Raw genomic sequence first — 57,671 nt, forward strand, 5'->3', positions numbered from 1 at the left:
ACGGCCCCGAGGCCGACGGGACGCGGATTCGCGTACGGCGCGGCACACACCTCCGTTACGCCCTGAACGAGAACCCCATGAGTTTCTGATCAATAGGAGCCTCTCGGAACTCGCCCGGCTTGCAGTGCTTCAGGCGAGCGGACTCACGGAGCACTCCATCGATTTGCTCTGTTATGCGGTAGACGTCGTCCGCGACCATTCGCTCCAGGTTGGCCGCATACGCTTCTCCGTTGCGATGGCCGCAACCAGACATAAGGTCGATGGCGATGCGTAGCCCGTCGGATGCCACTTGTTTGAGGGTCGATGAGCATCGAGGAGGACCTTCTTGAGGGCGCCGAACGCGTTCTGCTGGGTGGCCAGTCCGACCTCGCGTTCCTCCATCCCCATGATGAAGTCTTCGATGACGGTGGAGCTGAAGGTGTTGATCCTGCGGGTTTCCAGCGCCGGAAGGATCTGGTTGTCCAAGAGCTGGTTGGTTGCGCGCTCCGGAGTGGGGTCCGGCGATACCGATGCCGACCTCGTGCTGACATCTCTGACGCATCGTCAGCTCCCTGTGGGGTGGTCCGACGCGGCGGGCTGCTGTCCCTTCCAGTACCGATCCAACCCGGCCAAGTGGCACGGCATGCGACGTGAGCGCGGAAGGCGTATGCCACCTGTCGGAGACGGTCGCGCCGCGGATCGGTTCCTGGCCGGTTCCCGGCCGGTTCCCGGGGTGGCGCGGGCAGGCCGCCCGAGCGATCGAGCCGGCCCTTCCGTTCCCGCAGGTTGAACTCCTCCGGACCAGCGCGTCTCGTCGGCCGGGCTGGAGGCCGAGGGCAGCATGGCCCCATGAGCGAACGAACGATTGCGCTGGTCACCGGCGCGAACAAGGGAATCGGCTACGAGATCGCGAAGGGCCTGGGCGCCCTGGGCTGGAGTGTCGGTGTCGGTGCCCGCGACGATCAGCGCCGTACCGCCGCGGTGGAACGACTGCGCGCGGACGGTGTCGACGCGTCCGGCGTACCGCTGGACCTGACCGACGACGCGAGCGTGACCGCCGCCGCACACCTGATCGAGGAACAGGCCGGGCGCCTCGACGTCCTCGTCAACAACGCCGGCATCACCGGCGGCATGCCACAGGAACCCACCCAGGTCGACCCCGCCACCATCCGGACGGTCGTGGAGACCAACGTGATCGGCGTCATCCGCGTCACCAACGCGATGCTGCCGCTGCTGCGCCGCTCCGCCTCGCCGCGGATCGTGAACATGTCGAGCAGCGTCGGCTCCCTCACCCGGCAGTCGGGAACCGACGCCGAGCGGACGGTGGGCCCGGTGTCCGCGGCGTACTCGCCGTCGAAGACGTTCCTGAACGCCGTCACGCTCCAGTACGTCCGGGAGCTGAGCGGCACGAACATCCTGATCAACGCCTGCTGTCCCGGCTATGTCGCGACCGACCTCAACGGCTTCCAGGGCGTACGCACCCCCGAACAGGGCGCGGCGATCGCCGTCAAACTCGCGACCCTGCCCGACGACGGCCCGACCGGCAGGTTCTTCGAGGACGCGGGCGAAGTGCCCTGGTGACGCACACGGCGGACCTCACCCGCGGTCCGCCGTGCGGTACTTCGTCAAGCGCGCTCATGGCCGGACGGTCTGTCTCGGGGGGCCGACACCGGCACGCTCGCTTCAGGTACGGGGACGTACCGAGGTCGCGGGGGTGGGGCCGTCGGGGCGGACCGTGATGCCGAACAGCGCCTTCGCCGGGGTGGCGGAGAAGGCCAAGGTGTGGGCAGGCAGCAGGTGTTCGAGGAGGACGGTCGATTCGCGGAGCGCGAACTGGAGACCGAGGCAGGCGCGAGGGCCGATACCGAAGGGGAAGTAGGCCCCCGGGTGGGCGGGCCGGCCGTCGGGGGTGGTGAAGCGCTCGGGGGCGAAGTGCTCCGGGTCCGGCCACAGTTCGGGGTCGCGGTGGGTGAGGTAGGGGCAGACCAGGATGTCGGTCCCCGCCTCGACGGTGTACCCGGCGAGGGTGTCGTCCTCGGCGGCGTGGCGCGGCAGGATCCAGGCGGAGGGGTAGAGCCGGAGCGTCTCGTGGACCAGGGCCTGAACGGCCTGGCGACGCTGCTCCGAGCCCTCGCCGCCGGCGGCGAGGGCTTGTTCGCGGGCGGCGGGGTGCCGGTCGAGGAGCAGATAGAGCCAGGTCAGGGTGGTGGCGGTGGTCTCGTGCCCGGCCACCAGCAGTGTGACCATCTCGTCGCGGATCAGCCGGTCGGTGTACTCGGGGCGTTCGGCGGCGGCGTCGGTCAGAACGTGCAGAAGGCCGGGCCCGTCGGGACCGGCCGCCCCGCCGCGGGCGGCCTCGACGGCGTGCCGGGCGACCGCGTCGATCCGGGCGAGATCGGCGGCGACGGCGTCGTGGGAGTCGGTCACGTCGGCGGGCAGAGTGGGGAGGGCGGTCGCCACGGCGGCCACGGCGTCCAGTTCGCGCTCGGTCCCGTCGTCCAGGGGGTGTCCGGTGAGGGAGCGCCAGATCGCGTCCAGGGCGAAGCGGCGCATCTCGCGCCCGACGTCGAAGGTCTGTCCGGTACGGGCGTATCCGTCCCAGCGTTCGGCGGTGGTCCGGGCGGCCCCGGTGATCCGGTGTTCGTAGCGGCGCATGCCGGGGCCGGTGAACTGGGACTGCAACAGGCGGCGTTGGGACTTCCAGGCCGCACCGGTGGCGGAGAGGACTCCGTCACCGATCAGCAGTCGGGCGCGGTGGGAGCGCTTGACGTACCGGTCCGGGTGCCGGGCGAGTACATGCTGTACGGCCCCCGGGTCGGTGACGAGAACGGTAGGCGCCGGCCCGACGCGGAACGCGGCGACGCCGCCGAACCGCTCGCGCACCTGGGACAGCAGTTCGACCAGTTCACCGCCCTCCGACCGCCACCGCCGCACGAGTTCGGGCTCGGCCTCGGGGACGGCTCGTCCCGTTGCGGGTACCCGCGTGAGCGAGTCGGAGGTGGCTTCGGCGTCCATGGTTCCTCTCCTGGTCGACCGTGCTCGGCCCTGATGGAGCGATCGCGCCACGGACTTTACGGGAGCGGGCGGAGCCGCGGGACGCAAACCGTCGGGGCTGTGGTCGCCGGTGTGGCCGCTTCGGGTGGCACGTGGGCTTTCTCCAGGAGCGCCCTGCTGGGGGTCCTGCCCTGGATCGGAGCCAAGGACAGGGCTGTCAGGGCGCCGCGTTCAGCAGGTCGAGCGCGCTCTGCTGGCGTGCCGCGTCCGTCGTGTCGAGCGGTCCGTTCCAGCGCAGCCCGTACTGGCCGAGCGGATTGCGGTCACGGGCGTACGCGGCCTCCGCCTGCCTGGACAGATACGCCGTGTAGGGATGGTCGGCGAGAGCCGCGTTGAGCTTGCCGAGCCCGCGTACGTGCGCGCCCTTGAAGGACGGGCCGTCGGCCCCGCAGTCACCGCCCTCGCACGGGTCGCGCAGGATGCCGCCGGTGTTCAGGGACGAGGAGGTGGTGGCCGCGTCGGCGATCTGTCGCGCCGTGGTGAGGAGAGCGGCCTCCTGGGTGGCTCGGTTCAGCTCCGTGAGCGCTCCGAGCAGCACACCCTGGTTGTACGACCAGACGGCGGCGCCGTTGTTGCGGCAGGTGGACAGATCGATGCCGTCGTTCACCAGGCGCGAACTGTTGACCATCCCGGTCCCCTGGAACCACGACCAGCCTGCGCGGGCCCGGCCCAGATAGACGGTGTCGCCGGGGACACGGTTGTGCAGTGCCGCGTTGAGCTGGATGTAGAGGGAGTTGGCGATGGCGTTCTTGTAGGTCTTCGCGGTGCTCCACCACACACCGCCGCCGCAGACACCGTCCCAGTAGGACGCCATGTGATCGGCGTCCGCGCGCGCGGTGTTCAGATACCGGCTGTCGCCGGTCGCGTCGTACGCGGCGATCCAAGCCAGCCCCCACCACCCGGTGTCATCGATGTAGTCGTTGCGGAACTGGCCTCCCTGCGCGTTCAGTTGGCGATCGTAGGTGCGGGCGATGGCGTAGCGGTAGCTGGGCATTCCCGAAACGCGGATGTTGTCGATGACCGCGGTGAGCGCGTTGGCCGAGTTCCACCAGCCGGTGGTGTCGAACAGCCCGGTGCCGTTGTTGTAGAACTGCATCTGCGCCGTGGCCGCGGCCGTCCGGCGGTCCCACGCGTTCCAGGTCGTACGCGCCCAGGGTGTGCAGGCGATGTCCGTACGGTCGCCTGCCTTGCCGCAGGCGCGCAGCGCGCCGACCCCGTTGGTGTTCCAGTCGTCCACGTTGTACATGAGCGTGCGCCAGCCGCGCTGTCCGGCGGGCACGGTGGTGGCACCGAGGCGGCTGCCGGAACTCCAGGTGCGCCCGCCGTCGAAGGACCGGTCGAGCCAGACCTCGTCGCCGGGGCTGCCGTTGTCCGTCGAGGCCCAGCCCATCGCGTCCTGGTCGTCGAAGTGGAGAACGATCGAGCGGGAGAAGAGCGTGGTGGAGACGGGGGCACGGTCCTGTGGCGAGAGCGCGGGGTCGCGCGCGTCGCAGTACGTGTTGCAGATGGCCGCGGTCGGGGCGGCGCCCGCGGCCGGGGTCACGGCCGCAGCCGGGGTCACGGCTTGTGGGTTCAGGGCAGCGGGAAGCGCCACGGCGAGCAGCGCCACCAGATGACGCATCCGGACTGACAACGTTATCCACATGGGCGGCTCCGGGATCGACGGGGCGGCTGAGAGCGCTCCCGGAACGTATGGCAATGGCGTGCCCACGTCAATGCGTCCTGAGCCTCGCCCGTGACCTGGTACACGTCGGCCGGCAGTTGGGGTGCGAGGACTTCGGCGGGTGGGCCGAGTCGGGGAGGTGGTGCCCACCCTGCGGTCCTTCAGGCCGAGGGCGAGCATCAGTTCGGCGGGGTGCTGGTGGGTGGTGACCACCCGCGACGGCGGCCTGTCGTAGGTCGTCCTCACACCGGCTTCCTGGTTCCCGTCGCGGCGATGACCTGGCCATATCGCGTTCCTTCGGGTTTCCGGCAAAGTGCCCTCTTGCTGACAGCGGGGAGAAGAGGGTGGAAGGATGGCCGGAGCAACAAGGCGACGGCGGTCAGAGGAAGCCGGTGGGAATCCGGCACTGACCTGCAACCGTGAGCGGCCGTCGGGCCGGGAGTCCCGCAACTGACGTGCTGGAGGGCGGCACGGATCTACGGGATCTTGATACGGACAGCCCCGCGCCCCGGAAACACCCGTCCGAGGACCGTCGGGACAAGCAGGCGCCTCCGGGGCCTGAGCGGCGCTGAGGCCGGCCGAGGAACGGCGGGGCCGGCCTCCGATGCCCAGGGTCAGTCGGCGGTGCGGTGTCCGCGTCCGCGGGTGGCGGCCAGGAGCGCGGCGCCCGCGGCGAGCGCCGCGCCGCTCGCCCAGAGGGCGGCCGACGCGCCGCCGGTGCCCGTGGCGGCCAGCATGCCCGGGGCGACCGGGGCGGTCCGGGGTGCACTGATGGTCTGGGTGTGTGGCTGCTTGCCGTTTCCGCCGGCGGCGCCGTCCGGGCCGGGCGCCCCGCCGCTGCCCCCGACGTTCTTCACCCGCACCGTGAACTGGGCGGTGTTGTTGGCCTGGTGGGTGTCGAACGTCAGCTCCCCGCCGTTCACCGACATGGTGCGCATCGTGGCGCGGGTGGTGGCCGGTGCGTCCTCGGTGACGCGCAGCGTGAACGGTAGGTCCACGGCCTGGCCCACGGCGAACGGCGAGCGGGTCGCGCACATGTACTGCGGGGCTCCGGGGCGGGGTTCGTCCGTTCCGAGGTCGGTCCAGAGGCGGCAGCGGTCGGGGACCTTCACCGCCGTGGTGCCCTCGGGAATGTCGACCAGCAGCCCGATCTGGTCGTCGGAGGTGAGGAGGTCGAAGGTGGCGGGCCCGTCGTTACGGAGCTTCGCCGTCAGCGTCACCTCCGTGCCGGGGCCGGCCTCGGCGGTGACGGAGTCGCCGGTGACAGCGAGATCGGCGGTGTTGGCGGCGTTGATCTTCCACATCCCCTGTTCCGTCACGGTGCCGGGCGGGGGCGCTTCGCCGTCCGGCACCAGCGTGAGCACAGGTGCTTCGCCGCTCTGGCCGGAGCTCCTGGATCCGCCGTCGCGCGGGTCCGCGGTGGTGGGGGCGGTGTCGGTCAGCGGCTTCACCCGGTAGTCCAGGAACTCGAAGAGCGCCGTCCCCTTGACATCGAGGCCCACGGAGGTCGACAGCCGGTAGCGCTTGCCCGGTTCGACCGGTGTGCCGATCCGGCACACGGCGGAGTCCAGCGTCCGCCCATGACCGGAGGGCAGGTCGTCGGTCGTGCCGTAGGCGCAGTTGGCGAACCGCGGTGCGAAGCCGAGGCCCTGGGTGGTGGTCAGCTTCAGTTCCACGCCGGACGCCGGGAGCGAGCCCATGTTGGCGACGGTGATGGGTGCTTCGAGCGAAGTGCCGGGCTCCGCACCGTCCTTCTGCGGCAGCCGGTTGACGACCAGTTCCACGGTGCCGACGGTGACCTGCACGGTGAGGGACGCGATCGTCGCGTTGGAGGACGTCGCGGTGAGCCGGGCGGTCCCCGTGGTGCCGAGCGGAGCGTCCGGCTTGGCCAGCAGCTCCAGGAGGCCGCCGGCGAAACCGTCCGCCTCGATGTCCCTGACCGGCCAGGAACACAGGTTCCCGGGGCAACTGACGCCCATGACGTCGGCGAAGGCGGAGATGCCGGACACATCGATGGTGACGACCACATCCTCCGCGGTGCCCCCGTCGGGATCGCCGGGCAGACCCCAGCCGATCTGCGCCGGGTCGCCCGGGTAGACCAGTGGTTGCGGCAGACCGATCTTGTCCCGGGAGACGGTGAAGTTCAGTTCAGGACTGTGCCGCGCGGCGCTGCTGCCCGATGGTTCGGCCTGGGCGGGGGCGCCGATGAGCCCCACGCCGAGCAGGGCGACCGCGATGGCGGTCAAGGCGCCGAAGCGCCGACGCCGTCCAGGAAACGACATGTCGCATACACCCTTCCGTTCGTTGGAAGTCTTCTGACGGACGCCTGGTGTGACAGATGGGTGCGGCGAATGGTTGTGCGGCATCGGCTGTTCCAGGGATCCGTGCCGCGTTCTGCGTGACTTTGTCACCGCGATTGGCGTGGTCAGGGGCGGGGCGACACCCTCTGATGGGTAACACGCCGTCCGGAGAACCCTGTTGGGTACGGCGGCGGATGGAGACATGGAGGATTTCGGCATGCGCAAGACGCTGCGGGAGCGGCTGCGGTACTGGTTCGACGGAACGATGGACCGCGGCACCCCGGCGCTGATCGGTTGGCTGGGGCTGGCCTCGTTGGCACTGATCACCCTGGTCTCCAGCACGGTGGTGGTGCTGGCCCGCCAGGACACGGAGGAGAACGGCGGCTGGCCGGGCGTCGTCTGGATGAGTCTGCTGCGCACCCTCGACCCGGGCACGATGGGCGGGGACACCGGGCAGCCGCCGTTCCTGATCCTCATGCTCACGGTGACCATCGGCGGGATCTTCATCGTCAGCGCGCTGATCGGTGTGATCACGACCGGTCTGGAGACCCATATCCAGGAACTGCGCAAGGGCAAGTCACAACTGATCGAGCGCGGTCACACCATCGTGCTCGGCTGGTCGGACCAGATCTTCACGGTGATCGCCGAGTTGGTGGAGGCCAATCAGAGCGAGCGGCGCTCCTGCGTGGTGATCCTCGCCGACCGGGACAAGGTCGACATGGACGACGAGATCCGGCGGCGCATCCCGAACACCGGGAAGACCCGGGTGATCTGCCGCTCCGGCAGCCCCCTGCAGCGCGAGGACCTGGAACTGGTCAGCCCGGACACCGCCAAGGCGATCATGGTGCTGCCGCCGCTCACCGAAGACAGCGATATCGACGTCATCAAGGTGCTGTTGCTGCTCAACAACCGTAGATGGCCGGGGCGGCGCCCCAACGTGGTGGCCGCGGTGCAGAACTCGACCAACCTGGCGGCGGCCCGGCTGGCCGCGGGCGATGCGGCGCTGGTGATCGACGTCGACGACATCGCCGTACGGCTGATCGTGCAGGCACACCGGCAGTCCGGGCTGTCCACCGTCTTCAACGAACTGCTCAGCTTCATGGGCAACGAGATCTACCCCTGGAGCGAGCCGGCACTGGCCGGTGCCACCTACGGGGAATCGCTGACGGCCTTCGAACGCGGCGTCCCCGTCGGCCTGCAACGGGAGGACGGCAAGATACAGGTCAACCCGTCGATGAACACCGTCATCGAAGACGGTGACCGGCTGCTGATGGTCGCCGAGGACGATCTGCTCATCGAGGTCGCGGCGGGCCCGCCCACGATCGTACGGTCGGCGATCACCACGGCCGAGGTTCCGGAGCCGTTGCCCGACCGGACGTTGATCATCGGCTGGAATCCCCGTGCGGCGAAGATCGTCTCGCTGCTCGACCGTCTGGTGCAGCCCGGATCCGCGGTGGACATCGCGGCCCCCCGGCAGCCGGGGGAGGACCTGACCGGGGGACTGGACAACCTGACGGTGGGCTTCAAACACTGCGACCCGGTCAGCCGGCCGTCGCTGGAGTCCCTGGAACTGGACGGCTATCGCCATATCGTCGTGCTCACGGACGACACGATCGACCCCGGCCGGGCCGACGACCGCACCCTGGTCACCCTGCTCCATCTGCGGGACATCGAGATCCGGCTCGGCGACCCGTACTCGATCGTCACGGAGATGAACGACGACGCCAACCGTGAGGTCGCGCAGGTCACCAAGGCGGACGACTTCATCGTCAGCACCAAGGTGATCAGCCTGCTGCTCACCCAGCTCAGCGAGAACCGCCGGCTGGACGCGGTGTTCGCCGACCTCTTCGACCCCGAGGGTTCGGAGATCTACCTCAAACCGGCGCCGAGCTATCTCCTCCCGGGAACCGAGGCGAACTTCGCCACCGTGATCGAGGCGGCCCGGCAGCGCGGCGAGACCGCCATCGGCTACCGGCTCGCGGAACACAGCGACGAACCGCCGCTGTACGGGGTGCGCCTCAACCCCTCGAAGACCGCGCCGCTGGCCCTGCGCGAGGGTGACACGGTCGTGGTGCTCGCGGAGGACTGACTGATCGTCCCGCCATGGGACCGCGCGCCGGGCCGGTCCGGGCCGGGCGCGAAGCGTGCGTCCGGTCGGAAGGTCAGGTGGCGGTGAGGGGGGTGTCCTCGGCGGGCGCAGGTTCGGCCTGGACCGGTTCGCGCAGGAAGGCGGAGAGCAGCATCGCGAGCACCGGCACGGTGGCGAGCACGGCGAGTGCGCCTCGGGGACCGTAGTGGGTCGCGATGATGCCCAGCAGCGGCATGAACAGTCCGCCGGCGCTCATCGCGAGGCCGAGAGTGACGCCGGCGGCGGTTCCTGGCCGGCTGGGCAGGTAGTCCTGGCCGAGCTTGATGAGGACGGCGAACGGGATGTTCGAGATCAGGCCGACCAGCAACGCAAGTGGCAGCGCGACGTATTTGTCGTCGCAGATCAGCATGAGCCACAGGGCGGGAAGCATGGCGGCGTTGCCGATCTGTACGGTGCGCACCATGCCGATGCGGTCCGCCAGCCGCCCGCCGAGCAGCGTGCCGGCCACCCCGCCGCCGAGTTCCAGCGTCAGCGCGAGACCACCGAGACCGCTGCTCGCCTCCAGGTGGCGGATCCAGTACAGCGAGATGAAGGTGTTCAGTCCGGTCGAGATGGTGGACCGCACGATCTCGACGGCGGTCAGGGCCGCGAACCGGCCCGGCCGGTCCTTGCCCTGGCGCTGCTCCTTCTCGACCGCCGCACCGGACGTGCGGTGGTGATGGCGCAGCAGGACGAAACCCATGAGGACGGCAGGTGGGATGAAAAGCGCGGTCGCGCCCATCCCGAGGGTGTCCAGGGCCGGTGTGACCAGCGCCGGGGCGATGAAGAACCCCACACTGCCGCCCGCGGCGAAGTAGCTCATCGCGGTGGCACTGCCCCTGGCCGCACGGCGCGCGTCGCGCCCCGCGGGCGGATGGAACATCGCGATACCGACACCCGCCATCAGCAGGAGGGCGAAAACCAGCGGGTAGGAGGGCGCCAGGCCGGACAGGCCCGCCCCGATGCCCGCCAGGCTGATCCCCAGCGGCGACATCCATCGCAGCCGGAACCGGTCGGCGAGCAGTCCGATCGGCACCTGCGGCAGCGCACTGCCGAGCGTCGCGGCGAGTGCCAGCCCCGAAGCCTGCACATAACTGAAGTCGCGCTGCAGTACGAAGTAGGGGACCGCGGCGGGTACGAGACCCTGGTAGAAGTCGTCGACGGCATGGGCGCCGGCCCAGACCCGCATGCGACGCCAGTGCCCGGGTGGACCACCGGGCGCACGGGGGGTACCTGTTTTCTGGATCGTTGTCACACATTCACGATGGGCGGGGGCACTCTGGGCGCGCTTCCCGTATTCCGCCTGTCCATGCCGTAAATCCGCCACGAGCCCATCGCGCCGACCCGTAGCCGACCAGTGCACGGCTCCGTGCGGGGGTGCCGGTGAGCGCGATGAGCAGTGTCCCGTCGCCCGGAGCGCAGGGGGTGGCGACGTTGAGAACCGGCGGGCCGTGCCCTCTCTCGCGCGCTGCCCCGACTACGCGTGGAGTCCAAGGTGTTCGAGCACCTCGCGGAGCTGGGCGCGGTCGCCGGCTTCGAGGCCGCGCAGGGGCAGCGGGAGGCTGTGGGGCGGGGTGAGGCCGGCCTGTGCGGCGGCTTCGGCGATCACGCGCAGGGAACCGTGCCGGGCGAAGAGGTCCCACAGCGGCTGAAGGCGCCGCGACTCCGCGCGGGCCTGTTCGGCGTTGCCGGACTGCGCGGCCCGTGTGATCGTCAGAGCCGGTTCGGGGAAGGTGCCGGCGAGCACGGAATACCAGGCGTCGCAACCGGCGTTCAGCCCGGTCGCCCCGAAGGCGTCACCGCTGACGCCCACCGTCGCGGTCCCGGGCAGGATCCGCCGCAGCCGCTGGACACGTGCCCGGGCCGCCGCGGGGTCGGCGGGGACACCCGGGATCTTGACCGATGCCACGTGCGGCAGTTCGGCGATCCGCGCGTAGAGCTCGTCGGTGAAGGTGAAGTGGGTGGTGCCCGGGTTGTCGTAGACCACCAGGGGGACCGAGAGGTTGGCGGTGACGTCGGCGAAGAGCCCGAACACGTCGTCCTCGGTCAGTGGTTGATACGAGAGCGGTGCCAGCAGCACGCCGGACACCCCCGCGTTCTGCGCGTCCTCGGCGGCTTCCAGGACGTGCCGGGTACGCAGTGCTCCGATGCCAACGATGACGGGGGTCCGCCCGGCGTGTTCCACGGCGATGCGGGCGGCGCGGGCGCGTTCCTCGCGGGTCAGGTAGGCGTACGACCCGGTGGAGCCCAGTGCCCCGATCGAGTCGGCTCCGGCAGCGGCGAGCCGGCCGACCAGAGCGGCGAACGCCTTCTCGTCGATACCGGCTTCGGTGATCGGGGTGAGCGGAAAGGCACTGAGGCCGGTGAACATGGCATTCTCCCGGGTAGTTGTACGGGCGGGTGTGCGGCGGGACCGGCTCATCCCACAGGGGCGGTCCGCAACCAGGGCAGGCTCAGTGTGACCGTAACCGCGCCGACGGCTGGTGCAGATGTGTCCCGGGGGTGTGTCCGAAGGTACGGCGGAAGACATCGATGAACGCGCTGGCGGACGACCAGCCGCATCTGTGTGCCACGGTGGTCACGGGGGTGTTGTCGGCGAGCAGGACCAGTGCCTGATAGAGGCGCAGTTGGGTGCGCCACTGCGGGAAGGTCATGCCGAGGTCGGCTTTGAAGAGGCGGGAGAGGGCGCGGTCACTGGCGCCGACCTCTCGGCCGAGCGCGGCCAGGGTGCGGTTGTCGGCCGGATCCGCCCGCAGGATCTCGCACAGCGCCCTCAGCGGAGGGGCGGTGGGGGTGGGCAGGTGCAGAGGCTGTTGGGGCGAGGTCCGGAGCTGGTCGAGCAGGACGGACCGTAGCCGTCCGCGTTCGGGAGTGTCGTCGTACGGGGTGTGCGTGTAGACGAGGATCAGCTCGCGCAGGAGCGGCGCGACCGCCAGTACGGTCGGCTCGTCGAGGCCGAGCGGGTTGTCGCTCGCGGGCAGGCCGACCAGATGCAGTTCGAGTTCGCCGTGGGCCTGGTGGGCGTGCACGGTGCCGGCCGGTACCCAGATGGCGCGTGTGCCCGGCGCGATCCATGAGCCGGTGCTGGTCGTCACGGCCAGCACTCCCCGGCCCGCGTAGACGATCTGATGGTCGTCGTGGCGGTGGGCACCGATGGCGGCTCCGGACGCCAGCCACTGGGTGCGGGTCGGCGCCACGGGCGCGTGGCGGATTTCCATCATTGGTTGTCATTTTATCGGAAGGCCCCGTCCGGGAGAAGGATGGCCGGTTCAGGGGCACCTCAGGGATTTCCCTGATCGGCGGGTGTCCCGAAATCCTTACACTCAGGGAGAACGCACGCGGCGAAGGAGTTCCAGGGGGACCCGGGTGATCGAGCGATACGTCGCCGAGTTGAACGAAGCCTTGTGCGGCCCGCGGACGGTCAAGGCCGACCTGCTCGCAGAGGCACGTGACGGGCTGATCGACGCGGCCGAGGCGTACGAGGAGACGGGTCTGGACCGTGCGAGCGCCGAGCGGCGTGCGGTGGCCGACTTCGGACCCGTCGCCACCGTCGCCCCCGACTACCAGACCGAGTTGGCGCTGGCTCAGGGCCGGCGTACCGCGGTGCTGATCTGCGCCGTCCTGACGATCCAGCCGGTTGCCTGGTGGATGCTGCTGAGTCTGGTCGGCCACGGCACGGGCACCGCCAACGGCGCAGGGTACGACCTGGTCAACTCCGTGGTGCGGTGGACCGGTGGGGGCGCCATCGGCATGGCGCTGGCGGTCGCGATCGCCACCGGCTCCGGAGTGCGCCACCTGGGCCCACGCCGCGGGCTCGTCCGTGCGGCCGGTTTCTTCGCGTTCGCCGTCTGCGCCGTGTTCGCCGTGCTGGGTGCGCTGCTGACGTTCTACAGCACGGCCGCGGAGTCGCTCCTGGGCGTGACGGGTCTGCCGATGACGGCCCTGTTGCTGGGCATCCCGCTGGTCGCCATCGCGGTGTCGGGCCGGCGCTGTCTGACGGCGGCCTGACCACCGCCGGGCCGGGGCCCCTTCCGGCCGGCCCCCGTCGTCGCGTGCGACATCCGGGGGATTCGCCCGGCACTTGACAGTCGCCGCCCGCGGCCCACCTGTCCTCCGCCACCCGGGCACGCCCGGGCGTCGGCAGGGCCACCGCACATGCCGACCGCTCGCTCCGCCGTCAGACCGTCGCCGATCCCGGACGCAGGATTCCGTCGACCATGGCGGCGAAGTCTCGCCATTTTGTTCGTTCGTCGGCCAGCGCGCGCCTGCCGGCCGAGGTGAGTTGGTACGTGCGACGGCGACGGCCGCTCACCGTGCTCCACTCGCTCTCCACGAAGCCCGCACGTTCGAGTCGCCGCAGCGCGGGATACAGCGACCCGGTCGGCAGCTCAAGAGCTCCGCCACTGCTCACCTGTAGGGCCTCCATGACCGCGTATCCGTGCAGGGGCTCTGTTTCGAGTGCCGCGAGGATCAGCGCGTCCAGATGGCCCCGCAGCGCTTCAGACATCATGTAGACAATCTACTCCACGTGCTAATGTCGATCCTCTACATGTAGACAGCCTATCTATGGTGATCCGGGCGATGCCACGGATCGGGGAGGTGGAACCACGGTGGCCACGTCGCAAGAGAGCCCTACCGGGGTGGATGATGCGCCGGGGACGGCGAGACCGAGCCTCTTCGAACGCGTCGCCCAGATGTCGTACCGCCGCCGCTGGTGGGCGCTGGTCGGCTGGATCGTCATCCTGGTGGCGGTGAGCCTGGGTTCCCAGGCGGTCGGCGACGACTACCGCAACAACGTCGGACTTCCGGGCACCGAGTCGCAGAAGGCGCTCGACGTCCTGCGGGAGCGGGCTCCCGCGCAGGCCGGCTCCACCATCACGATCGTGTTCGAGGCGAACGACGGGCTCGCCGCAACGCGGATACGTGAGCGGGTCGAGTCGATGCTGGCGCGGGTCGAGAAGGAACCGCACGTCGTCAGCGTCGTCAGCCCCTATCGGAACAACCGGGCGCTGTCCGGGAACGGCACCGTCGGCTATGCCACGGTGGCGCTCGACAAGCAGTCGGAGGACATTCCGGCCAAGGACGCCCGGAAGATCATCGACACCGCCCAGAAGGCCGGTACCGACGGCCTGCGCGTGGAATTGTCAGGCGACCCGGTCCGGGCCGCCCAGAGTGAGAACAGTGGTTCCGCCGAGGGTATCGGCATCCTCGCCGCCCTGGTGATCCTCGTCCTGCTCTTCGGGTCCCTCTTCGCCGCCGTCCTCCCCGTGGCCATCGCGCTCTTCGCCGTCGGCACCACCCTCGGCCTGATCGTCCTCGCCTCGCATGTGGCGACCGTCGCCAACTTCACGGCGCCGGTGATGATGCTGGTCGGTCTCGGGGTCGGCATCGACTACGCCCTGCTGGTGTTCTCCCGCTTCCGCGGCGAGCTGATCGACGGCACCGACCGGCGGACCGCCACCATCAGGGCGATCGACACCGCGGGGCGCACGGTGTTCTTCGCCGGTTGCACGGTCATCGTGGCCCTGCTCGGGCTCGTCGTGCTCGGCCTGGGCTCGCTGCAGGGTGTGGCCGTGGCCGTCGCCCTGACCGTGCTGCTCACCATGGTCGCGTCGCTGACGCTGCTGCCCGCCCTGCTGGCCACCTTCGGCGGCCGGATCGAGAAGCAGGTGAGCCGCCGCGTCGAGAAGGGCAGGAGGACCGGTGGTGAGCGCTGGAGCCGCTGGTCCGGCGCCGTCCGGCGGCGGGCCTGGGCAGCCGCTCTGATTCCGACCGCGCTGCTCGCCGGCCTTTCGCTGCCCGCGCTCGACATGCGGCTCGGTTTCGCCGACGCCGGTACCGACGCCCCCTCCACCACCACGCGCCAGGCGTACGACCTGCTGGCCGACGGGTTCGGGGCCGGGTTCAACGGACCGCTCATCGTGATCGCCGAGGGCGACACCGCGGCGGCCGACCAGGCGCGCATGGCACTGCGAGGCGCCGAGGGGGTCGCCGCCGCGCTGCCTCCACAGTCCGCGGGTGAGGACCTGTCCACAATCATCGTCCTCCCGGCCTCCGCCCCCAGGACGCCGCTACCGACGACCTCGTCGGCCAACTGAGAGGCGACGTGCTTCCGTCGGTGGCCGCGAAGACGGGCGCCACCTTCCTGGTGGGCGGAAGCACCGCTTCCGCCGAGGACTTCTCCGACGCCGTGGCCTCCCGGCTGCCGATGTTCATCGCCGTGGTCGTGGGCCTGTCGATGCTTCTGCTGCTCCTGGTGTTCCGTTCGATCCTGATCCCGTTGAAGGCCGCGGTTCTCAACCTGCTCAGCGTCGGCGTCGCCATGGGGGTGATGACCCTGGTATTCCAGAACGGTGCCCTGGGCGTGGAGAAGGGGCCGATCGAGGCGTACGTCCCGGTGATGGTCTTCGCGATCGTCTTCGGACTCTCCATGGACTACGAAGTCTTCCTGCTCTCCCGTATGCACGAGGAGTGGGAGCGTGGCAAGGACGCGGCCCTCGCGATCGGCCGGGGCCTGGCCACCACGGGCCAAGTGGTGACCGCCGCCGGCGCCATCATGATCGTGGTTTTCGGTGCCTTCATGTTCAGCGGCGACCGCATGTTCATGCAGTTCGGCTTCGGCCTGGCCGTGGCGGTCCTCGTCGATGCCGTGATCATCCGCTGCCTCGTCCTGCCCGCGGTCATGCACCTCTTCGGCCGCTACGCCTGGTGGCTTCCCGAAGGACTGGCCAAGCGGCTGCCCCGGGTGGCCATCGAGCACTCCTGACGGGAGGACACCCCCCGGCTCCCGTCAGGTGAACCGGTCATCGCGGTGATCACCGGCCGCCGCGCGAGCAGGCGCGGTGGAGCGCCCGGCCCCTGGTCGGCAGCCTCGACAAGTCTTGCCTGTCTACATGTAGACTGTCTATATTGAAGCCGAAGGGTGATCCGTCATGACGGTTACCGCCGCAGCGCCTCGACCAGGCGCCGGAAAGGGGAACATGCGCATGGCCATCAAGGAGTCGTCCCGCGGTGACCTGCGCGCGCTGCCCTGGACAACGATCGTCGCGCTGGGTGTCTTCTCGCTCCTGCGCCCGGTGCTGAGCATCGTCGGCGCGTACGACGGCGGGCCGCTGAAGAAGCCGGTGGGCCCCCTGGTTTTCACCGCGTTGATCATCGTCGTGTGGATCGGCGCCGCCCTTGTGCGCCGCTTTCCCCGCCCGGTGGAGACGCTGGCGTTCGTCGGCGTGGCCTACGGCGTCCTGGCACTCCTGCTGAACATCTCGCTCCAGCCGTTCCTGGACAGCGCGGAGCTGCCTCCGGTGCCCGGCATGATCGCGATCGTGGTTCTCAACGCCGCACAGGGCGCGGTCTGCGGTCTGATCGCTCTCGGACTGCTTCGGTGGCGGTCCCGCTAGGGAGTGTTGGCGAGGCCGAGGTGGACCCGGCTCGGGTCGCAGCTCGTATCCGCGACCACCGCGGGCCGGACACCGGCGGTTCGGTTGGTCACCGTGCCGGGCCGGCCGCCGTTCACCACGAGCCACCTCGTCGCCGGGGAGGAGATCATCGAAGTCGGGACGGGCATACCGGTCGACGTGCACCCGACGCGCGACCTCTTCCGCCTGGTCGCCGACCCGTCCACCGGTGGGGCGTCCCGGTAGCCTCGCCCGCGCCGAACTGCCCGCGGTCTTCGGCCCGGTGTTCATTTCAGGCCGGAGTGGGACAGACCTTCGACGAAGTGGCGCTGGGCCAGGACGAAGACGATCAGCATCGGCAGGACGGTCATCGTGGCGGCCGCGAGTTGGGTGTTCCACATCTGCCCGCCGTAGGCGTCCGTGAAGCGGGTCAGGGCCTGCGGCAACGTGAACAGCTCCGGCGACGTGAGGTACACCGTGGGTTCCAGGTAGAGGTTCCAGGAGGCGAGGAAGGTCAGGATCGCCACCGCCGACAGCGCCGGTTTCGCCAGCGGCAGGCAGATCCGCCACCAGATCGCGGGTCGGCCGAGGCCGTCGAGGCGGGCGGCCTCCTCCAACTCGACCGGGAGCGCGATGAAGAACTGCCGCATGATGAACGTGGCCAGCGCACACGGTGCGGCCAGCGCGGTCACCAGGATCAGCGGCCAGTGTGTGTTGATCAGGCCGATCGATGTGAACATCTGGAACAGCGGCACGATCGTCACCTCGCTCGGCACCAGCATGCCGGTCAGCACCACCAGGAACAGCCCGTTCGCCCCCGGGAACCGGATCCGGGCGAACGCGTACCCGGCCAGACTGGACACCGACAGGGTGATCAGGGTGACCAGTGTGGCGATGTAGACGCTGTTCAGATATTGCCGGGCAAAGGGCTGAAAGCCGAATGCCTCGGTGTAGGCGGACAGTGTGGGCGAGTCGGTCCACAGCGACGGCGGGGCCTCGAAGATTTCCGCCAGTGGTTTGACCGACGCCGCGACCATCCAGATCGTGGGCACCACGAACGGGATCGCCAGCACGGCCAGAGCGATCACCAGGAGTACCGGCCGGACCCTGTCAGTCCTCATAGAACACCCACTTACGGCGAAGCTGCCATTGCAGCAAGGTGAGCAGCATGACGAACGACAGCAGCATCAGGGCCAGTGTCGAGCCGTAGCCGATGTCGTTGAACTCGAATGCCTGCTGGAACACGTAGTACACGAGGACCGTGGTGGACAGCTCCGGCCCACCGCCGGTCAGGACGGCGATCTGGGCGAAGGACTGCAACGCTCCGACCACCGTGACGATGACGGTCAGCAGGACCGTCGGTGAGATGAGCGGCAGTGTGATCCGGGTGAAGACCGAGCGGCTGTTCGCGCCGTCGATGCGGGCGGCCTCGTACAACTCCCGCGGCACGCCCTGCAAGGCGGCCAGGAAGAGCACCACGTTGACCCCGACGCTGCGGACGACCTGGGTGAGGATCACCGATGCCATCGCGGTGTCGCCCCGCTGCAGCCAGTTCGGCCCGTCGATCCCGACCGTGTCCAGCAGGCCGTTGATGCCGCCGTTGTCCTGGAGCAGGAAGCCCCAGACCAGGGTCCAGGCGACCACGGAGACCACCACCGGGGAGAAGAACAGCATCCGGAACACCGTGACACCGCGGAACTTCCGGTTCAGCAGGACGGCGATCAGCAGCCCGAGCGTGATGTTGACGACCACCACCCCGCCGGAGAAGATCACCGTGGCCAGCAGCACCTTGGGCAGTTGCGGATCGTCGGCCAGGGCCGCGTAGTTCTCGCCGCCGACGAAGGTCTGTGTGCCGGTGAAGACGTTCCAGTCGTTGAGGCTGTACCAGATCGCCATGCCGACCGGTAGCAGGACGAACACGGCCACCCCGGCGAGCTGCGGCAGGATGAACAGGTAGCCGGTCAGTACGTCCCGTCGGCGGGTGGTCCAGAAGCTCGGCCCGGTTGTCCGCGGGGCGGTGGCGGTGGCAGGCGCGGCCACCTGCTCGACGGTCCGCTCTGTCGCCTGTGACGTGCTCACTTGGCGAGAATCGGTTCGATCGCGGCGCAGACCGAGCGTAGGACGGCCGGGATGTCGGCATCCGGCTTCCACATCGCGTCCAGCGCCGTCTTGCCCTTCTGGGCTATCTCCGCCGGGCGGGTGTGATTGGGCAGCGTAACCGCGTTCGGCATCTGGTCGACCACCGCGCCCTGGAGCTGGGCGGCGTCCAGGACCTTGTTGTTCGCGGCGAGTTCGGCCCCGGTCAGCAGCGACTTCCGCGGCGGAGGGAAGTACTGGGCCAGCTTCGCGGCGTTGACCGGATTGGTCAGATACGCGAGGAAGTCCGCCGCCTGGTCCGGATGCCTGCTGGAGGCCAGGACGCCCACCCCCGCCTGGCCGAGGACCGCGTACGTCCCGCGGGGGCCCGCGGGCAGTGGGTGCAGCTCGAAGTCGAACGTGCCGGTCAGCAGCGAGGCGCGGGAGACCTGGGCGACGGTGAAGGCGGCGTCGCCCGCGAAGAAGTCGGCGGTGGTGCCCGGGCCGGGCATCGCCTTGGTCGTGAACGCCGCGTCGTGCAGGAAGGTGAAGGCCCGCCGCATCTCGGGACTGTCGAAGGTGCAGGTTCTGCCGTCCGGACTCCACGCTGTCGCGCCCCAACCGGTCCACACGGTGGCCAGCGTGTTCCACGCCTTGTAGTCGAAGTCGCGGATGACGAAGCCGGCCTTGCCGGTCTTGGCGTGGACGGCCGCCCCGGCTGCTGCCACCTGATCCCAGGTCGGTGCGGCCGGATCGAGCTTCTGACCGGCTTCGGCGAGCAGGTCGGTGTTGACGTACAGGGCGTACGGCGAGTTGGAGAACGGGTAGGCGTACAGCGTGCCGTCGCGGCTGAACTCCGCTGTCACACTGCCGAGCAGGTCGTCGTAGTTCCAGCCCGGGGTGGCCTTGAGCTTGTCGGTCAGCCCGACGAGCGCGTCGGAGGCGATGAGGTCCTTCGACAGGTCGCCCATCCAGGCGAGATCCGGGGAGTTGCCGCCCGCGATCTGAGTGGTGAGCGTCGTGTTGTAGTCGGCGAACGGCAGGCTCTCGAAGGTGATGTCCGCGACGTCGGGATGGTCGGCCCGGTAGGCGTCACCGATGCTGTCCAGCAACTTCAGTTGAGCTTCGTCCGAGGTCCAGACGGTCATCCGCAACTGTGCTGCCCTGTCCGGAGCGTCGGCCGGCGGCCCTGCGCAGGCCGCGCCGAGTGCGAGCACCGTCGTCACGGCGACGGCGCTGAGCACCCTTCTGGTTCTGATCATGTGCGGGTTCCCTTCGAAGTGTGAGGGGGAGGCCGGTCCGGCTCAGTAGCCGATGACCTCGGGCCAGTGCAGCTCGACACCGGCCTCGACCAGACGGCGCTGAAGCCGATCGACGAGTGCGGGTTCGGCGGCGACCTGCTGCGGGCTCAGCCCGCGGTCGAGGCAGAACGCGGCGAGTTCGCCCGCGGACTCGCCGATGTTCCACTCGACAGGATGGAGCCGGTAGGCGCCGTTCGTGATGTGGGTGGTCCCGATGTTCTTGGCGGCGGGGATCAGGTTCTGGGTCCGGACCGGGACCAGCGCGCCCAGCGGGATCTCGAACGGCGCCGACTCGATGTCGATGTAGTTGTCGCCGCCGGTCGAGGGGTGCAGGTCGATGCGGTACATCCCCACCCCGACGGACGCCTCGAACCGGGCCGGTCCGCCGCACCCGCGAGCCTTGATCGAGATGTCCTGTTCGCGGACGGTGGTCAGCGCCTTGATCCGGCGGGATTCCCGGATGTACGGCGCCTGCGCGAAGCCGTCGGTGGTTCCCACCAGGTCCCCGCGCAGCCGCAGCCCCGGCCACCCGCGGCCACCGTCGGGCCGGGGCGCCTCGGTCTGCAACCAGTGGACGTAGGCCCGGGACTGCGCCTTCGCCGCGGCCAGATGGCGCGGCCGGTCGTCGGTGTCGATGATCGAGCCGCCGACGTAGTCCAGTTGGGGCCAGTTGGCCAGCACGATGTCGCTGTCGTACAGGCCGTCGGTGAAGGTCTGCCGGGCGGCGATCCGCCGGAACTGCCACAAGTCCTGATCGCCGGCGTCGAATCGCGGATCTCCGGAGACGTCCAGCTCCGGATTGACGATCATGGTGCGCTGCTCCGGCACCAGGGTGCGCGGATTCGGCGCGGTGAACGACAGCATCGGCGCGCCCCAGAACGGCAGTTCGAGCGAGCGCCAGTCGTCGTAGTCGTCGGGCCGGGCGATGGTGTGATCCCCGGGGACGTGGTCGAAGACGAAGCACCAGGCGATCGACTGCACGTTGGCCGGGTCGGCGAGGTCGGCCGCGCTCGGCTCACCGGTGTCGGACCGGGCCTCGGCACCGACGGCGTACTCGGTGCCGGTCAGCGGAAGCAGCTCCCCGGTCTCGGTGCCGTCCAGGACGAACTCCGCCGTGATCACGCTCTGCGCCCCGGTGTGCGGGTCCGCGACCGTGACCGTACGGACCACCCCGTCCACGACCTCGGCCGCGACCGGGACCGCGGGCTGCAGAACGGTCAGCCGGCCGCTCGACCGGTACGGCGCGAGGAGGGCGTCGATGACCGCGAGCGCCACCCGCGGCTCGTGGCACAGCCGGCTCACCCGGCCGCGGCCCGGGTTGAGTTCGCGCTCCGCGCGGGCCCGCGCCGACAGCGGATAGTGGTCCCGGTAGTAGCGGCGGATGGATTCCCGCAGCGTCCGGTAGCGGGCGGTGACGCCGAACTGCTCCACCCAGATGTGCTCGTCCGGCGGCACCGCCTGGGAGGTGAGCTGGCCGCCCAGCCACGGGTACTCCTCGGTCATCACCACCCGGCGACCGCGTTGCAGCAGGGCGAGCGCGGCAGCCACCGATCCCAGACCGCCGCCTATGATCGCCACCTCGGTGGCGACGGTGGTCACGAGAGCCCTGCCGACCGGGCGACAACGGTGTCGCCCGCTTCGACCTCGGCCACCAGGAGCCGCTGGGTGTCCAGACCGGCCCATTCCCGCGGGTCGGTGGTGATCAGTTGCTGCAGCAGCTCCAGCGCTTCGGCGGCGACCTGTTTGCGCGGTACGCGGAAGCCCGTCAGCGTCCGTCCGTCGGTGCGATGGCCGCAGACCTCGCCGAGCGCGGCGACCGAGATCTCGCCCGGCACGTCCACCCCGGCGCCGACGAGCGCGAGGACGACATCCTCGGTGAGGAAGGCGTCCTCGGCGATGATCAGCGTGGCCTCGGTGGCCCGGGCCAGTCGGGGCAGCTCGGCGACGCGTTCCTCACCGACCAGCATGAACGCCATGCGGCCCGCCGCAGAGGCGGCCTCGACCGCACCGCGCCGGTCCCGCGCGGTGGCGGTGTCGCGGCCGCGGTGCACATACAGGGCGTGGCGGTGTCCGTGGCCCGCGGCCTGGTCGATCACGGTGTTCGTCGGAGTGACGTAGTCGATGCCGACGTACGGCACGGCCGCGGCCGTCTCGTCCCTGCGGCCGACCGCGACGAACGGGAACTGCTCGGCGACCAGCCGCTCCAGCTCGGATCCGACCATCTGCTGGCCGAGCAGGACACAGCCGTCGGTGAGCCGCAGCCGGGTCTTGCGGTGGAGAAGACTGCGGGTGCCGTTCTCGACGGGTGAGGACGTGAAGAACAGCAGGTCCCACCCGATCGTCTCGGCCGCGCGTTCGATCCCGTTCAGCAGCGGTCCGTAGAAGTCCATGCTCTCCGGCGACAGGGCTTCCTCGTAGGTGAAGACGCCGATGATCTGGTTGTCCAGACCGGCCAGTCGGCGGGCCGCCGGATCGGCGACGTAGGTGGACTGTTCGAGCGCCCGCTTGACCCGGGCACGGGTCTCCTCCGGGATACGCACGTTCGTGCCGTCACGGTCGTTCAGCACCACCGACACGGTGGTCTGGCTGACGCCCGCGATCTCGGCGATCTCGCGCTGGGTCACCCGGCGCGGCTTCGATGGCATCGGCCCTCCATTGATAATGCGTATCTGCAACGAATATCGGTGACCTTAAACTGCCGGAAACAACGGCGCAATACCCCTTGACCGACAGGGTGTCCCGTTGAGATCGTCCGTCCCACCGCGCTGAAGATAGGCATTATCACGACAGTGCGCGACCAGACAGGAGCAGACGATGACAAGCCCTCATGCTCAAGGTCCCCACCTCAGCCGTCGTGGCCTCCTCGGCGCGGCGCTCGCGGCCGGCGTCGTACTGATCGCCGAGCCCACCGCCGTGACGGCCCACGCCGCCGCCGGCGAGGTCACCCTGACCGCCGGCGGGATCAGCCTGCTGGCCGGCACCGGCGGCCGGCTCGCCATGCGCGACGCGGACGGTGTCACCCGATCCGCCGGGTCGAAGTTCCAGATCAAGGACCGGCTCACCGGCATCCACCTGTCCACCGGCGGCACCCCTTCGCAGGCCACCCTGGCGGACGGAACACCGGCGATCCGGATGGACTACACGTTCGACACGGCCGCCGGGGGGACCACCGTCGTCGGCTGGTTCAGCGTCACCACCGGACACGCCCGGCTGGAGTGGCGGGTCACCGGCGCGGACACCCTGGTACCGGACGGCTTCCTGTTCAGCCGGGCGATCCAGGCGCCGACCGCGCCCGACGACTACATCGCGATCACCGAGTGGATACGGGACGCCGGCGGCGGCATCCCGTACGAGGACGCCGTCGGCGTCGCACACACCTCCACCTGGGGCAGCCGGCACGGGCTGTTCCTGCTGGACCGGTCACGCCAGGCATGGACGAACGCGACCTGGGTCCACGCGCCAGGAGCGGCCGACCCGGCCGGCGGGTGGACCAGCCGGGCCGACTTCTTCTTCTCCGAGACCAGGCCCTCGGCCACGGCCACCGTGGGCCGCGGGCGCGAACTCGGCCTGGAGCTGACCACCGACCGCGACTTCAACCTCTACCAGGTCCCCGGCGAGCCGATGCGGCTCACCGCCCTGGTCGCCAACGGCGGCCTCGCACGCCCGGCCGAACTGCGGCTTTCGGTGCGCGACTTCGACGGCGAACGACTGGCCGACACGACCGTGTCCGGCAGCATCGCCGCGGCGGGCACCTGGCAGCACACCTTCACCGTGCCGTCTCCGGCCGCCGGCATCGTGTTCGCCGAGGTCGTCGTTCGGTCCGCGGGCGACGAGGCATTCGCCCGGACCAACCTCGCGACCCTGCCGCCGTACACCTACCAGGCCGGTGCGGACAGCATGTTCGGGATCGCCAACTACCCGTGGCTGCAACGGCCGAGCGCCGACGCCGTACTCGACCTCTGGCAGCGGGCCGGCATCGCGCTGGTCCGGATCGCCTACGACGGCGGCCCGGGTCTGCCGCCCTCCGCGTTCGAGGCGCGCGGCATGCGCCACAACATCGAACTGCAACCGTCACTTGAGGCGACCGACACCGAGGCGGCCGCCTGGGCGGCCGACAAACTGGCCGTGGCGCAAGGGGCCGGCGCCGGCTACTTCGAGGTCGGCAACGAACTGAACCGGCCGTTCAACACCGGAACAGCCGCCCGGGCCTACCTGGACAAGGCCCTGCGCCCGGTCTTCGACCGGCGGGCCGCGACCGGCGCCACCATCAAGCTGATGAACAACGGACTCGCCGGGATGGACAAACCCTGGGTGGAGAACTTCATCGCCGCCGGCGGCTGGGACCTGATCGACGCGTTCGCCTATCACCCCGGCCGCGGCAACTTCACCCCGGACCACGTACCTCCGGGCGATGACTGGAGCACCGGCACCGAAGGCACCTACTGGAACTTCTACGGAGGACTGAAGCAACTGAAGACCCTGATGGCCCGGCACGGCGAGAAGGAGATCTGGCTGACCGAAGCCTACGCACCGACCAGGCCGAACAGTTGGTGGCACGACACCTACCGGCATGCCGCGGAGAACGTCCTGCTCACCCTGGCACTGGCGAAGGCCGAAGGCATCACCTGCGTGTGCTGGTACCAGTTCCACGACAGCGTGCTGGGCATGCCGCAGGTCGCCGATCCGGACAACGTCGAATACCACTACGGGCTGATGAACCGCGATCTCAGCCCGAAGCCCTCGCTCCTGGCGTACGCGACCGCGGCCCGCGTCCTCGATGAGGCCACCTTCCGGGGCCGGCTGACCTTCACCGACCCGGAGACCTTCGGCCTGTGGTTCGACACACCCGCCGGCCCGGCAGTCGTCCTGTGGAACCGGGCCGACGGCTACCTGCTGAACACCTCCGGTCGACGCACCGACTGGCACTTCCCCGCCCCGGAGGTCTGGGCCGACCCATGGCCGACCAAGACCGTCCTCACCGTCACCGCCGGCGGCCCCGTACGCCAGGTGGACGCCATCGGCCGCGGCCGGCAACTCACACCGGTCCAGGGCCGGGTGGCACTCACACTCGACGGCGCACCACGTATCTTCTACGGCCTGACACCCGTGGCCGGCTCCGGCGCCCACACGCTGGCGGGCTGCCGCATCACCACCGCGAGTACGGGCGGATGAAGCGCGGGGCGGGAGAAGGCGGCGTGCCTCTGAAGCGGGGCGGACGGCGGGCGGGCCAGGAGATGCCCGGCTTGCTGTCAGGCGGTACGCCGAGGCTGTTCGGCGGCCTCCGCCGCAGGTCTCGGCGGAGTTCCTTGGGGAGGCTGAAGGTGATCGACTCGTCTGCTGTCCTGACCGTCTCGACGTCCCCGTATCCGCGTTCGGCGAGCCACTTCAGTACACCGTCGACCAGGACGTCGGGGACCGAAGCGCCGGAGTCAGGCCGACCGTCCGCACGCCCTGGAGCCAGGTCTCGTCGAGTTCGTCGGCGTGGTCGACGAGGTGGGCGGCCGGCGCGCCCGCCTGGAGGGCGACTTCGACCATGCGCACGGAGTTGGACGAGTTCGTGGAGCCGACGACGATGACCAACTCGGCCTGTGAGGCGAGTTCCTTCACGGCGGTCTGACGGTTCTGGGCGGCGTAGCAGATGTCGTCGCCGGGCGGCGAGAGGAGCTGGGGGAACTTCTTTCTGAGGGCGTCGACCGTCTCCATGGTCCCGTCGGCCGAGAGGGTGGTCCGGGAGAGCCAGACGACCTTGGACTCGTCGCGTACGGAGATGCCCGCGACATCGTCGGGGCCGTCGACCAGGGTGATGTGGTCGGGCGCCTCACCGCTGGTGCCGATGACTTCTTCGTGTCCCTCGTGGCCGATCAGGAGGATGTCGTAGTCCTCCTTGGCGTAACGGACGGCTTCCTTGTGGACCTTGGTGACGAGGGGGCAGGTCGCGTCGATCGTCGCGAGCCCGCGCTCGGCGGCCTCGGCATGGACCCGGGGGGCGACGCCGTGTGCGGAGAACATCATGATGGAGCCCTCGGGGACCTCGGCGGTCGTGTCGACGAAGATCGCGCCCTTCTTCTCCAGGGTCCGTACGACGTACTTGTTGTGGACGATCTCGTGGCGTACGTAGAGGGGCGCACCGTACTGTTCGAGGGCTCTTTCGACGGCGATCACGGCGCGGTCCACGCCCGCGCAGTACCCACGGGGAGCGGCGAGAAGGACCCGGCGGGCGGGGACTGGTGGTTGCGTCATCGGGCTCGGCTTCCTGTGGCAAGGCAGGGTGGTAAGCAGGCGGGGTAGGCAAGGCGGGCAAGGCCGGTTGAGGCGTGGCGACGAGGGCTGCGGACAGGGCCGTGGCCACCTTCGTCACGGTGCACGGCCCTGGCTCGCCGCGTGGTCGGTCTCGTCGGCATCGGTCGTGTCGGTGAGCTTCAGCGCTTCTTCCAGCAGAGCCTCGACGATCCGGCTTTCGGGTACGGTGCGGACGGTCCTGCCCTGGACGAAGATCTGTCCCTTGCCGTTGCCGGAGGAGACGCCGATGTCGGCTTCGCGGGCTTCGCCGGGGCCGTTGACGACGCAGCCCATGACCGCGACGCGCAGCGGGTGGGGGAAGCCGTCGAAGGCTGCCTCCACCTGGGTGGCGAACTTGTGGATGTCGACCTGGAGTCGTCCGCAGCCGGGGCAGGAGACGATCTCCAGTTTGCGGGGGCGCAGGCCGAGCGAGGACAGGATGTGGCAGCCGGCCTTCACCTGCTCCACCGGGCTGGTGGACAGGGATACGCGAATCGTGTCCCCGATGCCTTCGCTCAACAGGATTCCGAAGGCGACGGCGGACTTGATGGAGCCTTGCAGGGCGGTGCCCGCCTCGGTGACGCCCAAGTGGAGTGGGTAGGCGCACTGTTGGGAGAGCTGCCGGTAGGCGGCGATCACGGTGAGCGGGTCGTGGTGCTTGACCGCGATCTTCAGCTCCTGGAAGCCGTGCTCCTCGAACAGCGAGCATTCCCACAGCGCGGACTCCACCAGGGCTTCCGGGGTGGCTTTGCCGTGTTTCGCGAGGAGGCGGGGGTCCAGCGATCCCGCGTTGACCCCGATCCGGATCGGGACACCCGCGGCGGTGGCGGCGGCGGAGATGTCGGCGATCCTGTCGTCGAACTTCTTGATGTTGCCCGGGTTGACGCGGACGGCGGCGCAGCCGGCGTCGATGGCCTGGAAGACGTAGCGGGGCTGGAAGTGAATATCGGCGATGACCGGAATCGGGGACCGCTCCACGATGCGGGGGAGGGCGTCGGCGTCGTCCTGGGAAGGGACCGCGACGCGGATGATGTCGCAGCCCGCGGCGGTGACTTCGGCGATCTGCTGCAGGGTGGCGTCCACATCCGCGGTCAGGGTGGTCGTCATGGTCTGCACGGTGATACGGGCGCCGCCGCCGACCGGGACGGGGCCTACATGGATCTGCCGTGTGGGCCGGCGCACCAGGAAGGGGTGAGCCGTCGCGGTGGTGGGCGGGTCTGTGGGGGTGGCCCGGCCGGGCAACGGTGGAAGGGGGAGGTCGACGGCGGTCATGGGCTGTTCCCGTCCGGAGCAGGGGTGTGAGGGTGCGCAGAAGGGATGGCGTTGTCGCGCAACGCGCAGGCGAAAAGGGCCCCGGACCATGGGTACGGAGGCTGTCCCCGACAGTGATGGACGAGGTGCGACCCGCGCACGAAGCCCGCCGCGTTCTGCGGAGTGCGCCTCGGCGCAACCGTGAACGCGCCGGTCGGGGCGGCGTCGGGGCCGTCCCGTAGGTGGATCACGCGGCGGTGGTCAGGAGGCTCGGCTGGCCGCGGCGGTCGCCATGCTTCTCAGGATGGTGGTGGCCGCGGGCCGGAGGGGTGCGTGGTCGAGGGCGGTCAGCGCTTCCTCGTATCGCTCGCTGATCAGGTTCTCGACGGTGGCCTGCGCCCCGGTGTCGGTGAGGACCTGGCGCATCTCCGAGGCTTCCACGGCGGTGAGGTCCCGGTTGCCGAGTCCGGCGTGCAGGACACGCGCCTGTGCCGGGGTGGCGCGCTGGAGGGCGAGGGCGGCCAGCACGGTGTGTTTGCCTTCGCGGAAGTCGTCCAGGACGGACTTCCCGGTACGTTCGGGGGATCCGTACACGCCCAGCAGGTCGTCGCGCAGTTGGAACGCCTCGCCCAGCGGAAGGGCGTACGCCGACAGCGCCGCGAGCAGGTTCGTGTCCGCCCCGGCGAGATGGGCCCCGAGCTGCAGGGGGCGCTCGCAGGTGTACTTGGCGGTCTTGTAGCGGATGACCCGGCGCGCGGCGACGGTGTCGGGGAGTGTGGCCGAGACCGGTCCGGCGCTGATGAGATCGAGGTACTGGCCGACGAGGGTTTCGGTACGCAGAGCGTTCAGCAGGGGCCAGACCCGGCTGAGGTGCTCGGCGGTGGGGCTGAGGTGGGTGGCGTGCAGGAGTTCGTAGGACCAGCCCAGTGCGAGGTCGCCCAGGAGCATCGCGGCGTTGACGCCGAGGGTCTCGGCGTCGCCCCGGGCGTGGTGGCGAGCGGCGAGGAGACGGTGGGCCGTGGGCTTTCCACGCCGGGTCTCCGAGGCGTCCATGATGTCGTCGTGGATCAGAGCGAAGAGGTGGAACAGTTCCAGCGAGGCGGCCACCCGCCAGACCGCCGGCGGGGGCGGCCGGTCGCTCACCGCCAGCCAGCCGACGACACACAGCACGGGCCGGATCCGCTTGCCTCCGGCCGCGATCATGTCCCGTAACAGACCGGCGAACAAAGCCAGTTCAGGCAGATCGGCCGCGTCGCGGATCTGCTCGTCGAGGAACTCGTACAGCAGCGCCTCGACGGCCGCGGGTACGTGTTCGGGATCCAGGGATGGATGTGTAGTCGTGCCCATGACAATCATATATTGCCTCCTGAGGCGGATCGGTCGGCCGGTCGATGGAGACGGAAGCTCGGGCGAGACTTCGAGAATTCAGCGGCGCACAGTTCGTCGTGCACGGGGGTTCGTCGCGCACGGGGTTCGCGGTGCACAGGGTTCGTGGTGCTCCGGGTTCGTCATGCTCCGGGCTCGGCCCACGCATGACCCCGGCCCTGAGGCGTCCGGCAGGGGCCGTGCGGCACGAGGTCCAGGCTCCCTCGCCGGTAGCGGAGGATTCAATTCCCCATGGTCCGCCGTCTCCGCCGCTCCTTGTAGAGCGCGAACCTCCGGCGCTCGACGCACGAACGTCCTCGGAACTACGCCCTTCACTCCCTCGGGAGGGAGAACACGGCTCCGGGGGACAACACCGCTGCAGATCACATGAATGCCCGTCACGCGTTTCGGGCGGGGCGGCGAATCGTTGCGCCACTCCGGCACGGCATACGGCCAGGGTGTCCGCGGCTGCGGTAGAACTCGGCTGTCGGCCGCCGAGGAGCGTTGCCGAGGAGCCGTCGGGCGATGTGGAGTGATCGCGTGAGTACGGAGCTGTCCGGGGCCAGGGCCCTGGTCACGGGTGCCACTGCCGGGATCGGTCGTACGGTCGCGGTGCGTCTGGCGGCCCTGGGCGCCGAGGTGGTGGTCCACGGCAGGGACGCCCGCCGGGGCGCGGAGGTGGTCGAGGAGATCTCCGCCGGGGGCGGGCGGGGCAGGTTCGTGGCGGCGGATCTCTCCGATCCCGCGGAGGTCGGCAGACTGGCGGCCGCGGCCGGCGACGTGGACGTGCTGGTCAACAACGCCGGGATCTACCGCTTCGAGGCCACCCCGGGCACCACGGCCGAGATGTTCGACATCCATATGGCGATCAACACCCGCGCCCCGCTGCTGCTGGTCGGCGCGCTCGCCCCGGCCATGGCCACGCGGGGCCACGGGGCCATCGTCAGCCTGAGCACGATGGCGGCCACCACCCCGGCCCGCGGGGCCGGGGTGTACGGGGCCTCGAAGGCGGCGCTGGAGTCGCTGACCCGGGTGTGGGCCGACGAGTTCGGCTCCCGGGGCGTGCGGGTGAACGCCGTACGTTCCGGCCCGACCCGTACCCCCGGCACCGCGGAGATGGGCGAGGACGCCCTGCGGACGGTGACCCGGGCCACCGTGCTGGGCCGGCCCGCGGAGGCCGCGGAGATCGCCGAGGCGGTGCTGTTCCTGATCTCCCCTCGGGCCTCCTACATCACCGGCACGGTGTTGGAGGTCCGGGGCGGCGAGCCCGCCATCGCCTAGGCGCGTGCCGGTGGCATGGGCCGTGAACACGGCGGCGCACTCGGCGGATTCGGCGGATTCGGCGCCGAGTGCGCCGCAGCGCGGCGCTCCGCGCCTCGGTCACCCACGTGCCACCACTGGTCCTCTTCGCCCGGGCGGTCACGCGGGTGCCGGCGGTGTTCTTGTCCTCCTCGTCCAGGGGACGATGACCGTCTCGCGGAACGTGCCGTCCACCCGCGCCGGGCAGTCGAGGAGACCGTAGGCGCCGTCCCTGCTGGCTACGGGGCGCGCGGAAGCACGACAGCACCGCGCGTCGGGGGCCGAACGCGGGAGCGCGGGCCGCCGGTAGGCGTACGAAATGGCCCCACACGCCCGGGGCGTACATCGCGGACCACTATTCACGTCAGGCATGGTCCTGCGCTCCCTTCCCGGAGGTTGTGGCTGAGGCGATCCTGGTTGTACGAATCAACTGGGGCCGCCCGGGGGACCGCAGGATCGGTGCCATGAGTAGGCATGAGTAAGGCATGAGCAAGGCTGGTTGCCGCGCGTTCGCGCCGGCGGACCAACCGGCCCGACCGCTTCTCCGACGGGAGTACGGTACGACCGCCGTCGACCTGCTCCAGCCCACCGTGCCCCACCGGTCAGGTGCGGGTCGGTGACACAGACCCTGACCAGCCTGCTCGGTGACCCCTCCCTGGACCAGGCCGCAGCCCACACACTGCGAGCGGTACTGACCGCCGCCGGGCACCCTGACCAAGGCCATCCGGACACGGCGGTCCAGCTCAAAGCCCGCTACCGGCCCCGCAGGAACGCCGCCCTCGTCACTCCACACCACGACGGAGCTTGTCATGCACACGACCTCGGGCGCGACCGCCGCGCTGCTTCAACTGCCGCCGCTCTACTGCCCCATCGACGGGGCCATTCACCCCGAGTACGAAAGCATCGACCGCGATGCCCAGATCTGGCTCGACCGCTACCGCCTCTACACCAGCGACATCGACCGAGCCTGGATCATCGCGCGAAACTACGCGGAGGCGATGAGCCGCATCTATCCCCGAGGCATCACCGACCGCGTCGCACTCACCGCCCGATGGCTGCACTGGATCTTCTACGTCGACGACGTTCGTATGGAAACCGCCGTCACCCCCACCAGGCTCACTTCGGCGATCGGCCTCACCAGCCATCTGCTCCGCGTCATGGAGTCCCCGGCCACCGAACCGGCCGCAGATCAGACCGGCCCCATCGCCGCGCTGCAGTCACTCATGTCCTCGGTACAGGCTGTCGCCACCCCGGTCCAGCTCTACCGGTTCGGCGAGGCCCACCGCAAATGGTTCCACGCCATCCTGTGGGGGATGGCCAGCCCTGCCCTCACCAGCCTGGACGAGTTCGTGCACCAGCGGATGCTGAACGCCGGCGGCGCCGCCAGCCTGTGCTGGTCGGAGATCACCGCAGGGGAGGAGATCCCCGGCGCCGAATTCCACTCCCCCGCCATGCGCGCACTGCAGGAATCGTCCTTCCTGATGATGGCCCTCGACAATGATCTGCTCTCCTACAACCGCGAACTGCTCATCGACAAAACCAAACTCAACGTCGTGATGCTGCTCGCCCGGCTGAACCACTGCCCGGCCGAGCAGGCCGTCCACCAGGCTGTGGCCCTGCGAGACCGGCTGACGACACTCTTCCTGAGGTTGCGCGACCAGGAAGAGCCCAAGCTGAGCGCCCCCGGAAGGGCCTACGTCGCGGACCTCGCCTACGCGATCCGCTCCAACCTCGACTGGGGCTCGCACTCTCCCCGCTACACCGCTGTGGCACCCCGCACACAGCTCCCTCCGCCGAATCCCGCCCCCATCCCTCTGACACTCACCGACCACCCCAGCGACGCCAGCACCGAACCCCTGCCCTGCCCCTCGATCGCCTGGTGGTGGGAACAACTGCGCACGTGACCGGCGCCCGGAGACTCATGTAGACAGCGGTTCGCCGGTGCTGGGGTGCCTGCCTGTCACTTCGCCGGCCGAGCCTGCGCGGGCGAGGCCGGGTCACACTGTCTGGTCGACCATCTGCATCTGCATGTCATTCATGCGTTCACCGTGTACTTCGACCCCGGCGAAAGCGGTTTCGATCTCGCCGAGGTCGCCCGGCGACAGTTGTACGTCGAGTGCGCCCAGGTTCTCGTTCAGGTGCTTCGGGTTCCGGGTGCCGGGGATCGGAACAATCCACGGCTTCTGCGCGAGGAGCCAGGCCAGGGCGACCTGGGAAGGCGTCGCGTTCTCGACCTTCGCGATGCGCCTGAGCACATCGACGACCGGCATGTTGGCTGCCAGGTTCTTCGGAGAGAAACGGTCGAACGTTGCCCGAACGTCTGTTTTCGGATCCAGCTTCGAGCGGGCATCCATCGTGCCCGTGAGGTATCCCATTCCCATGGGGCCCCATGGGACGAAGCCGATTCCCAGCTCCTCGCAGATCGCGAGCACGCCGTTCTTCTCCGGGTCTCTTTCCATCAGGGAATATTCCGTTTGGATCGCCGTGAGGGGTTGAACGGCATGTGCTCGTCGGATGGTCCTGGCACTCGGCTCGGAGAGGCCGAAGTGCAAAACCTTTCCTTCCGCGATGAGTTCCTTGACCGTACCGGCCACGTCCTCGATCGGCACATCGGGATCCACCCGGTGCTGGTAGTAGAGATCGATGCGGTCCGTCCGAAGTCGCTTGAGCGATCCCTCGACCACCTTCCTGATGTGGTCAGGCCTGCTGTTGAGCCCGCTTTCCGCCTTGCTGTCGAAGCCGAACTTGGTCGCGATCCTGACCTCGTCACGAAGGGGCGTGAGTGCCCGTCCCACCAGCTCCTCGCTGGTGTGCGGGCCGTACACCTCGGCGGTGTCGAAGAACGTGACACCCCTTTCATGGGCCTCCCGAAGGACCCGGATCCCCTGGTTGATGTCGGCAGGAGGCCCGTAGTTGGCGCTGATGCTCATCGCGCCGGCCCCCAATTCCGACACCTCCATCTCTCCGAGCTTTCGTGTCCTCATTCCGCTGCTCCTGGTCGCGGTGCTTTCACTGCTCCGACTGCTGCTGACCGGCGACTGGTCAGAACAGGCGGACAGGAGCGACGTTCCGGCGATCAGTCCGGCCCCGACGAGACCGGTCCTCGCCATGAAGTTGCGGCGACTGAAGGCGCCGCTGTCTTGATTATTCGATTCCGTTTCGTTCCTGCGATTCTTCATGACAGGTCTCCCCTTTGGTGGATTGAAATATCTATCGGCAGAAGGGTTTCGTGGAGAAAGCAGGCGGTCTTTTTCGACCGTGTCGTCGCCGTAGTGACCTGGCTGGGACAGCCGTTCAGCGGAAGACGCGGGCGCGAACGGCCGAGCGGCGTCGCCCGCGTCACCCGAGCTGTCGGCCCCGGAATTCGTCGTACGGTTCTTCGCCTCGTCACCGCACGAGTGCGGGGCCAGGCTGGGGAACCCGCACTGGATCTCGGATGTCTTGTCGTTCGCGTCCTCCGGTGCGGACCATGCAACTGGTCACCGGGAGTGTGAAGAAGTCTCTGCTGGAAGGTGTACTGACAGCCCACCCCATGTGCCTGGAATCCCGCTTAGCTTTGAGGGGTGGACAACCGTGACGAGGCCAACGCCTTTCTCAGCTCCCGCCGGGCCAAGGTCACCCCTGAGCAGGCCGGCCTGCAGCACTGCAGCCGCAACCGGCGGGTGCCTGGACTGCGCCGTAACGAGGTCGCCGACCTGGCCGGGATCAGCGTCGAGTACTACGCCCAACTCGAACGGGGCAACCTCAATGGTGTCTCCGACAGCGTCCTCGACGCCCTCGCCCGGGCACTGCAGCTCGACGAGGCCGAACGGGCACACCTGGCTGACCTCGCCCGTGCGGCCGGTCCCGTGCCCCGTACCCGTCGCAAGCCCCCCACCCGGCAGGTCCGGCCCGGCGTGGCGCGCATCCTTGAGCTGATGACCGAGGTGCCGGCCTTCGTGAACAACGCGCGCCTCGATGTCCTCGCAGCGAACCCTCTCGCCCGGGCACTGTACGCGCCGTTCTTCGCGGACCCCGGCCGTCCGGCCAACCATGCCCGCTTCGCGTTCCTCGACCCTCGTGCCCGAGACTTCTGGCTCAAGTGGGAACAGATCGCCGACGACACCGTGGCCGTGCTGCGCACCGAAGCCGGCCGTGACCCGTACGACAGGGCGATGACCGACCTCATCGGGGAACTGTCCACCCGCAGCGAGGAGTTCCGTGCCCGCTGGGCCGCGCACGACGTGCGTCTGCACCGCACCGGACTCAAACATTTCCATCATCCTGTCGTCGGTGACCTGCACCTGAACTTCGAGACCATGGAACTGTCCGCCGACCCCGGCCTGACCCTGACCGCCCTGAGCGCTGAAGCCGGGTCATCTCACGAGGACGCCCTCCGGGTCCTCGCGAGATGGGCCGCCCACCACTCGGCCGACGCTCCGGCCGAACCGGGTGCGAGCCACAGGCACTGCTGAGCAGCGGGCCGGCCTCGTACGTCCCATCACCGCAGCCCGCTGGAGAGCGCCCGCGGGGTCATCGTCAAGGACGAGACGGAGGAACGCGGTTACTACGCGGAGATGGCCGCCCTGCTGGGCCGCGACCCCCAGGGGCCGGGGCTCGACTCACCTTCCCGGGACAACCTGAGGGAAGGCGGCGACTCCCCACCTCCTTCTGCAGCCGTGGGCTCACAGCGTCAGGCACTGTTCGAGGCCAACTCGACCACGGTGATGTCGGACGGGGCGCCTACACGGACCGGCGGGCCCCAGGCACCGGCGCCGCGGCTCACGTAGAGCTGGGTGTCGCCATAACGTTCAAGGCCCGCGAGTGTGGGGTTTGCCAGCTCGGCGATGACGCTGCCGGGCCACAACTGGCCGCCATGGGTGTGGCCGGAGAGCTGGAGATCGACGCCGTGGTGGACGGCGTCGTGGATGACGATCGGCTGATGAGCCAGAAGGACGGCGGCACGGGAACGGTCGCGGTCACCGAGGGCTTTGCCGAAGTCGGGGCCCGCGCCCTGCGTTTCGCCCGCTACGTCGTCAACGCCCGCCAGGTCGAAGCCGGGTATCTCCACACGGGCGTTCTCCAGCGGGCGCAGCCCCAGGTCGCGCACCTTCTCGACCCATGGCTCGGCGCCTGAGAAGTACTCGTGGTTACCGGTGACGAAATACGTACCGTGGCGTGCCCGTAGCCCGGCGAGCGGCTCGACGGCCGGACTGAGGTCTTCGACGCTGCCGTCGACCAGGTCGCCGACGACGGCGATCAGGTCGGGCTGGGTCGCGTTGATGGTGTCGACGACCCGCTGGGAGAAACCGCGGCCCAGAATCGGTCCCAGGTGGATGTCGCTGACCACAGCGATCCGGAACCCGTGTGCGCTACGCGGCAGTTTGGCCAGCGGGACGGTGAGGCGCTTCACCTGGGGGCCGCGCAGCACACCGTAGGTCCCGTGGCCGACCGTGCCGACGGCAACGGCCGCTGCTGTACCGCTCACGACACGCGAGACGAAGAGGCGGCGGGACAGGCCCGCCGGGCCGGGGAGCGAAGGCGCGGACGCCGGCGCACGCGGGGGCTCGGCCACGGCGACAGGCTCCGTCGTGTTTCCCGCGGTACCGGACCCGTCATGCTCCACCACCGGGGACCGGGGCGGGCCGACGGCGACGAGGTCCTCGCCCCGGTGCGCCCGTTCCTTCGTATCCGCTCCGGCGTCCCGCCGTGCGAGCCACCGTCGCAGCAAAGGCCGGACCGCCTCGCCCGCCAGCAGTGCGAGCAGCAAGTACAGGAACACCGCCATCCACAGATATCCGGGCCAGGCCAGGATCTGTTCGAGAAGGAAGGGAACCCACGGTCTCTCGGCCACCAGCGCGCCGCCCGTCAGCAGAGGCCCGGCCACGAGAACGACGCTCCCGGCACGCCGCTGGAGCGAGCCCCGGGGCATCGTGTCGCGCACCAGACGACGCCACGCGTACCAGTGGAGCGCACCGAACGCCACCAGCACGACGAGTCTGACCAGCATGAAGACGAAGATCACGGCCGAGCGGGCCCTTCCTGGAGACGTCCTCGGGACGGATGAGTCCCACTACGGCCCGATGCCCCGTGCCTCATGGTCCACGACGCGGCGTGCCCGCAGCCTGCGGAACCCCACGGGCGAGTGGGACACCGCGCCGTACGTACCTTGGCACGGGTCGCACACCGCGTGGGAGGGAGAGTTTTCTACCTGGTTGCTCGGTTCGCGATGACGGCATCACGGCTGATGTACCCGCAGGAGTGGCTGTGGCGCACGCACAAGTGGAGCGTCACCCGACCTCGATTCGCATGTCCACGTTGGCCGGCAGGTCTTCGAAGACGCTCACGTCAGATGTGATCTCGCCCATTTTCGTGAGGGTCGGGACCGAGGTGGTCGGCTCGTAGATGATGGTCACGCTGTCACGTGGATTGTAGTAAACAATGTCACCGGGCTGGACATCGGTGTAGAAAGGCCCCGTCTCGGTCAGCGGGTCGGACAGCTCGGAGATGTACTCGATATCCAGGTTCCTGAACCACGGCAATGTGACCGGCAGTATTTCCTCGAAATCCCGGGCGGCGTCACTGTTATTGAGCCTGGCCTTGACGGTGCGGTCTCCGGCGGTGAACGTGATGGGGGTGCCCTCGTTCACCGACGCGTCGGCGTCCGCGGACGGGGGAGTTCCGGGCGAGGAGACCTCGGCGGTCTCCGAGGGTGATCCGGTGGAGTCGGCGACCGTGTTGGAGGAGCATGCGGCGAGGGTGACCGCAGTCGCCGCGCCGGTCACGGAGGCGAGAAATTTCTTCACGGTCCCAGTCGATCTCGGGCCGACTCGGCGAGGAAGTCTCTGCTGAGAGGTGTACTGACAGCACATCCCTGCGCAGACCGGATTCTTCTAGGCTGAAGGCGTGGACAACCGCGAAGAGGTCAAAGCCTTCCTCAACTCCCGACGTGCGAGGATCACCCCGGAAGACGCCGGCCTGACGAGCCACGGCCGCACCAGGCGCGTGCCGGGCCTGCGCCGCAGCGAGGTCGCCGAGCTGGCCGGTGTCAGCGTCGAGTACTACGCGAAACTTGAGCGCGGCGACCTCAGCGGTGTCTCCGAGAGCGTGCTGCATGCCCTCGGCCGGGCGTTGCGGCTGGACGAGGCCGAGCGATCGCACCTGGCGGATCTCGCCCGCGCCGCCGGCGCCCCGCGCCGTGCCCGCCGTCAGCCTTCCGCCCAGAAGGTCCGGCCCGGCGTGGCCCGCGTCCTCGACGGGATGAGCGCGTTGCCGGCCTTCGTGCACAACGGGCGTCTCGATGTCCTCGCGGCGAACCCCCTCGCGGAGGCGCTGTTCGCGCCGGTGTTCGCAGAGCCGGCCCGGCCGGTCAACCACGCCCGGTTCACCTTCCTCCACCCGCGTGCCCGCGACTTCTGGATCGACTGGGAGCGGGCCGCCGACAACACCGTGGCCCTGCTGCGCACGGAAGCCGGACGCGACCCCTACAACAGGGCACTGACCGATCTCGTGGGGGAGCTGTCCACCCGCAGCGAGGCTTTCCGGGTCCGCTGGGCCTCACACGACGTACACCTGCACCGCACCGGACTCAAACACATCCACCACCCGGTCGTCGGCGTTCTGCACCTGTTCTACGAGGTCTTCGACCTGGCCGCCGACCCGGGGCTGGCCCTGGTCGTCTTCAGCGCGGAGGCGGGCTCACCCCACGACGACGCGCTGCGGTTGCTCACCATCTGGGCCGCCACCCACGACCCGGCCGATGCCCTGGCGGGACGCGACCAGGCGTGAGACCAGTACTGGCAGCGGGCGGGAGTCGCCCGGTTTCCGCCCGACGGGTCCCGCCGTCGGCGCTGGGCGGGGTCGTACTGTCCAGAGTCCCGCGCATAACGTCGAGCAGCCATGCACAGGCATGTGCGGAGCGTTTCGCCGGCGGAAATCCTCTCCCGGAAATCCCGCGCGGGTGCAGGCCCCTCAGAGAGATTTGCCAAGGGTTTCATCCTGGTGTTCAGACATCCAGGCAGAAAACTCTACCCCCCACGAGAGGGCCAAGTGATGGCAAACTTCCGGTCATGACGAGCCATGCGTATCTCTGTCAGCCGGGCGAATTTCCCGAGGCTCGGCACCGCCTCCTGCGAGGCGTCTGAAAACAGGGCCGGATACGCGCCGGCAATGACAACGAAGCGGGTTCTGCCTCCGGGCACGCCGACGAAAAAGGCTGACGAATAAGGCTGATGAACTTCCGCCGACCCGAAAGCGTACGCATGTCAACTGAACTTACCGAGTCAGATGTCCCTCCCCCCACCGAGTTCGCCCCGGCACCGTCACGGCGCACGTTCATCGCGACGACCACCGCGGTCGGCGGCATCGTCGTGGCCGGCGGCCTGGTCGCGGGGCCGCCCCCGCTGGGCGTCGAGGAAGCGGCTGCCGCCGAAGCGACCCCCGGCGGCCGTGTCTCGCTGACGGTCAACGGGAAGCGGCACACCATCACGGTCGACAACCGGACTTCGCTGCTCGACCTGCTGCGCGAACATCTCGGCCTCACCGGCTCGAAGAAGGGCTGCAACGCCGGTGCGTGCGGGGCCTGCACCGTGCTCGTCGACGGCCGCCGGGTCAACTCCTGCCTGACGCTGGCAGTGCGCCTGGAAGGCGCCGAGGTCACCACCGTCGAAGGGCTCGCTCCGGGCGGCGAGGACGGTGAACTGCACCCGCTCCAGGCGGCGTTCGTCGAGCAGGACGCCTTCCAGTGCGGATACTGCACCCCGGGGCAGATCATGTCCGGCATCGGCTGCATCCAGGAGGGCCACACCGGCTCGGCGGAAGAGATCCGGGAGTGGATGAGCGGGAACATCTGCCGCTGCGGCTGCTACGTGAAGATCGTGCGCGCGGTCGAGCAGACCGCCCGAGGGAAATGAGGCCATGCCCCCGTGTATCCCTTCACCTTCACCAAGGTCTCCGACACCCGCGAGGCCCTCGACGCAGGCCGCCGCGGCGGACGTTACATCGCCGGCGGCACCACCCTCGTCGACCTGATGCGTGAAACCGTCGAACGCCCCGAAACCCTCGTCGACATCAGTGATCTGCCGCTGCGCGAGATCACCGCCACCGAACGCGGCGGTCTGCGCATCGGGGCCCTGGTGCGGATGGCCGAGGCCGCCGCACACACCAAGGTCCGCACCACCTATCCGGTCGTCTCACAGGCACTGGAGCTGAGCGCGTCGGCCCAGTTGCGGAACATGGCCACCATCGGCGGCAACATCATGCAGCGCACCCGCTGCACCTACTTCCGCGATGTGACGGCCACCTGCAACAAGCGCGAGCCGGGATCGGGGTGCGCGGCACGGGAGGGCTACAACCGCACTCACGCCATCCTCGGCACTTCCGACGCCTGCGTGGCCACCCACCCCTCCGACGCCGCCGTCGCCTTCGCCGCCCTGGAGGCGACCGTCAACCTGCTGGGCCCGGACGGCCAACGCAGCCTCCCCTTCGCGGACTTCCTGCTGCGTCCGGGCAGCACCCCCGACCGCGAACAGGCGCTCCGCCGGGGCGAGCTGATCACTTCCGTGGAGATCCCGGCTCACCCGCGCCCTCTCCTGTCCGGCTACCTCAAGGTCCGCGACCGGCAGTCCTACGAGTTCGCCCTGACCTCGGCGGCCGTCGCCCTGCACATCCGTGGTGGAGTGATCAGGGAAGCGAAGATCGCCACCGGTGGCGTGGGCACCGTGCCCTGGAGGCTCCCCGCCGTCGAGCAGCACCTCGTCGGCGAGCGGCCCTCTGCCCGACTCTGGGCCCAAGCGGCCGAACGGGCGGCGGACGGCGCACGCCCGCTTGCCCACAACCGCTTCAAGATCGCACTCCTCAAACGCACCGTCGAACGCCAACTGCGCACCGTAGGAGGTACGAAGTGAGCCCGCAGCCCCAGGCAGCCGTCGGCGCTCCGCTGTCCCGGGTGGACGGACGCCTGAAGGTGACCGGGAGAGCGACGTACGCCGCCGACCACGACATCAAGGGTGCGGTCCACGCGGTCGTCGTCGACAGCACCATCGCCCGTGGACGCGTCACCGGCATCGACACCCGGGCAGCCCTCGCCCTGCCCGGCGTACTGAAGGTCATCAGCCACCTCAACGCACCCCGGCTCGCCTACCGTGACGACCCGAACCTGAACAACCCGCCGGGCCGGCGGCTGCGGGTCTTCCAGGACGACAAGGTCCTCTTCCACGGCCAGCCGGTCGCCGTCGTCGTGGCCACGGCACTGGAGACCGCGCAGCACGCGGCCGGCCTGGTCGAGATCGGCTACGAAGCGCGGAGCCCGTCGACCGACATGAGCGACAGCGACCGTACGAACGAACCTGTGACCTATGCCCGTGGCGACGCGGACGCGGCGATCGGATCCGCCGCCGTACGGCTGGAGATGGCCTACCGGACGGCTCGTAACCATCACAACGCGATGGAGCCGCAGGCCACCGTCGCCCGCTGGGACGGTGACCGGCTCACCCTGTGGGACAAGACCCAGTGGGTGCTCGGCACTCAGAACGAACTCGCCTCCGTATTCGGACTTCCCCCCGAGTCGGTGCGCGTCATCTCGCCCTTCGTCGGCGGCGGGTTCGGCACCGGTGTGCGGACGTGGCCGAACGTCACGGTCGCGGCCCTCGCCGCACGCGAAGTGGGCCGCCCCGTCAAGCTCGTGCTGACACGCAAGCAGCTTTACTTCGCGGTGGGGTACCGGCCCGTGTACGAGTACGGTGTGCGCCTGGGCAGCGACCGTCGCGGGCGCCTGACCGCGATGACCCACGACGTGAGAGCGGAGACCTCGACGTACGAGGATTTCACGGAGGCCATCCTGGTCGCGGGGCAGATGCTCTACAGCATGCCCCACGTCAGCCAGACGTACCGCAGAGTGCCGCTGGACGTGAACACGCCGACCTGGATGCGTGGCCCCGGTTATGCCAACGCCTCCTTCGCCATCGAGTCGGCGCTGGACGAGCTCGCCCACGAAACAGGCGTCGACCCCATCGAACTGCGCCGGCGCAACGAGCCGGAGGACGACGAGTCCAGCGGGCTGCCGTTCTCCACCCGCCGACTGCGTGACTGCTACACCACCGGTGCCCGCGAGTTCGGATGGCACCGCCGCAACCCGAAACCCCGCTCCACCCGCGACGGCGACTGGCTGATCGGCACCGGCATGGCCACCGGCGTCTACGACGTCCTGCGGAGCCCGGCGCAGGCCCGGGTCAGGCTCGACGCCGACGGCACCGCGCTGATCGAGTCGGGAACCAGCGACATGGGCCCGGGCACCTACACCTCCATGACCCAGGTCGCCGCGGACGCCCTCGGACTGACGATGCGCAACGTGACCTTCCACCTCGGCGACTCCCGCATGCCACCGACCCCGCCACACGGCGGCTCACAGACCATGGGCACGGTCGGATCCGCCGTCCAGGACGGCTGTGACCAGGTACGACAGCAGGCTGTCCGGCTCGCCGTCGCAGACCGGGAATCGCCGCTGTACGGTGTGGATCCCGACGGCATCGTCGTCCGCGCGGGCCGACTGCACGTGAAGGACAACCCGGTGCGCGGGGAGACCTATCAGCGGCTGCTGACCCGCAATGACCGCACCCACCTCGAAACGCTCGGTTCCTTCGTTCCCGGCGATTCCCGGTTCTCGATGTACGCCTACAGCGCGACGTTCGCCGAAGTCGCCGTCGATGCGAGCCTGGGCCTCGTACGGGTCCGGCGGATGCTCGGTGTCTGCGACGCGGGCCGCATCATCAGCCCCAAGCTCGCCGACAGCCAGGCCCTCGGCGGCATGGTCGGCGGCATCGGCACAGCCCTGCTGGAACACACCGTCACCGACCACCGCGACGGCCGTATCGTCAACGCCAACCTCGCCGACTACCTCGTCCCCGTCAACGCCGACATCCCCGACCTGCGGGCGATCTTCATCGACGGCGAGGACCTCGAAGCCGCCCCCATCGGAGTCAAAGGACTCGGGGAAGTCGTCCATATCGGCGTGGCACCCGCCATCGCCAACGCCGTCTTCCACGCCACCGGCCGCCGCGTCCGCGAGCTGCCCATCACCGCCGAAGCCCTGCTCTGACCGGAGACACGGCACCCCGGTGACCGGCTCATGGAGAGACGGCCATCCGGATGCCCCACGACCGCCCGGCGGTATACCGCGGTCCGCCGCCGGGCTTCCGGGACCGCCGCCGTGTCACCTTCACCCCCGACGACACGGCGGCGGTCCGCCCGCACCGACCTCTCACGACGCCCGCCACACGGAGACCCGCCCATGCTGAACATCGCGGACACGCTCTACGAATGGTGCCGCGAGGCCCGCCACTTCGCCCTCGCCACGGTCATCCAGGTCCACGGGAGCGCGCCCCTGCCACCCGGCACCTCCCTCGCCGTTGACGCCGACGGCAACGCGGTCGGCAGCATCTCCGGCGGCTGTGTCGAAGGCGCCGTCTACGACCTGTGCCAACAGGTGCTGGCGGACCGCGGTACTCCGACACGGGCCCGGTTCGGCTACTCCGACGACGACGCCTTTGCCGTCGGCCTCACCTGCGGTGGTGAAATCGAAGTCCTGGTCCACCGGGTGACCCCCGCGGACCGGGCCCATCTCACCGCGTCGCTCGAAGCAGTCGTACGTGGCAGGCACGCTGCCGTCGCCCAGGTCGTGGAGGGCCCCGAGCATCTCCTCGGCCGCAGCCTGTCCCTTTTCGGTGACGGCAGCGCCTACGGCGGAACCCTGGGCGGTGAGAAGGAGGATCGGGCAGTGGCAGCACAGGCGCGCGCAATGTTGCGGGCCGGCCGCACCGCCCGTACCGAGGTCGGCGGCGACGCCGACGCCTGCCCCGAGAAGCTGTCCGTGCTCGTCCACACCCGCGTGCCCCGCCCCCGCATGCTGATCTTCGGCGCCGTCGACTTCGCCGACGCCTTGAGCCGGGCCGGCCGCTTCCTCGGCTACCGGGTGACGGTGTGTGATGCCCGCCCCGTCTTCGCCACCCCCGCCCGCTTCCCCCACGCCGACGATGTCGTCGTCGACTGGCCGCATCGCTATGTGGAGCACACCGAGGTGGACTCCCGCACCGTGATCTGCGTTCTGACCCACGATGCCAAGTTCGACATTCCCCTGCTGCGTCTGGCTCTCGGCCTCCCCGTCGGTTACGTCGGCGCCATGGGATCCCGGCGCACCCACGACCACCGGATGAAGGCGTTGCGAGAAGCCGGCGTACCCGTCGACCAACTGGCCCGCCTTCGCTCCCCGATCGGTCTTGACCTCGGCGCCCACACTCCCGAGGAGACAGCGACCTCCATCACCGCCGAGATCATTGCCCACACCCACCGCGGCACCGGCCTGCCCCTGTCACGCGGCACCGGACCCATCCATCATCCTGCGCCCGGCGCTCTTTCCCCGGCCGCATAAGAGGCGCCCCCTCACTGCGCAACAGGGAATGCGTATCGCGTGGAAGAGGGCTTTCCCCGCACAGAATTCGCGCTGGACTTCGTACAGCGGACGGGGTGGTGATTCCTGACCGGAGGACGCCCGCGATCAGTTTGCGGCGTCGGCTCTCGATGCGTGGTCGGCGGCCCAGGAGGCCAGGAAACGCAGTCCCTCGTGGGACGGGGTGCCCGGCTCCGCGGTCAGGATGACGAGCTGCTGGTCGGGATCGGTGGGACAGGCGAGGGCCTCCCAGTCGAGGGTGAGGTCGCCGGCCACGGGATGGCGGAAGGTCTTCGTCCCCGTCGAGTGGTGGGCGACGTGGTGGGCGGCCCACCACTCCCGGAACTGAGGATCCCGTTCGGACAGCTCATCGACGAGTGCGGTCATGCGCGGATCGCCCGGGTTGTCCGCCGCTTCCATCCTCAGAAATGCCACGGTGTTACGCGCGGAGCTTTCCCAGTCCGCGTACAGCTCTCTGAATGCGGGATCGGTGAAGACCAGCCGTACGGAATTGCGATGCTCCTCCGGAATTCGGGAGAAGTCCGTCATCAGGGCGGCGGCGAGGGAATTCCAGGCGAGAATATCCATACGGCGGCCGAGAATGAGAGCGGGGGTGTCGGTGAGATTGTCGAGGAGCCGTCGCGTCGGCGGCCGGACCTTCTGCGCCGCCCGCCGCCGTGGCCGCGTGTTCTCCTTCCCGGCCAGTTGGAGCATGTAGTCGCGCTGGTCCTCGTCCAGGCGCAGCACCCGGGCCAGGGCGATCAGGACGGGGGTGGAGGCTTCGATCCGGCCCTGCTCCAGGCGGGTGTAGTACACGGTGCTGATCGCTGCCAGTTGCGCCACCTCCTCCCGGCGCAGCCCCGGGACCCGCCGCAGGGCACCGCTCTCGGGCAGACCCATCGCACGCGTGCTCAACTCGGCGCGCCGGGCCTTGAGGAATTCACCCAGCTCACTGAGGTGTGCGTTCCTGCTCATGTCCGTCACGCTACTGCGGAAGCCGCTCCGGCACCGCTCGGCTGGGGGTAGAGATCTATACCCGGAACATGCTTCTCCCGTAAGGAGATGCGGAGACTCGCTCGGCATTCAGGCCCTCCTTCGGGTAATTCTCTGGGGGGCAGGGTTTTATACCCGGAAAGATCTCTCCCATTGTCGCCTTCGGGAGCCGGTGGCACCGTTGTATGTGGGCCCGGGATTCACGACCCCGCCGGACCGGACAGGCAACGGTCCATGCCCAGCGAAATGCTGGGGACGCCCGATCTGCCCGCGTGGCCGACCGGGGCGGCTGCTGTGATGCGCCGCCGCTTGTCCCTTCTTTCATCGTTCAGAAAAGATTCAGAAAAGAGAAGTTCCCCATGGCAACGAATCTGACCGGTACCGTCGCCCTCGTCACCGGCGCGAGCAGTGGGATCGGCGCCGCGACCGCCCGCCGGCTCGCCGAGGGCGGCGCGTCCGTGGCGATCGTGGCCCGCCGCAAGGCCCGCCTCGAAGAGCTGGCCGCGGAGATCGAGAAGGCCGGTGGTACCGCCCTGGTCGTCGAGGCGGACATCACCGATCGCGCCCAGGCCGAGGCCGCCGTGCAGCGGACCGTCGAGCGGTTCGGACGGCTGGACATCCTCGTCAACAACGCCGGTCTCATGCTTCTGGGGCCCGTCGTCGGCGCGGACGTCGAGGAGTGGGAGCGGATGCTCGCGATCAACGTCCAGGGCCTGCTCTACACCACCCGCGCCGCCCTGCCCCACCTCCTCCAAGCCGCCGAGGACGGACCGCGCCGGGTCGCCGACATCGTCAACATCAGCTCCATCGCCGGCCGCGTCGCCTGGAACGGCTACGGCGTCTACAACCTCACCAAGTTCGGTGTGAACGGCTTCACCGAGTCCCTGCGCCAGGAAGTCACCCAGCGGCACGTCCGCGTCGGTGTCCTGGAGCCGGGCGGCGTCGACACCGAACTCGGTTCCCACAACGACCACAAGCCCGAGGTCCGCGAGGCGATCGGCGCCTTCAACGAGCGGACCGAGGTCCTCCTCGCCGACGACATAGCCGACGGCGTCGCCTACATCGTGACCCGGCCCCGGCGCGCCTCGATCGCCGAACTCTGGGTCATGCCCACCGACCAGGCCTGACGGCCAAACGGCCACCACCACAAGGAGAATGAGATGAAGCACGTATCACTGGGCGGGCTCGATGTCTCGCGCATCGGCCTGGGCGCCATGACCATGGCCGGCACCTACACGACGGGCGGCGGCCTCGACGACGACGAGTCGATCCGCACCATCCACCGGGCACTGGACCTGGGGGTCACCCACATCGACACCGCCGAGATCTACGGCCCCTTCCACAGCGAGGAGGTCGTCGGCAAGGCCATCAAGGGCCGGCGCGACGATGTCGTCGTGGCGACCAAGTTCGGTCTGGTCTCCCACGCGGGCGGCGGCCCCGGCGTCACCGACAGCGGCGCCGGTAACGTGAAGGCCGCGGTGGAAGGCTCCCTCAAGCGCCTCGGCACCGATCGCATCGACCTCTGCTACCAGCACCGCGTCGACCCGAACACCCCCATCGAGGAGACCGTCGGCGCGCTGGCCGAACTGGTCGCCGAGGGCAAGGTCCGCCACATCGGGCTGTCCGAGGCCGGCCCCGAGACGATCCGCCGCGCACACGCCGTGCACCCGGTCGCCGCGCTCCAGACGGAATACTCCCTGTGGACCCGCGACGTCGAGGCCGAGATCCTTCCGCTGCTGCGCGAACTGGGCATCGGGTTCGTTCCCTACTCGCCGCTCGGCCACGGGCTGCTGACCGGTCAGATCCGTACCGTCGACGACTTCGCCGACGACGACTGGCGCAAGACCAACCCGCGTTTCACCGGCGAGAACTTCCAGCGCAACCTGCGCATCGTCGACGAAGTACAGGCCATCGGCGCCGAGATCGGAGCGACACCCGCCCAGACCGCCCTGGCCTGGCTGCTCACCCGCGGCAACGACATCGCCCCCATCCCCGGCACCCGGCGCGTTTCGCGAGTGGAGGAGAACACCGCCGCCGACGGCATCGAACTCAGCGCGGCTCAGCTCGACCGCCTGAACAACCTCACACCGGCCTCGGGCGCACGTCACGACGAGGCGAACATGGCCAGCATCGACCGCTGAATCCTGACCGCCCGCGCCGCACCCCTGCCGATGGAGAAGGCAATGAAGTACACGCGCCTGGGGACTTCGGGCCTCAGCATCAGCCGCATCGCCCTGGGAACCATGGGATTCGGTGACGGATCCCGGGAGAAGTGGGCCCTCGGCTACGAGGCTGCCGCACCGTTCTTCCAGCAGGCACTCGACCTGGGGATCACCTTCTGGGACACCGCCAACATCTACAGTTTCGGTGCCTCGGAAGAAACCGTCGGCCGGGCGGTCGAACAGTTCGCGCGACGTGACGACATCGTGCTGGCGACCAAGGACCACCACCTGCCCGCCGTTGCGGCGGCGCTCGACATCACCCTCACCGACGACGAGGTCACCGCGCTCGAAGAGCACTATGTGCTGCGCGAGCCCACCTACTTCTGACCAGCCCCAAGAACAGTCCCGCCTCCCTGAGAGAAGAATCAGCATGAGTTCCTGGAGCCCGACACAGCTCCGCGCGATCGCGGAGAACGCGGACCTCTTCGTTTCCCCGTTCCGAGAGGACGGCGCCACCTACGGCACCCCGACCCAGACCTGGGCACTCGTCGTCGACGGCGGCGTGTACGTGCGCGCCGCCAACGGACAGCAGTCGAAGTGGTATCAGGCCGCCATCCGCCAGAAGGCCGGTCGCGTGCGCGTTGCCGGCAAGTACCACGAGGTCGTCTTCGAACCCGCCGACAGCGGCGTCGGCGCCGCCGTCGACGCCGCCTACGAGGAGAAGTACCCGGGCAGCTCCGCGGTGCCGATCATGCAGGGTGACGGACCGAGATCGGCGACGGTCCGCATCTCACCACGCTGAATTCCCGCCCGACGGGCACCGGACCACGGCAACGACGACAGGTGTACCGGCTTCGTGGGAGGGGTCGGCCTCTGGGACGTCGGCGGCGAGCACCCTTGGAGGAGGACATGTGACCACCATGGTCATCATCGGAGCGGGACGCGGCCTCGGAGCCGCCGTTGCCCGGCAGTTCGGCCACGGCGGCTTCGACGTCGCCCTGATCTCCCGCGGTCAGGACCGGCTCGAAGCGCTGGCGGCCGATCTGACAGCGGAGGGCGTCACCGCACGCGGCTTCACCGCCGATGTACGCGATCCGGCCGCCCTGGAAGCCGCCCTGGACGCGGCAGCCGCGATGCTGGGCCCGATCGAGGTGCTGCAGTACAGCCCGGTGCCGCAGAAGGAGTTCATGCGGCCGGTGCTGGAGACCGCCCCCGCCGACCTGGCGGGTCCGGTCGAGTTCTCGCTCTACGGAGCGGTCACCGCGGTGCGCCAGGTACTGCCCGGAATGCGGCTGCTCGGCCGGGGCACCCTCCTCTTCGTCAACGGAGGCAGTGCCGTACGCCCTCACCCCGAACGGGCCGGTACCTCGGTCGCCTTCGCCGCCGAAAGCGCCTACGCCCGGATGCTCCACGACAGTCTCGCCGACGACAACATCCACGTCGGGCAGCTCATCGTCCCGGGCGCGATCACGCCCGGTGACCCGCACACGGATCCCGCCGTCCTCGCCCGCACACTGTGGGACATGCACGGTGAACGGACGGGGTTCCGGCACTACGCACACGACCTGGACACGTGACCGTCGGACGGACACGGACCGCCGAGCCGATCTCCGTACCCATGCAGAGGAGTTCCGTGAGCATTCCCCGTCTCGCCCCCGCCAGGCCGGTCGTGGTCCTGCGACCCGCTCCGCAGCGCACGGACCGCATCTTCACCCCCGCCGCGCTGGAGTTGCTCCGTGACCGGTTCACCGTGCTGGACCTGGAGAAGGATTCCTCCGACGAAGCACTGGAGGAGGTTCTGCCCGATGCCTTCGCGATCGTCGGGCAGCCCGACCTGCCGGTCCAGCGGCTCGCCCGCGCGGGCAGACTGCGGGCTCTGCTGAACGTCGAAGGCAACTTCTTCCCCAACGTCGACTACGCGACCTGCTTCGAGCGCGGCATCCATGTCCTGGGCTGCGGGCCCGCCTACGCACAGGCCGTCGCCGAGTACTCCCTCGCGCTCGCGCTGGACCTCGCCCGGGGCATCAGCCGTGAGGACCGTGCCTTCCGCGCCCGACGGGAGCAATACGTCTCCGACAGCAACGCCGACGCTGTTCTGCTGCAGGGATCCGACGTGGGCCTGGTGGGCTTCGGCAACCTCGGCCGCAGCCTCAACCGGCTCCTTGCCCCCTTCCGGCCCACCGTCCGCGTGTACGACCCCTGGCTGCCGCCCGGTGTCCTGCGCGAACACGGGGTGCTGCCCGCCTCGCTGGGCGAGACCCTGTCCCGCAGCCGCTTCGTGTTCGTACTGGCCACCGTCACGGACGAAAGCCGCCATCTGATCGGAGAACGCGAACTCGGACTGCTGCCGGACAGCGCCCGCCTCGTCCTGGTCAGCCGCGCACCGGTCGTCGACTACCCGGCACTGCTCGCCCATGTCGCGCGCGGACGCCTGCTCGCGGGCATCGACGTGTGGCCGGAGGAACCGGTCGCCGCTGACGATCCCGTCCGTGATCTCGACGGTCTCGTGCTCTCCGCACATCGTGCGGGCGGCATCCCGCAGGCATTCCAGACCATCGGCGACATGGTTCTCGACGACCTGACACTCCTCGCCCAGGGGCTTCCACCCGTCCGTATGCAGAGCGCCGCCCGCGAATTGGTCGGCCGCTACCGCAACCGCCCCGTGACCTGAAGAGACCACCCATGACCGCTCAGCCCCACCCGTCCACCGTGTTCGACATTCCCTGCGAGGGCCTGCTCTTCGACAACGACGGTGTACTGGTCGACTCCGACCACGGTGTCGATCAGGCGTGGAGCCAATGGGCCCGCGACCGCGACCTGCCTCCGGAGCAGGTGACCGCCATGGTGCACGGCCGCCGTTCGGCCGACACCGTCGCACTCCTGGTGGCCGATCCGGAGGAGCGGCCGGCCGCGCTCGCCGCGATCGACCGCCTGGAGGTCGAGGCCGCGGCCACCACCACCGCGATCCCCGGCGCCCTCGACTTCCTGGAAAGCCTGCCGCACGGCCGGTGGGCGGTGGTGACCTCCGGCGTCACCGCCCTGGCCCGGGCCCGCCTCACGGCGGCGGGACTGCCCACTCCACCCGTGCTCATTACCGCGGACGACGTCGTTCACGGCAAACCGGCGCCCGACGGCTACCGGACCGCGGCGGAGAGACTGGGTTTCGCCCCGGCACGTACGGTTGTCTTCGAGGACAGCACCGCGGGAGCGAAAGCCGGAGCCGGGGCGGGCGCGACCGTCATCGGAGTCGGGCAGCGCGGACTGGCCACCGACGCCTCCATCGTCGTCCGCGATCTGCGCGGCCTGACATGGCACGACGGCGTACTCCGCCTCGCGGCCGTGGACCTGCTGCGGTTCTGACCACGCCCTGCGGCACACGGGGGCGCCACAGGCGCTTTCCCGGGGGCGCGGTCAGCCGACGACAACCACCGGCTTCACGACGGTCTGGTCGCGGCTGCGCATCAGTTCGAGGCTCTGCCCGACCGCGTCCCAGCCGTGCAGCACGTGCGTCGCGAGGGGCTGGGTGTCGAGCTTGCCGTTCGCGATGAGCAGCAGGAGGCGTTCCATGTAGTCCCTGCCCTGGTTGGCCTGAGCCGCGGTGAGGAACTTCTCCATCACGCCGTAGTTCCAGACGTCCATAGGGAGGGTCACGGTCTCGTCGTCGAAGAAGCCCGAGACCACCGACACGTGGCCGCCGAACTTCGTGAGTCTCATGGCCGTGCCGATCTGGTCGCTGGCGTTGCCGCCGCTGGCGACGAGGACACTGTCGACCTGCGTGCCGCCGGTCAGGGTCATGATCTGCTCGTGGACGTCGCCCTTCTTGTAGTCGACGAGGTCGGTCGCCCCGTACCGCGTGGCGAGGACCATCGTGTTCGGGCGCGAGCCGACGGCGATGATGCGGCCGGCGCCTCGGAGCGCCGCGGCGGCCACGCCCATCAGCCCCACGGGTCCGACGCCCAGGATGACGACGACCTCGCCGAACTGGATCTCCATCCGTTCGACGCCGGTGAATCCGGTGGCGGCCATGTCGTCGACGGACACGGCCTGGACATCGGTGACGGTGTCGGGGATGTGCGCCAGGTTGGAGTCGGCGTCGAAGCACTTCACCAGCTCGGAGAACCACCCCCCGTTGGTCGGGTCGTCGGAGAAGTAGGGGCTCTTGCTCTGATGGAACTTGCCCTCTCCTCGTTGCGCCCGGGGGTGGCGCCAATCGGCCAGCCCGGCGGGAAGAACGACACGGTCCCCGGGGGCGAAGTCGGTGACCAGGTCGCCGACGCGTTCGACGACTCCGACCGCCTCGTGGCCGATGACCTTGCCCAGCGCGTTCGGGAGCGAGAGCGAATCGATGAGATGCACGTCCGTCGTGCAGGTGGCCACCGCGGTCGGGCGGACCAGGGCGTCGTACGGTCCGATCTCCGGTACCGGAACCTCCTGCCAGTCGGCGCGGCCCTTCTCCTGGATGACGTAGCCCTTCATGGCGCTGTTCCTTTCCTGTGGTCTGTACGGGGACCGGCCGGCCCGGCGTGGCGCCGTCGGCCACCGGTCAGGCGGGGTTGGGGCATGGGTGGTTGTCGAACAGGCCAGGGGTGTCGTGGGTGACGACGTTCTCCTGGAGCGGGACCCTGTCCAGGCGGTAGCTGTTGTCGGGGGACGCGTGGTCCTCGTATCCGAACGAGATGCCGAAGAACAGCTTCAGGTCGTCGGGAACGTCCAGGACATCGCGGACGATGTCGGCGTAGAGACCCAGCACGGTCTGGGGGATTCCGCCCAGCCCTCGGGCGGCGAGGGAGAGCAGGAAGGTCTGGGCGTACATGCCGATGTCGCCGCCCACGCGTACGCCGTCACCGAAGGCGGGAGCGAAGAGCATGGCCACGTGGGGAGCGCCGAAGAACGCGAAGTTGCGCCGGTCCGCCACGCGGCGGGCCGCGCGGTCCGACCGGGCGATGCCCAGAGCGTCGTTGCGGGTCTTGGCCTGGTGCCCGGAGCGCTGTGCGTACGGGCCGAAGTACTCGTTCTGGTCGAAGGTGAAGTCGCCGAACCCCTCTCCCGCGGCTTCGGCCCGTAGCAGCTCCTTGCTCAGCAGATCACGCTGCCGGCCGGAGACGATGTGGATCTGCCAGGGCTGGGTGTTGCAGTTGGAGGGGGCCATCCGTGCGTCCTCCAGCACGCCACGGAGCTGCGCGGCGGGCAGTGGATCAGGCAGGAACGCGCGAACGGCGTGACGGGCCCGGACGGCCTCGGCGAAGGGAAGGGTGTCGCCAGACACAATGCTCCTTGTACGGACGGGGTGGTAGCAGGGCGATGCCCGTGCATGGGTGGGACGACGCTCGGTCCCCGTACTCCCGCGGCGCCTCTCACATGGCTGCCGTGGGCGGGAATTCGAGGATGAGCCGTCCTCGCAGGCCGCCCTTCTCCAGCAGTCGATGAGCCTCGGGAGCCTGGTCGGCGGGGAACGTCGCCGCGACTCGGAGGGTCAGCTCTTTCGATTCGGCCTGTTCGCGCAGCCGGGTGATGGCTGCGGTGTCGGTGACGCGCGAGCGGACGTTCACGGGATGCACGATGATCCCGCGGCCCGGATCGCCGTCCCAGAAACGCAGGACGGCGATCTGGCCGTGGTCGCGGATCGCCGGCGCGATCCGGTCGTGCAGCATGGCGCCGTCCGCGACGGCGTCGGCCCCGCCGGGCACCACGTCCAGCACACGCTGCGCGATGCCGTCGCCGCGAGCGACGAAGGTGTCGGCGCCGTGGGAACGCAGCCACTCCTCGTCGTGTGCCGACGCCACCGCCACCACGCGCAGGCCCTCCGCGGCGGCGAGTTCGACGACGTAGCCGCCGACGGCGCCGCCGGCTCCCGTGATGACCAGCGTCGAGCCGGGCGCGAGGGCGAGGGTGTCCAGGACGCTCCGGGCGGTCAGCGCGTTCATCAGGAACGACGCCGCCTCCGGGAACGTCGTGCCGGCCGGCTGACGTGTGACGGACGCGGCCGGAAGGACGACGTACTCGCTGTAGCCGCCGTGCCGGCCGTGGTTGTCGACGATGCCGATCACGGGCTCGCCCTCGGAGAGCCCGTACGCGGCCGTGACGTCGTCTGCGGCCTCGTCGATTGTTCCGGCCACGTCCATGCCGGGAATGAAGGGGGGTTCGAGATCGCGGTACCACGCGGCGAGGGAACCGTCGCGGAGCATGGCGTCGGCCGGGTTCACCCCGGCGGCACGCACCCGCACCCGTACCTCGCCGGGGCCGGCGTGCGGCTCAGGAAGCTCGACGGTACGCAGCGCTTCCGGGCCGCCGTAGGTGTGGAGGCCGATCGCTTTCATCGACGGGGACTGCCTTGTGCTCATGAGGAGGTGTTCCTTTCGTGGGTGCCGACGGTCAGCTCACCCGTCTCCCCTCGGCGGGCGGGAAGCGTGTGGACCGTCTCGCGGTGCTGCTGGGCTGATGGATAGCGCCTGTTCGGTGTGGAGGTCTCCCCGCGCGTCCACCGCGTGAGGGACCTTCCCCTTTCAGCGTTTGCCGCGCCGTCGGACGGCGTAGCCGTACTGCTCGGGCCAGCGGGGCTCGGCGCCGAGTTCGAGGGCGGCGTGCTGGGGCCAGTACGGCGTGCGCAGCAGTTCGCGGCCCAGGAGGACGGCGTCGGCCTGTCCGGTGGCGACGATGTCCTCGGCCTGGGCGGGTTCCAGGATCAGGCCGACGGCGCCGGTGGGGAGCCCGGTCGCCGCACGTGTCCGGGCGGCGAAGGACACCTGGTAGCCGGGACCGACGGGGATCGTGGCGTCGGGGACCATGCCGCCGGTGGACACGTCCAGCAGGTCGACGCCGTGGGACTGGAGTTCCTTGGCGAGGCGGACGGTGTCGTCGCCGGTCCAGCCCTCGCGTTCGTCCGCCGGATTCTCGGTCAGCCAGTCCGTGGCCGACGTGCGGAAGAAGACCGGCAGGTCCTCGGGCCACACCTCGCGTACGGCGTCGACCACCTGAAGGGGAAAGCGCAGACGGTTCTCGAAGCTGCCGCCGTAGGAGTCGGTGCGGTGGTTGGCGGCCGGGGAGAGGAAGGAGTTGATCAGGAAGCCGTGGGCGCCGTGCAACTCGACCACCTGGAAGCCCGCGGCCAGCGCGCGCTTCGCCGACTCGGCGAAGTCGCAGACCAGTTGATCGATCTCGTCCACCGTGAGCTCGTGCGGCACCGACCGCCCGGTGAACGGCACCGGGCTGGGCGCGACCGTCTGCCAGCCGCCCTCGGATGCGGGTACGTACCGGTCGGTGAGCCAGGGCTTGTCGACGGATGCCTTGCGGCCGGCATGGCCGAGCTGGATGGCCGGGACCGCTCCGTGGGAGCGGATGGCCGCGGTGATGCGGGCGAACGCCTGCTGCTGGCGGTCGTTCCACAGGCCCAGGTCCCAGGGGGTGATGCGCCCGTCGGGCCGTATCCCGGTCGCCTCGGCCATCACCAGCCCGGCGCCGCCGGCGGCCCGGCCGGCCAGGTGGGTGAGGTGGAAGTCGGTCGGTGCCCCGGTCTCCGGCCCTTCCGAGGCGGCGGAGTACATGCACATCGGGGATGTCCAGACGCGGTTGGGGATCTTGAGTGACCGCAGGGACAGAGGGGTGAACAGGGTACTCACGGGGTTCCTCGATTTCGGACGTACCGGCCCGGGGTGGGCAACGCCCCGGGGTGGAACGGGGCACCGCTCCGCCCGCCCGGAGCGGACGAGCCGTCGGAAGTCTCCGTGACGCGACGGTGCGCCACGACATGGCCTCGGAGCAGGACGGTGGGGGCGGTTGTGGATCGCCGATCGCGGGTGTGCCGCATGCCGTCGATGGTCCGGGCCGGTCCGTACGGGGGTGGTCAGGTGGTGTGGTCAGGTGGTGGTGTCGGGTGCGGGCTGCTGTTGGTTCGTGGTCCAGGAGGCGAGGATGCGCAGGGCGTCGTGGGACGGGGTGCCGGGTTCGGCGGTCATGACGACGAGTTGCTGCTCGGCGTCGATGCCGGCGGTGAGCGTGTCCCAGTCGAGGGTGAGCTCACCGGCCACGGGGTGGTGGAAGGTCTTGCTGCCCATGGTGCGGGCGGCGACATGGTGGTCGCCCCACCAGCGGCGGAAGTGCGGGTCCTGCACCGACAGCTCTCCGACGAGGGCGGCCAGCCGGGGGTCGTCGGGATACGTGGCCGCCTGCATCCGCAGTTGCGCCACGGTGGTGTGGGCGACCTCCTCCCAGTCCGCGTACAAAGTTCTCATCGCGGGATCGGTGAAAAGAATCCGTGTGTGGTTTCTTTTCTTCTCCGGGATTTCCGCGTAATCGGACATCAAGGCGGCGGCCAGGGAATTCCAGGCAAGGATGTCCGTACGGCGGCCCAGAACAATGGCCGGAGTGTCGATCAGGTTGTCCAGGAGGCGCTGCAGCGTCGGCTGGACCTTCTGCGCGGCACGGCGGCGAGGCCGGACCTGCTCCTTGCCGGCGAGCTCGAAGAGGTAGTCCCGCTGATCGTCGTCCAGCCGGAGCACTTGTGCCAGAGCGGACAGGACCTGCCCTGATGCCTGGATACGGCCCTGTTCGAGGCGGGTGTAGTACTCGGTGCTGATGGCGGCCAGCAGGGCGACTTCCTCACGGCGCAGTCCCTTGACCCGCCTCAGGCCACCCGTCTCCGGCAGGCCCACTGCGCGGGGGCTCAGCTCGGCCCGGCGGGTCTTGAGGAACTCGCCCAGCTCGTTGAGATGCGCGTTGCGAGTCATACCTGCCAGTGTGGCACCGAATGGAGCGGCAATGGAGGGTAGGGATTTATACCAGGAACCCTTTCTCCGGGTAAGGAATTCTCCCCTTTACGCAGGTGGGTGAAGGCGCGAAAGTCGATGAGGCGGGGCGGGGCTGGGCGGGCGGAAGGAACTCGCCAAGGGCATCGGCCGCCCCCGCTCGCCCCGCCCCGCCCCGCTCGCCCCGCCGACGGCCGGCACCCGGCCTCGTCGGCCGTGCCACGCGGCGTCACCGCACCACACCGGGTGTCGGACACGGCATCTGAAAGGAACCCTCATGAGCAAGGTCATTCTCGTCACCGGCGCCGGACGTGGTCTGGGCACCGACATCGCCCGCGAGGCGCTGGCGGCCGGCCACCAGGTCGTCGCCACCGGTCGCCGCCCCGAAGAGGTCGAGAAGACCCTGGGCGGACCCCAGGACAACCTGCTGGTCACCACGTTGGACGTCACCAGCCTGGAAGACGCCGAGGCCGCCGCGCGGGCCGCCGTCGAGCGCTTCGGCCGCATCGACGTCCTCGTCAACAACGCCGGTAACTTCTTCGCCGGCTACTTCGAGGAGATCACGCCCGCGCAGATGCGCCAGCAGATCGAGACGAATCTCTTCGGTCCGATGAACGTCACCCGCGCCGTCCTGCCGATCCTGCGCAAGCAGCGCGCCGGCCACATCATCACGCTCTCCTCCTCCGCCGGTCTGATCGGCCAGGAGTTCTGTGTCGCCTACGCCGCCTCCAAGTTCGGTGTCGAGGGCTGGATGGAGTCGCTGCGCTACGACGTCGAGCCCTACAACATCCACACCACGGTCGTGGAGCCCGGCTTCTTCCGCACCGAGCTCCTCGTGGACGGCTCCACCATTTGGCCCGAGCCGACCATCGACGACTACGCCGAGCGCACCAGGGCCACCGTCGCGGCCTGGAAGAGCATGAACGGCCGGCAGACGGGCGACCCCGCCAAGCTCGCCCGCGCCCTGCTCACCATCGCCGGCCAGAGCGAGCCCCCGCAGCGCTTCGTCGCAGGCGCCGACGCCATCGAAGGAGTGACGGCCAAGGCCCGGGAACTCCTCGCGCAGGCCGAGGGCTCCCGTGAACTCGGTGGCGACCTGGGCTACGACGAGGCCCACGCCTGACCGCACCCCGCGCCGCAGCTCTGACCGCACCCCCGCGCACCTACGGCGGCGACATGATCACTTCTCTGACCGGCCGGCGCCACGCCGACCGGCGTTGGGAGCCACGCACACCATGAATCCGACCTACAACTTCGAGAACAAGGTGGCGCTCGTCACCGGCGCGGCCTCCGGTATGGGGCTCGCGACAGCCCGGGCCTTCGCCGAGGCCGGCGCCGCCGTCGTGCTGGCGGACGTCGACGACGCCGCGGTCCGGGCCGCGGCCGAGGAACTGACGTCCCACGGCCGGCAGGCGATCGGTGTGACCTGCGACGTCACCGACGAGAGCCAGACGGCCGCGATGGTGGAACGCGCGGTCACGACGTTCGGCCGCCTGGACATGGCGTTCAACAACGCTGGTGTGCAGGTGCCACCGATGGACGCGGCCGACGAGCCGGCCGAGAACTTCGACTTCGTGAACGCCGTGAATCTGCGCGGCATTTGGGCCAGCATGAAGCACGAGCTCCGCCACATGCGGGAACAGGGCAGCGGCGTCATCGTCAACTGCTCCTCGCTGGGCGGGCTCCTGGGCGCGCCCCAGCGCGCGGCCTATCACGCGTCCAAGCACGGTGTGATCGGCCTGACCAAGAGCGCCGCGGTCGAGTACGCGCCCCGGGGAATCCGGATCAACGCGGTGTGCCCCGGAGTGATCGACACTCCCATGGCCGCGGACATGATCGAGAACCAGGCCGAAGCCATGGCGGAGATCATGAAGGAGCAGTCCATCGGAAGGCTGGGGCGCGCGGACGAGATCGCCGCGGCCGTTCTCTGGCTGTGCAGCCCGGGTGCCGGCCTGGTGGTCGGCGTAGCACTTCCGGTCGACGGCGGCTTCACCGCTCACTGACCCGCTGACCCGCTGACCTGCTGACCTGCTGACGCGAGACTGCCGCCATGACTGTGCATCTCATCTCCGTCATCGGAAGCAGTCCCGGAGTCGGCAAGTCCCCCCTGTGCCGTGCCGTGGCCGAGGAGTTCGCCGGCGGGGCGGCTGCCGGTGTCCGGCCCGAGACCCTCGTCGAGTCCACGCGCGCCTACGTCGCGGAGTCGGTCGCGACAGGCAGGGACTACCTGGTGACGGACGCCCTCCTGCCCTTCATCCCGTCCCTC

The 57,671-nt window shown here is 69.5% G+C and carries 47 protein-coding genes, 3 pseudogenes and 1 riboswitch (1 of these 51 running past the window's edge); of the genes and pseudogenes, 25 read left to right on the forward strand and 25 right to left on the reverse strand.

All coding sequences use genetic code 11. The features are described 5' to 3' along the window. Positions 1-171 precede the first annotated feature (171 nt). Positions 172-465, reverse strand: coding sequence for a hypothetical protein (locus tag ACIO3P_RS25905; RefSeq protein ID WP_329825848.1), 294 nt, complete (start codon positions 463-465; stop codon positions 172-174). 363 nt (positions 466-828) lie between these two features. On the opposite strand from ACIO3P_RS25905, the gene ACIO3P_RS25910 reads away from it, so the two are divergent. Further along, complete coding sequence (locus ACIO3P_RS25910) at positions 829-1,560, forward strand: SDR family oxidoreductase (protein ID WP_401853987.1); 732 nt, start codon at positions 829-831, stop codon at positions 1,558-1,560. 102 nt (positions 1,561-1,662) lie between these two features. On the opposite strand, the gene ACIO3P_RS25915 is transcribed toward ACIO3P_RS25910, so the two are convergent. The 3 genes from ACIO3P_RS25915 to ACIO3P_RS25925 all read right to left on the reverse strand — a co-directional run bounded on the left by ACIO3P_RS25915 (position 1,663) and on the right by ACIO3P_RS25925 (position 6,978). Further along, positions 1,663-2,994 (reverse strand): cytochrome P450, encoded by a 1,332-nt coding sequence (locus ACIO3P_RS25915; RefSeq protein ID WP_401853984.1) that lies wholly within the window; start codon positions 2,992-2,994, stop codon positions 1,663-1,665. Positions 2,995-3,190: 196 nt separating this feature from the next. Beyond that, complete coding sequence (locus tag ACIO3P_RS25920) at positions 3,191-4,654, reverse strand: glycoside hydrolase family 76 protein (RefSeq protein WP_401854055.1); 1,464 nt, start codon at positions 4,652-4,654, stop codon at positions 3,191-3,193. Between the two features lie 426 nt (positions 4,655-5,080). Then, positions 5,081-5,140: riboswitch (cobalamin riboswitch) on the forward strand. Positions 5,141-5,310: 170 nt separating this feature from the next. Continuing rightward, complete coding sequence (locus tag ACIO3P_RS25925; RefSeq protein ID WP_401853981.1) at positions 5,311-6,978, reverse strand: hypothetical protein; 1,668 nt, start codon at positions 6,976-6,978, stop codon at positions 5,311-5,313. A gap of 235 nt (positions 6,979-7,213) precedes the next feature. Between ACIO3P_RS25925 and ACIO3P_RS25930 the strand changes: the two genes are divergently transcribed. After that, positions 7,214-9,085 (forward strand): CASTOR/POLLUX-related putative ion channel, encoded by a 1,872-nt coding sequence (locus ACIO3P_RS25930; protein WP_329825131.1) that lies wholly within the window; start codon positions 7,214-7,216, stop codon positions 9,083-9,085. A gap of 73 nt (positions 9,086-9,158) precedes the next feature. Here the strand turns inward: ACIO3P_RS25930 and ACIO3P_RS25935 are convergent, their stop codons facing one another. From ACIO3P_RS25935 to ACIO3P_RS25945, 3 genes are all read right to left on the reverse strand, one after another. Beyond that, positions 9,159-10,313 carry an MFS transporter gene (locus ACIO3P_RS25935; RefSeq protein WP_401853976.1) on the reverse strand — a complete coding sequence of 385 codons (1,155 nt, stop codon included), beginning with the start codon at positions 10,311-10,313 and terminating at the stop codon, positions 9,159-9,161. Between the two features lie 288 nt (positions 10,314-10,601). After that, the gene (locus ACIO3P_RS25940) at positions 10,602-11,495 is read right to left on the reverse strand and encodes a dihydrodipicolinate synthase family protein (protein ID WP_401853973.1); all 894 of its coding nucleotides are present in this window, start codon (positions 11,493-11,495) and stop codon (positions 10,602-10,604) included. Between the two features lie 82 nt (positions 11,496-11,577). Further along, positions 11,578-12,345, reverse strand: coding sequence for an AraC family transcriptional regulator (locus tag ACIO3P_RS25945; protein WP_401853970.1), 768 nt, complete (start codon positions 12,343-12,345; stop codon positions 11,578-11,580). A gap of 145 nt (positions 12,346-12,490) precedes the next feature. On the opposite strand from ACIO3P_RS25945, the gene ACIO3P_RS25950 reads away from it, so the two are divergent. Then, positions 12,491-13,132, forward strand: a complete 642-nt coding sequence (locus ACIO3P_RS25950; protein ID WP_401790455.1) for a permease prefix domain 1-containing protein — start codon at positions 12,491-12,493, stop codon at positions 13,130-13,132. 169 nt (positions 13,133-13,301) lie between these two features. Here ACIO3P_RS25950 and ACIO3P_RS25955 read toward each other — a convergent pair whose 3' ends face one another. Further along, the gene (locus tag ACIO3P_RS25955) at positions 13,302-13,634 is read right to left on the reverse strand and encodes a PadR family transcriptional regulator (RefSeq protein ID WP_329825136.1); all 333 of its coding nucleotides are present in this window, start codon (positions 13,632-13,634) and stop codon (positions 13,302-13,304) included. A gap of 184 nt (positions 13,635-13,818) precedes the next feature. On the opposite strand from ACIO3P_RS25955, the pseudogene ACIO3P_RS25960 reads away from it, so the two are divergent. The 3 genes and pseudogenes from ACIO3P_RS25960 (at position 13,819) to ACIO3P_RS25970 (ending at position 16,764) form a co-directional block, all read left to right on the forward strand. Beyond that, positions 13,819-15,890, forward strand: a pseudogene (locus ACIO3P_RS25960) (MMPL family transporter). Positions 15,891-16,110: 220 nt separating this feature from the next. Further along, positions 16,111-16,521, forward strand: a complete 411-nt coding sequence (locus ACIO3P_RS25965; protein ID WP_329825137.1) for a hypothetical protein — start codon at positions 16,111-16,113, stop codon at positions 16,519-16,521. Between the two features lie 6 nt (positions 16,522-16,527). Beyond that, complete coding sequence (locus ACIO3P_RS25970; protein ID WP_401853968.1) at positions 16,528-16,764, forward strand: hypothetical protein; 237 nt, start codon at positions 16,528-16,530, stop codon at positions 16,762-16,764. Between the two features lie 41 nt (positions 16,765-16,805). Here the strand turns inward: ACIO3P_RS25970 and ACIO3P_RS25975 are convergent, their stop codons facing one another. The 5 genes from ACIO3P_RS25975 to ACIO3P_RS25995 are packed head-to-tail and all read right to left on the reverse strand — an operon-like array spanning position 16,806 to position 22,540. After that, the gene (locus ACIO3P_RS25975) at positions 16,806-17,639 is read right to left on the reverse strand and encodes a carbohydrate ABC transporter permease (protein WP_329825139.1); all 834 of its coding nucleotides are present in this window, start codon (positions 17,637-17,639) and stop codon (positions 16,806-16,808) included. Further along, complete coding sequence (locus tag ACIO3P_RS25980; RefSeq protein ID WP_401853965.1) at positions 17,629-18,597, reverse strand: carbohydrate ABC transporter permease; 969 nt, start codon at positions 18,595-18,597, stop codon at positions 17,629-17,631. The genes ACIO3P_RS25975 and ACIO3P_RS25980 overlap by 11 nt, the downstream gene beginning before the upstream one ends. Next, positions 18,594-19,856 (reverse strand): extracellular solute-binding protein, encoded by a 1,263-nt coding sequence (locus tag ACIO3P_RS25985; protein WP_401853933.1) that lies wholly within the window; start codon positions 19,854-19,856, stop codon positions 18,594-18,596. Before ACIO3P_RS25985 ends, ACIO3P_RS25980 begins: the two co-directional genes overlap by 4 nt. A gap of 42 nt (positions 19,857-19,898) precedes the next feature. Further along, positions 19,899-21,494: an FAD-dependent oxidoreductase gene (locus tag ACIO3P_RS25990; protein ID WP_401853897.1), complete on the reverse strand. Its 1,596-nt coding sequence runs from the start codon at positions 21,492-21,494 to the stop codon at positions 19,899-19,901. Next, positions 21,491-22,540: a LacI family DNA-binding transcriptional regulator gene (locus ACIO3P_RS25995; protein ID WP_329825143.1), complete on the reverse strand. Its 1,050-nt coding sequence runs from the start codon at positions 22,538-22,540 to the stop codon at positions 21,491-21,493. The genes ACIO3P_RS25990 and ACIO3P_RS25995 overlap by 4 nt, the downstream gene beginning before the upstream one ends. 169 nt (positions 22,541-22,709) lie before the next feature. Between ACIO3P_RS25995 and ACIO3P_RS26000 the strand changes: the two genes are divergently transcribed. Then, positions 22,710-25,067, forward strand: coding sequence for a hypothetical protein (locus ACIO3P_RS26000; RefSeq protein WP_401853894.1), 2,358 nt, complete (start codon positions 22,710-22,712; stop codon positions 25,065-25,067). Here ACIO3P_RS26000 and ACIO3P_RS26005 read toward each other — a convergent pair. The 3 genes and pseudogenes from ACIO3P_RS26005 to ACIO3P_RS26015 all read right to left on the reverse strand — a co-directional run bounded on the left by ACIO3P_RS26005 (position 25,042) and on the right by ACIO3P_RS26015 (position 28,772). Further along, positions 25,042-26,057 (reverse strand): annotated as a pseudogene (locus tag ACIO3P_RS26005) (4-hydroxy-3-methylbut-2-enyl diphosphate reductase). The gene ACIO3P_RS26000 and the pseudogene ACIO3P_RS26005 overlap by 26 nt on opposite strands. Positions 26,058-26,249: 192 nt before the next feature. Then, entirely contained in the window at positions 26,250-27,446 is a 1,197-nt protein-coding gene (gene ispG, locus ACIO3P_RS26010; RefSeq protein ID WP_401853892.1) for a flavodoxin-dependent (E)-4-hydroxy-3-methylbut-2-enyl-diphosphate synthase, read from the reverse strand. A 240-nt stretch (positions 27,447-27,686) separates the two neighbouring features. Then, positions 27,687-28,772, reverse strand: coding sequence for a polyprenyl synthetase family protein (locus ACIO3P_RS26015; protein ID WP_401853889.1), 1,086 nt, complete (start codon positions 28,770-28,772; stop codon positions 27,687-27,689). 558 nt (positions 28,773-29,330) lie between these two features. Between ACIO3P_RS26015 and ACIO3P_RS26020 the strand changes: the two genes are divergently transcribed. Both ACIO3P_RS26020 and ACIO3P_RS26025 read left to right on the forward strand, forming a co-directional pair. Continuing rightward, positions 29,331-30,071 (forward strand): SDR family oxidoreductase, encoded by a 741-nt coding sequence (locus ACIO3P_RS26020; RefSeq protein ID WP_329825148.1) that lies wholly within the window; start codon positions 29,331-29,333, stop codon positions 30,069-30,071. Positions 30,072-30,898: 827 nt separating this feature from the next. Next, complete coding sequence (locus ACIO3P_RS26025; protein WP_401853886.1) at positions 30,899-31,993, forward strand: hypothetical protein; 1,095 nt, start codon at positions 30,899-30,901, stop codon at positions 31,991-31,993. 93 nt (positions 31,994-32,086) lie between these two features. Here the strand turns inward: ACIO3P_RS26025 and ACIO3P_RS26030 are convergent, their stop codons facing one another. Beyond that, entirely contained in the window at positions 32,087-33,268 is a 1,182-nt protein-coding gene (locus ACIO3P_RS26030) for an aldo/keto reductase (RefSeq protein WP_401853884.1), read from the reverse strand. Between the two features lie 384 nt (positions 33,269-33,652). Between ACIO3P_RS26030 and ACIO3P_RS26035 the strand changes: the two genes are divergently transcribed. After that, positions 33,653-34,543 (forward strand): helix-turn-helix transcriptional regulator, encoded by an 891-nt coding sequence (locus tag ACIO3P_RS26035; protein ID WP_329825151.1) that lies wholly within the window; start codon positions 33,653-33,655, stop codon positions 34,541-34,543. Positions 34,544-34,761: 218 nt separating this feature from the next. Here the strand turns inward: ACIO3P_RS26035 and ACIO3P_RS26040 are convergent, their stop codons facing one another. Further along, a complete protein-coding gene (locus ACIO3P_RS26040; protein WP_329825152.1) occupies positions 34,762-36,093 on the reverse strand; it encodes a metallophosphoesterase in 1,332 nt (443 codons plus the stop codon). 265 nt (positions 36,094-36,358) lie between these two features. Further along, positions 36,359-36,874 carry a cyclophilin-like fold protein gene (locus tag ACIO3P_RS26045; protein WP_329825153.1) on the reverse strand — a complete coding sequence of 172 codons (516 nt, stop codon included), beginning with the start codon at positions 36,872-36,874 and terminating at the stop codon, positions 36,359-36,361. A 100-nt stretch (positions 36,875-36,974) separates the two neighbouring features. Between ACIO3P_RS26045 and ACIO3P_RS26050 the strand changes: the two genes are divergently transcribed. The 5 genes from ACIO3P_RS26050 to ACIO3P_RS26070 all read left to right on the forward strand — a co-directional run bounded on the left by ACIO3P_RS26050 (position 36,975) and on the right by ACIO3P_RS26070 (position 43,491). Continuing rightward, complete coding sequence (locus ACIO3P_RS26050; protein WP_329825154.1) at positions 36,975-37,856, forward strand: helix-turn-helix transcriptional regulator; 882 nt, start codon at positions 36,975-36,977, stop codon at positions 37,854-37,856. A gap of 473 nt (positions 37,857-38,329) precedes the next feature. Further along, positions 38,330-38,980: a (2Fe-2S)-binding protein gene (locus ACIO3P_RS26055; protein ID WP_329825155.1), complete on the forward strand. Its 651-nt coding sequence runs from the start codon at positions 38,330-38,332 to the stop codon at positions 38,978-38,980. A 12-nt stretch (positions 38,981-38,992) separates the two neighbouring features. Then, the gene (locus ACIO3P_RS26060) at positions 38,993-39,973 is read left to right on the forward strand and encodes an FAD binding domain-containing protein (protein WP_401853881.1); all 981 of its coding nucleotides are present in this window, start codon (positions 38,993-38,995) and stop codon (positions 39,971-39,973) included. Beyond that, positions 39,970-42,162, forward strand: coding sequence for a xanthine dehydrogenase family protein molybdopterin-binding subunit (locus ACIO3P_RS26065; RefSeq protein WP_401853879.1), 2,193 nt, complete (start codon positions 39,970-39,972; stop codon positions 42,160-42,162). The genes ACIO3P_RS26060 and ACIO3P_RS26065 overlap by 4 nt, the downstream gene beginning before the upstream one ends. A gap of 192 nt (positions 42,163-42,354) precedes the next feature. Beyond that, positions 42,355-43,491 (forward strand): XdhC family protein, encoded by a 1,137-nt coding sequence (locus ACIO3P_RS26070; protein ID WP_401853877.1) that lies wholly within the window; start codon positions 42,355-42,357, stop codon positions 43,489-43,491. 126 nt (positions 43,492-43,617) lie between these two features. Here ACIO3P_RS26070 and ACIO3P_RS26075 read toward each other — a convergent pair whose 3' ends face one another. Next, positions 43,618-44,484, reverse strand: a complete 867-nt coding sequence (locus tag ACIO3P_RS26075; RefSeq protein WP_401853875.1) for a helix-turn-helix domain-containing protein — start codon at positions 44,482-44,484, stop codon at positions 43,618-43,620. A 377-nt stretch (positions 44,485-44,861) separates the two neighbouring features. Here ACIO3P_RS26075 and ACIO3P_RS26080 point away from each other — a divergent pair, with 377 nt between their 5' ends. From ACIO3P_RS26080 to ACIO3P_RS26110, 7 genes are all read left to right on the forward strand, one after another. Further along, positions 44,862-45,629 carry an SDR family NAD(P)-dependent oxidoreductase gene (locus ACIO3P_RS26080; protein WP_329825160.1) on the forward strand — a complete coding sequence of 256 codons (768 nt, stop codon included), beginning with the start codon at positions 44,862-44,864 and terminating at the stop codon, positions 45,627-45,629. Positions 45,630-45,662: 33 nt separating this feature from the next. Then, a complete protein-coding gene (locus ACIO3P_RS26085) occupies positions 45,663-46,643 on the forward strand; it encodes an aldo/keto reductase (RefSeq protein ID WP_329825161.1) in 981 nt (326 codons plus the stop codon). Positions 46,644-46,685: 42 nt separating this feature from the next. Further along, a complete protein-coding gene (locus ACIO3P_RS26090) occupies positions 46,686-47,051 on the forward strand; it encodes an aldo/keto reductase (protein WP_401790487.1) in 366 nt (121 codons plus the stop codon). Between the two features lie 43 nt (positions 47,052-47,094). Beyond that, positions 47,095-47,466 (forward strand): DUF2255 family protein, encoded by a 372-nt coding sequence (locus ACIO3P_RS26095; protein ID WP_329825163.1) that lies wholly within the window; start codon positions 47,095-47,097, stop codon positions 47,464-47,466. 109 nt (positions 47,467-47,575) lie between these two features. Beyond that, positions 47,576-48,241, forward strand: a complete 666-nt coding sequence (locus ACIO3P_RS26100; RefSeq protein ID WP_401853873.1) for an SDR family NAD(P)-dependent oxidoreductase — start codon at positions 47,576-47,578, stop codon at positions 48,239-48,241. A gap of 56 nt (positions 48,242-48,297) precedes the next feature. Next, positions 48,298-49,335, forward strand: coding sequence for a hydroxyacid dehydrogenase (locus ACIO3P_RS26105; RefSeq protein ID WP_401853871.1), 1,038 nt, complete (start codon positions 48,298-48,300; stop codon positions 49,333-49,335). Positions 49,336-49,346: 11 nt separating this feature from the next. Further along, positions 49,347-50,024 (forward strand): HAD-IA family hydrolase, encoded by a 678-nt coding sequence (locus tag ACIO3P_RS26110; protein WP_329825166.1) that lies wholly within the window; start codon positions 49,347-49,349, stop codon positions 50,022-50,024. Positions 50,025-50,075: 51 nt separating this feature from the next. Here ACIO3P_RS26110 and ACIO3P_RS26115 read toward each other — a convergent pair whose 3' ends face one another. From ACIO3P_RS26115 to ACIO3P_RS26135, 5 genes are all read right to left on the reverse strand, one after another. Further along, complete coding sequence (locus tag ACIO3P_RS26115) at positions 50,076-51,140, reverse strand: zinc-binding dehydrogenase (protein ID WP_401853870.1); 1,065 nt, start codon at positions 51,138-51,140, stop codon at positions 50,076-50,078. A 67-nt stretch (positions 51,141-51,207) separates the two neighbouring features. After that, positions 51,208-51,930, reverse strand: a complete 723-nt coding sequence (locus ACIO3P_RS26120) for a nitroreductase (protein WP_329825168.1) — start codon at positions 51,928-51,930, stop codon at positions 51,208-51,210. Positions 51,931-52,018: 88 nt separating this feature from the next. After that, on the reverse strand, positions 52,019-53,005 hold the full coding sequence (locus ACIO3P_RS26125) for an NADP-dependent oxidoreductase (protein WP_401853868.1): 987 nt from the start codon (positions 53,003-53,005) through the stop codon (positions 52,019-52,021). 162 nt (positions 53,006-53,167) lie between these two features. Continuing rightward, complete coding sequence (locus ACIO3P_RS26130) at positions 53,168-54,280, reverse strand: NADH:flavin oxidoreductase/NADH oxidase (RefSeq protein ID WP_401853866.1); 1,113 nt, start codon at positions 54,278-54,280, stop codon at positions 53,168-53,170. Positions 54,281-54,517: 237 nt separating this feature from the next. Then, positions 54,518-55,387, reverse strand: coding sequence for a helix-turn-helix domain-containing protein (locus ACIO3P_RS26135; protein ID WP_329825171.1), 870 nt, complete (start codon positions 55,385-55,387; stop codon positions 54,518-54,520). 295 nt (positions 55,388-55,682) lie between these two features. Here ACIO3P_RS26135 and ACIO3P_RS26140 point away from each other — a divergent pair, with 295 nt between their 5' ends. The 3 genes and pseudogenes from ACIO3P_RS26140 to ACIO3P_RS26150 all read left to right on the forward strand — a co-directional run. Then, the gene (locus ACIO3P_RS26140) at positions 55,683-56,528 is read left to right on the forward strand and encodes an SDR family oxidoreductase (RefSeq protein ID WP_401853863.1); all 846 of its coding nucleotides are present in this window, start codon (positions 55,683-55,685) and stop codon (positions 56,526-56,528) included. 112 nt (positions 56,529-56,640) lie between these two features. Then, positions 56,641-57,408: a glucose 1-dehydrogenase gene (locus tag ACIO3P_RS26145; protein ID WP_329825173.1), complete on the forward strand. Its 768-nt coding sequence runs from the start codon at positions 56,641-56,643 to the stop codon at positions 57,406-57,408. A gap of 47 nt (positions 57,409-57,455) precedes the next feature. Next, positions 57,456-57,671 (forward strand): annotated as a pseudogene (locus ACIO3P_RS26150) (hypothetical protein) (its annotated part continues 30 nt past the right edge of the window); the annotation flags it as partial.

Source organism: Streptomyces sp. NPDC087310, assembly GCF_044744405.1.
Classification (GTDB): domain Bacteria; phylum Actinomycetota; class Actinomycetes; order Streptomycetales; family Streptomycetaceae; genus Streptomyces.

Coding starts and splice junctions, on each gene's coding strand:
- ACIO3P_RS25910 (WP_401853987.1), top strand. CDS start 829: ATGAGCGAACGAACGATTGCGCTGGTCACCGGCGCGAACAAGGGAATC.
- ACIO3P_RS25915 (WP_401853984.1), bottom strand. CDS start 2,994: ATGGACGCCGAAGCCACCTCCGACTCGCTCACGCGGGTACCCGCAACG.
- ACIO3P_RS25920 (WP_401854055.1), bottom strand. CDS start 4,654: ATGCGTCATCTGGTGGCGCTGCTCGCCGTGGCGCTTCCCGCTGCCCTG.
- ACIO3P_RS25925 (WP_401853981.1), bottom strand. CDS start 6,978: ATGTCGTTTCCTGGACGGCGTCGGCGCTTCGGCGCCTTGACCGCCATC.
- ACIO3P_RS25930 (WP_329825131.1), top strand. CDS start 7,214: ATGCGCAAGACGCTGCGGGAGCGGCTGCGGTACTGGTTCGACGGAACG.
- ACIO3P_RS25935 (WP_401853976.1), bottom strand. CDS start 10,313: ATGCGGGTCTGGGCCGGCGCCCATGCCGTCGACGACTTCTACCAGGGT.
- ACIO3P_RS25940 (WP_401853973.1), bottom strand. CDS start 11,495: ATGTTCACCGGCCTCAGTGCCTTTCCGCTCACCCCGATCACCGAAGCC.
- ACIO3P_RS25945 (WP_401853970.1), bottom strand. CDS start 12,345: ATGATGGAAATCCGCCACGCGCCCGTGGCGCCGACCCGCACCCAGTGG.
- ACIO3P_RS25955 (WP_329825136.1), bottom strand. CDS start 13,634: ATGATGTCTGAAGCGCTGCGGGGCCATCTGGACGCGCTGATCCTCGCG.
- ACIO3P_RS25965 (WP_329825137.1), top strand. CDS start 16,111: ATGGCCATCAAGGAGTCGTCCCGCGGTGACCTGCGCGCGCTGCCCTGG.
- ACIO3P_RS25975 (WP_329825139.1), bottom strand. CDS start 17,639: ATGAGGACTGACAGGGTCCGGCCGGTACTCCTGGTGATCGCTCTGGCC.
- ACIO3P_RS25985 (WP_401853933.1), bottom strand. CDS start 19,856: ATGATCAGAACCAGAAGGGTGCTCAGCGCCGTCGCCGTGACGACGGTG.
- ACIO3P_RS25995 (WP_329825143.1), bottom strand. CDS start 22,540: ATGCCATCGAAGCCGCGCCGGGTGACCCAGCGCGAGATCGCCGAGATC.
- ACIO3P_RS26000 (WP_401853894.1), top strand. CDS start 22,710: ATGACAAGCCCTCATGCTCAAGGTCCCCACCTCAGCCGTCGTGGCCTC.
- ispG (WP_401853892.1), bottom strand. CDS start 27,446: ATGACCGCCGTCGACCTCCCCCTTCCACCGTTGCCCGGCCGGGCCACC.
- ACIO3P_RS26015 (WP_401853889.1), bottom strand. CDS start 28,772: ATGGGCACGACTACACATCCATCCCTGGATCCCGAACACGTACCCGCG.
- ACIO3P_RS26025 (WP_401853886.1), top strand. CDS start 30,899: ATGCACACGACCTCGGGCGCGACCGCCGCGCTGCTTCAACTGCCGCCG.
- ACIO3P_RS26030 (WP_401853884.1), bottom strand. CDS start 33,268: ATGAAGAATCGCAGGAACGAAACGGAATCGAATAATCAAGACAGCGGC.
- ACIO3P_RS26055 (WP_329825155.1), top strand. CDS start 38,330: ATGTCAACTGAACTTACCGAGTCAGATGTCCCTCCCCCCACCGAGTTC.
- ACIO3P_RS26070 (WP_401853877.1), top strand. CDS start 42,355: ATGCTGAACATCGCGGACACGCTCTACGAATGGTGCCGCGAGGCCCGC.
- ACIO3P_RS26075 (WP_401853875.1), bottom strand. CDS start 44,484: ATGAGCAGGAACGCACACCTCAGTGAGCTGGGTGAATTCCTCAAGGCC.
- ACIO3P_RS26080 (WP_329825160.1), top strand. CDS start 44,862: ATGGCAACGAATCTGACCGGTACCGTCGCCCTCGTCACCGGCGCGAGC.
- ACIO3P_RS26085 (WP_329825161.1), top strand. CDS start 45,663: ATGAAGCACGTATCACTGGGCGGGCTCGATGTCTCGCGCATCGGCCTG.
- ACIO3P_RS26090 (WP_401790487.1), top strand. CDS start 46,686: ATGAAGTACACGCGCCTGGGGACTTCGGGCCTCAGCATCAGCCGCATC.
- ACIO3P_RS26095 (WP_329825163.1), top strand. CDS start 47,095: ATGAGTTCCTGGAGCCCGACACAGCTCCGCGCGATCGCGGAGAACGCG.
- ACIO3P_RS26110 (WP_329825166.1), top strand. CDS start 49,347: ATGACCGCTCAGCCCCACCCGTCCACCGTGTTCGACATTCCCTGCGAG.
- ACIO3P_RS26115 (WP_401853870.1), bottom strand. CDS start 51,140: ATGAAGGGCTACGTCATCCAGGAGAAGGGCCGCGCCGACTGGCAGGAG.
- ACIO3P_RS26125 (WP_401853868.1), bottom strand. CDS start 53,005: ATGAGCACAAGGCAGTCCCCGTCGATGAAAGCGATCGGCCTCCACACC.
- ACIO3P_RS26135 (WP_329825171.1), bottom strand. CDS start 55,387: ATGACTCGCAACGCGCATCTCAACGAGCTGGGCGAGTTCCTCAAGACC.
- ACIO3P_RS26140 (WP_401853863.1), top strand. CDS start 55,683: ATGAGCAAGGTCATTCTCGTCACCGGCGCCGGACGTGGTCTGGGCACC.
- ACIO3P_RS26145 (WP_329825173.1), top strand. CDS start 56,641: ATGAATCCGACCTACAACTTCGAGAACAAGGTGGCGCTCGTCACCGGC.